This is a genomic window from Achromobacter pulmonis, assembly GCF_002885955.2.
Lineage (GTDB): Bacteria > Pseudomonadota > Gammaproteobacteria > Burkholderiales > Burkholderiaceae_B > Achromobacter > Achromobacter pulmonis_A.
In genome coordinates this window covers 1-49,985 of record NZ_POQS01000002.1, presented here as the reverse complement: position 1 = coordinate 49,985, position 49,985 = coordinate 1, and the positions used below count along the sequence as shown (strand labels likewise).

Here is a 49,985-nt window from a genome sequence, read left to right as displayed (position 1 = left end):
GCCTGATCGGGGTGCAAACAACCCGAAAGTGGCGATGATTTGAGCAGTTTTTAACCATTTTTGAATACTTTGGTCATGAGGTCGATTTTTGGATGTTTGAAATCGAGTTCTTCAGACCTTCCCTAGCTACGAGGTGATCGGCTATTGGGGGGCCGTCGCTCTAATACTGTTGATGGCCTGACCCCATAGGGTGGTCCGGTTTCAATCTTAGTTCATGATCGGCCTTGGGGCTATTGCCTGGGCANTGCCGCCTGCGGACTTGTGCCCTTTGAGTTGAAGCAGGCCGCGCTCCTTGGCACCGTCCAGGAAGGCCGCCTCATGGCGCGTGTCGGTCAGGAAGAACGACACATTCATCAGCGACCGCGCAGCGGGCTCGACCTGATTCACGTAGAAATCGCTGGCGTCGATTGCCGCATAGAGCTTGCCGGCCTGCCGCCGGTTGCGGATCTCCAGCGCAGCCACCCCGGTGAAATCGCCTTCGCGCTGGCGCCGCATCCATTCCACCACGAGCCCGAGGATGTAAATACCCCAGGTCGGAGGCGTGTTGTACATGGACTGGTGGCGTGCGGCCAGTTCATAGTTGAAGGCGCTTGGACAGATCGGCAGCGCGCGACCGAGCAGTTCCTCGCGCACGAAGACCACCGTCAGCCCCGCGGGCCCGAGGTTCTTCTGCGCGCCGGCGAACGCCAACCCGACGCGGCGCCAGTCGAAGCGCCGGGAGGCGATGTCGGACGAGCAGTCCACGACGAGCGGTGCGCGCGAGCCCAAGGCCGCGAGGTCGGGCAGCTCGGCGAACTGCACTCCCTGGATCGTCTCGTTGCTGCAGACGTGGACATAGGCCGCATCGGGGCTGATCCGCCAGCTCGATGCGGGAGGAATGCCGGTGAAGCCGCCAGGCTCCGCCGTCGCGGCGACGTGGGCGGCGCGGACGTACCTGCGGGCCTCGTCCCAGGACTTGTGGCTCCAGTTCCCGGTGAGCAGGAAGTCGACCACGCCGCCGCCGGAAAGATTCAACGGCACGATGGCGTTCTCGCCGATGCCGCCGCCCTGCAGAAAGAGGATATGGAATTCGGAAGGCACCTCCAGCAAGACGCGCAGGCCAGCCATCGTCGCTTCGTAGATCGAGATGAAGTCGTTGCCGCGGTGGCTCATCTCCATCACCCCCATGCCGCTGCCGTGCCAGTCCAGCATCTCGCCGGCCGCCTGGCGCAGAACCTCCTCTGGCAGCGTGGCGGGCCCCGCACCGAAATTGAACGGCCTCGGCCCGGCTCCGGTCATCGCAGGCCTCCGGCGGCGGGCATTCCGTCCGAGTCCCCGTGCTCTCGATCGTGCGCCATGGCTTGCAGGACATCGCCCACGTTGTCCAGCGTGCGATTGATGACCTCGTCATCGTGGGCCATGGACACGAAGCCGGCCTCGAAGGCTGAGGGCGCGAAATAGATGCCGCGCGACAGGCAGGCCTGGAAGAACCGGGCGAAGGTGCCCAGGTCGGAGGCCGTAGACTCGGCAAAGCTCCTCGGAACATGGTGCTGGAAATACAGGCCGAACATGCCACCGACGCCGTCGGCAGCCAGCGGTATCCCAGCAAGGCAGCCGCACTTGCGCAGGCCGGCCACGAGGCGCTGGGTCTGCGCCGCGAGCCGGTCATGGAAGCCCGGTTCGTCGATCAGCCGCAGCGTGGCCAAACCGGCCGCCACGGCCACTGGGTTGCCGGACAGCGTGCCGGCCTGGTAGACCGGCCCCAGCGGGGCGATCTTTCCCATGACGTCGCACCGCCCGCCGAAGGCCGCCAGCGGCATACCGCCGCCGATGACCTTGCCCAGCGTCGTGAGATCTGGACGGATCCCGAACAACCCCTGCGCGCCTTGCGGACCGACGCGAAAACCCGTCATGACCTCGTCGAAGATCAGCAGGGCTCCGTGGGCCGTGCAGAGTTCCTGCAAACCTTCAAGAAAGCCTGGAGCCGGCCTGACCAGGTTCATGTTGCCGGCGATTGGCTCGACGATGACGCAGGCGATCCGGTCGCCCTGCCGTGCGAATGCCTGGCGCACGCCGTCCAGATCGTTGTAGCCCAGCACCAGGGTGTGTTCGACGAACTCGCGCGGCACGCCGGCCGAATCGGGATGGCCCAGCGTGAGCAGGCCGGAGCCGGCCTTGACCAGCAGGCTGTCGGCATGGCCGTGGTAGCAGCCCTCGAACTTGACCACCTTGGGGCGGCCGGTAAAACCGCGCGCCAGTCGGATCGCGCTCATGGTGGCCTCGGTGCCCGAGCTGACCAGGCGCACCTGCTCCAGGGACGGCAACCGCGTGCTCAGGGCCTCGGCCAGGACGATTTCCGCTTCGGTCGGAGCACCGAACGACAACCCGTCCGTGGCCGCCTTCTGTACCGCCAGGACGACCTCCGGGTGGGCGTGACCGAGGATGGCGGGTCCCCAGGAGCCAACGTAGTCAATGTACCGGGCTCCTTCGCTATCCCAGACATAGGGGCCGCTGGCACGGCGAATGAACCGGGGTGTATCGCCGACCGCCTGGTAGGCGCGCACGGGTGAATTCACGCCACCGGGAATCGTTCTGTTCGCCCGCGCGAACAGTTGGGCATTCGTTGAAGCCATGACGTTGCTGCCATCCGAAAACGGACCGCCGCGCACGCGACACCGGGCGACGGTCTAAACTGTGATTTTGTCCTAGGACATTCTAACTTATGACACAGGATACTGCACGCGATACCAGGAGTGGCCGGATTTCTTTCGCGGTGCTGTTCCAGCACCTTGCTCCGATGCGCCTGCTGACCCGTTGCGCGGGCGTGCTGGCGAATTGCCGCCAGCCCTGGGTAGTCCAGCCCCTGATCCGGGCTTTCGTACACCGCCATCGCATCGACCTTGGCGAGGCCTTGCATAGCGACCCCGGCGCCTACCGCAGCTTCAACGAATTCTTCGTCCGGGCACTGCGGCCAGGGGTGCGCCCCTTGGCACCGGCCGACTGGACCAGCCCCGCGGACGGCACGGTGAGCCAGGTGGGGCATATCCGGGCCGGCCAGATGATCCAGGCCAAGCAGCGCCGCTACAGCGCCGCGCAGCTGCTCGCGGATCCGGCGCTGGCGGCCCGGCTCGAAGGGGGCAGCTTCACCACGGTGTACCTGAGCCCGCGCGACTACCACCGGGTCCACATGCCCTGCCCGGGGCGGCTGCTCGGCATGCGCCATGTGCCCGGGACGCTGTTCTCGGTCAGGCCGGACATCGTGCAGGGCATCCATGGCTTGCTCGCGCTCAACGAACGGCTGGTGTGCTGGTTCGAGCATCCCCGGATCGGCGTCTTCGCCGTGGTGCTCGTGGGGGCGGCCATCGTGGGCAGCATCGCCACCGTCTGGCACGGTGTCGTCGCGCCGCCGCGGCAGCCGCAGATCCGGCTGTGGCACTACGCCGACGGCGACGCCATGCCGCCACCGCCGCACCTTGCGCAGGGCGAGGAGATGGGGCGCTTCCAGTTCGGCTCCACGGTCGTGGTGCTGATGCCAGGGAGTGCCTGGGGCTTCCATCCGCAATGGCAGGTCGGCCGGCAAGTGCTGATGGGGCAGCCCGTAGCGACGCAGAGCTGACCTGGCTTCGGGGGCGGGTGCCGCTGCCCGGCCCCGGGGAGCGTGGCGCGCCGGCCGCGCTCAGGCTGGCGGCGGGACCCCGATGGGCTGATACCCCTGCCACGCGGGTGCTGCAGGCTGGCCCAGGGGGTTCTCGCGCAAGTGGACATGCAGGCCGCCCAGCTCGCCCAGCAGCACGCAGTCGTCCACGCTCGACAGGTTGTCCTTGTGCCGTGTGCCCGCGCCGACGAGCAGGACGTCGAGCGCCCGGCGCTTGGCCTGGGCCGCGTCCTCGGCGACGAAGAGGCCGAACTCGTGCTGCTCGACCAGGGTGTCGGGCCGGTACCCGCCGGCATTGACGAAGTACAGCTGTTTGTTCCCTTGGAACGGGGTGGGCAGCAACCGAATGTCGTGTCCATCGGCCCAGGTGATGACGCTGTAGCCGTCGACATGCAGCTTGTGCCTGTCGCCGAACCAGACCTCGCGCAGGAGTGGCCAGGCGTCTTCCGGGCGCTGGACGGCGGCGAACTGCACGTCATGCACTTCGATGTTCGATTTCCCTGCGTTGCCGCCGACGTAGAACATGTGGAGTTGAACGCCCGGCGAATCGGGGGCCGGCTGGTCCGAGCGTTGGACGGTGGCCGTGGGGAGGGACGAGGGATGGGGCATCTTGAGGTCGATTCGCTGATGAGCCTATGGATTCGCCGCCGCGTCCTCACGCAGCTCTGTCGAGGCCTGCGCGAGCCAGTCGCGGGGAGGCATTCCTACCCTGGCCCTGAACGCGCGCGACAGGGCCGAAGGGTTCGCGTAGCCGAGTTCTTCGGCCAGGTTCTTGAGGGGACGGCCTTCGCGCAGCCGGCTCTGGGCCAGCGCCATGCGCCAGTCGGCCAGGTAGTCGCCGGGCGTCTGCCCCACCACCTCGCGGAAGGTGCTGGCAAACGCCGTGCGGGACATGCCGGCGCGCTCGGCCATCCGTTCCAGCGGCCAAGGCTCCCCAGGGCTGTCGTGGATGGACGCCAGCGCGCGCGCCAGGCGCGGATCCGACAGGCCGGTGATGAGGCCGGTGTGCACGCCGGCCTCCTGCGGATGGTCGAGCAGCCAGCGCAGCAGCTGGATCACCACCACCTCGAACAGCCGGTTGGCCAGCAGCCTCTGGCCGCAGCGTACGCGGTCGGTCTCGGAAAACAGCAATCCCAGCGCCGCGTCGAGGCCCTGCACCCGCGCCAGCGGTAGCGCGATCAGGGGAGGCAGCGCCCGCGCGAGCGGGTGGGCCGTGCCGCCCTCGAAGCTCAGTCGCGCGCAGGTGAAATCGGAGCCTTCCTCGGGCGGGTTGTGGAAGAGATGGGTCAAGGGGCCGGGGTAGAACAGCAGCGCCGGCTCGTCGAAGCGCATCGACTTCGGCACCCGCCGCGCGCCAGGGTGCTGCACCTCCAGTTGGCCGCGGCGCAGCACGTGCAGGTAGCCATGTCCTTCACCGGCGTCGAAGTGGCTGCGCCCGCACAGCGCGCCGGAGTAATGCAGCTGCGCCTGTACCCGGAAGCGTTCCAGCAGGCCCGAAAGGCGGTCGATGGGAGCGGTGGCTGGCATTGGACGAAATGATATTTTTCGTGGACTGATTGAACCAAATAATACATTCAATGCGCCCATACTGTCTCGGCCGGATCGTTCCGTAGAAAAGGCTCGCCTCGCAATTTCCTTAATGGGGCCTGTCTCGCCGGCTGTTTCCCTTCCCTCTGGCCCGAACCTCTCCAGGAGACCAAGATGCCTCGCGTCAACATCCAGTCCGAAAACGCTCCCGCCGCCAGCCGCCCCCTGCTGGCCCAGATCGACCAAGCCTTTGGCGCCACGCCCAACATGTTCAAGGCTGTGGCCAATTCGCCCGCAGCCCTGCAGAGCATGTGGGCGGCCTTCGGCGCCCTGGGCGGTGGCACGCTCGGCGCCAAGCTCGGCGAGCAGATCGCCGTGGCCATCGCTAATCGCAACCGCTGCGAGTACTGCCTGGCCGCCCACACCGTGCTCGGCCAGAAGGCGGGCGCGTCGGCTGACGAAATCGCCGCCGCCCAGGTCGGGCAATCCAGCGATGCCAAGACCGCCGCGGCGCTGGCCTTCGCGCTCAAGGTCGTCGAGCAGCGCGCCCAGGTCAGCGATGCCGACGTCGCCAGCCTGCGGGAGAACGGCTTCGGCGACGAGCAGATTGTCGAGATCGTGGCGCATGTCGCCTTGAATCTCTTCACCAACTACGTCAACGTCGCCCTCGACGTGCCGGTCGACTTTCCCAAGGTCGCGCTGAAGTGAGCCGGCGCGGGCCTCGCCCGCCGCGGAGCGAGGCCCATCAGCCTGCGCATGGAAACGGGTGGCCGGCAGCATCATGCAGGCCGGCCCGGTCCGCGTTAGGGCGCGGGTCGTAGGCAGTCTGCGTTGCGCGCGTTCTTCAGGGAGCGTCTGGCGTAGTACTCGAACGCGATGGTGTTGCGCTTGGGGCGTAACACCCAGTTATGGGCTTCGGCGCCGAGGGCGGGATCGATGGGCTGGATGGTTCCCGCGCCGCTCGCCAGCAGTTGCATGCGGGCGGCCCGCTCGAAGGCGATGGCGAGCACGCAGGCTTCCTCGACGGTGCTGCCGGCGATCAGCAGACCGTGGTGGGACAGCAGCAGCGCGCGCTTGCTGCCCAGGGCGCCGGCGATGAATTCGCCTTCCTCGTTGCCCACCGGGATCCCCGGCCACTTGGCCACGAAGGCGACATCGTCGTAGAGCACGCAGTTGTCCATGTGGGAGACGATCAGCGGCTGTTCCAACATCCCGAGCGCCGCGGTGTGGACCGCATGCGTGTGGATGATGCAGTTCACGTCCGGCCGCGCGCGGTAGACCCACGAATGGAAGCGGTTGGCGGGGTTGGGCATGCCGTCGCCTTCGAGCACGTTCAGGTCCTCGTCCACGAGCAGCAGGTTGTCCTCGGTGATCTCGTCGAAGCCGAGGCCGAGTTGCTGCGTGTAGAACTTGCCGGGTACGTCCGTCCGTCCCGTGATCTGGCCCGCGAGTCCGGAGTCGTGTCCGTTGTCGAACAGGATCCGGCAGGTCAGCGCGAGCTTCTGGCGCAGGGAATAGGCGCTGTCCTGGAACTGCCGGTCCATGCGGTGGGTGGACTGCGCCACCAGGGTGGCCTTGTCGAGTTGGAAGGTGTCGGATGGGGTCATGGTTGTGCCTCTGGTTTCAGGGACGTTCTTCGATGGAAAGGTTGCGTTCGGGCTGTCCGGGAAACAGCGGCTGGTAGCCTGGCAGGCGTTCCACGCGCTGCAGCCACGCCTGGATGGCTGGGTAGGGCGCCAGCGCGATGCTGCCCATCGGGGCCATGCAGGTGTAGGGGTACAGCGCCACGTCGGCGATGCTCGGAGCGTCCGTCGTGGCGACCCAGCCGTCCTCGCCCTGGCGCTGGAGTTGTGCCTCCAGCACCGCCAGCGCCGCGCGTGCCGCCGCCGCATGGCTGACGAAGGGCTCGGCGTCCGGGGCACCCCGGCGGTGCAAGGCCAGGTGGAGCCGCAATTGCGCGAGCGGCTTCATGTGGCGGTCCTGCTCGAACGACAGCCAGCTCAGAACCGTGGCCTGCGCCAGACGATCCTGGGGCCACCAGGGGGTTCCCTGGGCTAGGTAGTGGAGGATGGCCAGCGATTCGGCCAGATGGCTGCCGTCGGGCAGGCGCAGCACGGGCACGTGGCCCATCGGCGCGACCGCCAGGAATTCCGGCCGCGCCAGGTCGCCGCGGTCGATGGAGAGAGTGCGGCGCTCGAGCGGCATATTCAGCAGGCTGGCGAGCAGCCGGACCTTCCAGGCGTTGCCGGATCGTAGGGTGTCATAGAGGAGCATGGGGCGGGTCGCCTTATCAGTCGAGCTTGGTGCCGGCGGCTTGGATGACCTTGGCCCACTTCGCGGTTTCGCTGGCGATGTGCTGCTGGTAGGCGGCGACGCCGGTCGGCAGGGGCTCGATGCCCATCGCGGCAAGCCGCGATACGAGTTCCGGACGCTTGAGCGCCCGGGCCAGCGCCTTGTTCAGCACCTCCACCTGCGCGGCGGGCGTTCCCGGCGGGGCGACCAGGGCATTCCAGGAGCCGATCTGGAACTGCGGCAGGCCCTGCTCGGCACTGGTCTTGAGATCGGGGGTGACCGGGCTGCGCTCGGCCGCGGCGATGGCCAGCATCTTGAGCCGGCCGGCTTTGGCCTGGGGCTCGATGACGGGCAGTGCGTCGATCACGATGTTCACCTGTCCGCCGACCGCTGCGTTGACGGCCTCGGCCCCGCTCTTGAAGGGAATGTGTACGATGTCGGTTTGGCTGGACAGCTTGAAAAGCTCGATGCCCAGGTGCGGCGAGCTTCCATTCCCCGCCGAGCCGAAGTTCAGGCGTCCGGGATGGGCCTTCGCATAGCGGATGAGCCCCTGCAGGTCTTCCACCCCGTCGATGCCGTGGACTGCCAGCACATAGGGCGAATTGCTGACCAGTGAGATCGGGGTCAGGGCGGCGGGATCATAGTTGAGCTTGCGGTACAGCATCTTGTTCACGACTTGGGTGCCCACGGTGCCCAGCAGCAGCGTGTAGCCGTCCGGGGTGGCGCTCGTGATCGCCTGGGCGGCGATGGAGCCGCCGGCGCCGGGACGGTTGTCGATCACGATCTGCTGGGACAAGGCTTCTCCGAGGTACTGTCCGATCAACCGTCCGGCAACGTCGGTGATGCCGCCCGCACCGAAGGGGATGATCACCCGGATCGGTTTGTCGGGGTAGGTCGCATCGGCGGCGTGCGCCATCTGCGGCACTGCTGCGGCGATGCCGGACAGGGCGAGGAAGGCCAGTGCCCGGCGGCGTTTCACTTGCGTCATAACATGTCTCCTTATGTGAGGGCGACAGGGAGTCGCCCGGGTGTTGATCTATGTCAAGAAACAAGTGTAGTTTAGGACACAAGTGTCCTATGGGGAAGATATGTCGGTGAAATTGAAGCTGCTGCGCGTGCAGGCGGGCCTGACGCTGGAAGAACTCGCCCAGGCCGCCGAGCTCACGCGCAGCTATGTCTCGAAGCTGGAGAGGGGGGTTTCAGAGCCGTCCATCGGCGCCGCGCTGCGGATCGCCAAGGCCCTGGGCGTGAAAGTGGAGGAACTGTTCGCGCAGTCGTCCGAGGATGAGCCTGTGTCGATCCATCGCGCCCCTGCGGGCAAGGAGGGTGAGCCCCAGGCCCCGCGCGTCGTCTCCGGCGCCTTGCCCGGGCACAGGATGGTCGCGTTCGTAATGACGCCCACCGACGAGCCGGTGCGCAACCATCCCATGAGCCACCACAAGGGCGAGGAAATCCTCTACGTGCTCAAGGGCAGCGTGACCTTGCGACTCGCGCGCCGCACGGAGACGCTGCGCGCCGGCGACAGCGCCCACTTCAACTCCAGCATCCCGCACAAGATCACCTCCGTCGGGAAACAGCCTGCATCGGTGTTGCTGGTGATTGCCGAGGAGGTGTGATGGCCCGGCCTGCGCCAGTGGGCAGTCGAGTCAGGGGCGGGGGGATGGTTCCTGGACTGCAACCGGGTCCGTGGGCAACAGCAGGACGACGGCCGCTGTGCAGACCGCGATACCAGCCATGACCAGGAACAGGGTCGCGAAGCTCGACGCCTTCACCACGGGCCCCAGCAGCCACACCGCGAGCGAACTGATGCCGAACGAAACGGTCAGGCGCATGCCGGCCACGCGCGAGCGCACGCTGTCGTCCACGTACCGGACGATCATCGCGTCCGTGAAGGGAATGCAGCCGAAGATGAACACCATCGCGCCGATCAGCGCGATATAGAGCCACCACCCGCTGGTCAGGGCCGAGAGGATCAGCCAGGGGATCTGCGCCAGCACCATGCCGAGGTACAGGCGCTTGAGCGGAATCCTGTCGATCAGGCGGCCCACGACCACCTGGGCCAGCGAGGCGATCGCATAGACCACCGCCAGCAGCAGGCCGATCAGCGCCGGGTCCGCGATCACGCCCTGGAATCGCTCGGTCAGGAACTGTGTGTTGCCATTGGTGGTGAAGTTGAACAGCAGACCGCCGGTGACGGCCGCCGCCGTCATCACGACCAGCGCGCGAGCGAGCTGGCCGGGCGGCAGCACGACCACCGGCGGCTTGCGAGTGCGTCCGGGCGCCGGGCCCTGTGGCGGGCACAGCAACAAGAAGGCGACGCCGCAGCCCAGGGAAATCAGACCTGGTACAGCGAAGGCGGCACGCCAGCTCCACCACTGCACGAGAAAGCCGGTGAGCAGGGCCGCGCCCGCCACGCCCAGGTTTCCGGCCAGGCCATTAATGCCAATGACCGCGCCGGGCCGGCGGGCATGTTGCACCAGCATGGGGATGCCCACGGGGTGGTAGATCGACGCGAACAGTCCGATCAGCGTGAGGCTGCCCGCCAGCTGCCAGGGTCCCTGGGCCAGGGCCGTCAGCAGCGCCGCGGCGCCGAGACCGAAGAAGAAGACCAGCATCATCGGCCGGCGCCCCCACAGGTCGCCCAGGCGACCGGCAGGCGCGGAGCCGAGGCCGAACAGGAAAAAGGTGCCAACCCCGTAGGGCATCAAGTCCTCCCAGCGGGCGTAGCCGAACTCGGCGGCGATGGTGCCGACGGCGGTAGCGAAGATCAGTGGGAACAGGTGATCGAGCGCATGGCCGACGTTGAGCAGCAGCGCCACCGCGCGGGGATGATCTTGGGCAGCGGCGTGTCCCGGCGCAACCGCCGATGAAGTGGTCGTAGTCATGCCGTCAGTCTGGCGGATTTGAGGCTATCCGTCTTTCGATGTTTCTTGGTAAATTATCGCGAAATGGACACGCTGACCTTGCAAGCTGGACCGGGTGTCCGGTCCCCCGTGGTTCTGCCCGCACCAGCCGAAGCCCCCATGCTGGTAGCTCGCCGGGTCTCGTTCCCCGCGGGGGCACATCTTCCTGCGCACCAGCACGTGCGCGGGCAGTTCCTGTTCGCCGCGGCCGGCACCATGTTTGTTCGCACGCCGGGCCATGCCTGGCTGGTGCCGCCCAGCCGGGCCTTGTGGCTTCCCGCCGGCACGGAACATTCGATCGACGCGCATGGCGAACTCCACATGCGAACCCTCTACCTCAACGCGGCCAGCGCCGCGCGGCTGCCGGCCGGCTGCGTCGTTCTGGAGGTCACCGCGCTGCTGCGCGAACTGATCATGCGGATGACGTCCCCGGAAATCAACGGCAACGGCGACGACCAGGCCGTCGCGTTGATCGGCCAGCTGGCGGTCGCCGAGATCGCCCGGTTGCCGCGTTGCGCGCTTGAGCTTCCCATGCCTGCCAGCCTGGATCTGCTGGGGCTGTGCGAACGGGTCTTGGACGATCCAGTGCATGGGGGTGAAGGATCTCTGCCGCCGGGGAGCGCGCGCACGCTGTACCGGCGCTTTCGTGCAGAAACCGGGCTGAGCTTCGTGCAATGGCGCAGGCAGGCCTGCCTGCTTCATGCGGTCCGTCTCCTGAGCGGGGGGATGTCCGTCACCCGCGTCGCCCTGGACTCGGGCTATGAGAGCCTGAGCGCGTTTTCGACAATGTTCCGGCGCACCCTCGGCGTGACGCCTCGCGCGTTCCTGTCGCGTCTGGCTGGCGAGGTCGACGCGCAGTAGCGTTGTCGCCCGATCCGGGCAGGCGCGAGTGCGTACAGGATGAATGCCGCTGCGCCCGGCGGCTTGTGACTGTCGCGTGAAGCGACCAAGCGGTTATTGGGTCACGTGCATGAGCGTGGTGACCGCACCATAGCAGGCAATGGCGAGAATGCTGATGCAGGTCGAGCAGGAAATGATTCTGGCGGATCTGCCTGTGCCGACATAGTAGGTCTCCAGGACAATGATGTTTGCCGCAGGCGGCAGGAAGCACAGCAGGAAGACCGTCGCCTTGTTGTTGTAGATGGCTTCGGCATGGAATGTCCAGGCCAGGTAGATGATCACCAGGCCGATCGCCGCCCAACTGATCGCCCGCCACAGTGCTTCCAAGAGCTCATGCTTGAAGTCGCTCAGATTCATTCTGGTCTGCGACAGCCAGATGCCCAATATCGCCATGCCCAGGAAACTCATGGTGAATTTGGCAGCTTCATGCACCGGGGAAAGATAGTGGCTTATCGTGGAGTGCAGCGGCATCAGCACGATGCCGAGGGCTACGGACAGAACCGGTGGCGAGATCAGAAGTTTCTTCGCCAGCAGGGCATTGGATCCTCCCGTGTGAGGCGACAGCAGCATGAATCCCAGCGAGTTCCCCATGACCGAACTGCCCACGTAGGCGGCGATCAGTATCGTTGTGGCACCGTCGCCAAACAGGGTGCTGGCTATCGGCAGGCCCAGCCATCCGATATTGAGATAGAAGAAGCAGAGATTTCGTAAGGGGTCAGGGGAGAACCAACGTGACACCCGCATCATGACCATCATGGCGACCACGGTGCCGATGATCACCACATACATCTCGCTGAATTTGGTCGCCACGTTGTAGGTGATGACGAACGGAATCGTATACCGGGTGAGAAGCGTCGAGGCCTGACGCCTGATGCCGGGGCGGTAACGGCCAACTCCCCAGCCGAGAATGAGATAGAGCACCGGAAGAAATAGACTCATTCGACTCTTCTTTCGCAGCTCCCGATGATGCGGGGGCTATACGCGGTGCGCCCGCCGACCGTGTATGCCAGCAGTCCATAGACGCCTTCGACGCTATCGGCGGGAATGCAGCCGGAGAGCACGACGCTCTGGCACACCTGACACACGGTTGATCCTTTCGTTCAAGATGGGATACGGACACAAGCGCCGACCTCGGGCCGACGGCGCGTCTTGCGGGTTCGCTGGATCCGATGGGCCACGTGCATGGCTCCGACCCGACATGCCTGCGCACGACGAGAGATTCGCCAGGAACACGGGTTGGCGGGCACGGGGGAGAAGCCTTTTGCCACCCACGCTTCCTCGCTTCGTGCTTTGCGGCACCTGCCGGATGGGAAGGCGCGTCTGCTGGCGCAGTTCGGCGCGCCATTGTGGACTCGCCGTGCCGGTTGCTGCAGGCAGCCCACGAAGAGCTTGACCGTTCTTCGTTAAAGAATGGCCTAGGTCAAAAAATAATGTAACATAGAACATAATGTCATGGTGAGTGGCGCTTGAGGCGCGCTTGCTGGTTTCTGCCTCGATGGCAGGGGCGCCCGGGGCGGAATCGCCAGTTCCGAAGGCGACACGTAGCCTCTCTGTAAGGTCTGGCGCCCAACGACCTCTTGGCACGTCCCGACTCGCCGGTGGATAGCACATGAGGTGTCTGGGCTATGGGATGCAGGCAAGAGCGACTTCGAGATGATCGGAGTTTGATCCTCTCGGTCTCACCCTTGGCTGAACCTTGGGCGCCATTGCAGGTTGGAGCGGACATTCCCCGTCGAGGCGATGCCAGGTGCTCGGCGCTCACTGCTCATCGTGGAGCAGCCAATGCCGAAACCACCGGCATTTCGTCGCGATTTCGGCTGGCGCGAACGCCGGCTGATGCTCAGCATGTGCTCATGGATTCATGGAAATGACCAGGAGTTGATGGCGTGCAGGAGCAAGAACGACTCGACAATGCGCCGGCGGAACCGAAACGGGACTGGGCCCTCTCGGTCGAGATGCTGCGTGCCGTCCTGGCCGATCAGACCTATGAGTCCGTCGCCGCGCTGCACGGCCTCACCCGCACCGCCGTCGAAAGGCGCATCAAGGCAGTCGCGCGCCGCTTGACCAAGATCATCGGCATCGACGGACTGAACGAGGACGGTGCCGCGTTCGTGAGCCGGCTGCGCAGGCACCGGCTTTCGGTGTTGACGGCGCTGGACTCGCTCGGCACCTTCGACGAGCTATCGGAACCGGCCCAGGGCAATCCCCGCATCCTGAGCGCAGACGAGATCACCACGGGGGCGAAGCGCATCCGCAATCGCAGCCACCAGCCGCTCGAAGATCTGGCGCTTTACTACATGCTCTTCGCCACTGCCGCACGGCCGCTGGAGATCGCGCGGTTGGAGGTGCGCGACTACCTCGACGCCCAGGGCCAGGTACGGCGGACCTCGCAAATCCGCGCGGCGGTGGCGATCACTGGCCGGCCTCGTCCCGTGTATTTCCGCAGTGCGCACCTGGACGCGGCGATGGACGACTACCTGGCCGATCGCGCGCGCCGTGGACAGGGCATGGGCATCGAAGAACGGTTCCGGGGACTTGCCCAGACCAGCCGACTGTTCCTGTCGGCAACCGGAACGGGGTTCGAGATCATGCCCTACGGCGAGGAAGGGCAGCGGCGGTTCCTCTGCCGGGCGATCCAGGAGACCTACCGCAAGCTGTTCCGTTACGCTGGCCTCAAGAACGTCACCGCGTTGACCGTGCGCCACACGGTGGCCGACCGGCTCTATGCCAGGGGTGCGGACGAATCCCAGGTGGGCTTGCTGTTGGGAATCGCGGAACGCAGTGCGGTGCGCGAGCAGTTCCCGCGCCGGCAGCCGACCATGGACGAACTCACCCGGGATCTGGTGTAGTGGCGATGGACGAGGACACGCCCAACCTCCCGGCCAGCGGCCAGCGATTCGCCATCCGCGGCAACGTCTTCGCCGCCGACGATCCGGGCCTTCAGGACGCGTTGGCGCAGATCCATGACACGGCGGAGCGCCCGCGCTGCCTGTGCGCGCCGGGCGGCATCGAGATGTACGTGGCGCGGCACCGCCGCTATGTGGTCAAGCGCATGCCCGAAACAGGCAAGCTACACCATCCATCGTGTCCGTCCTACGAACCGGACAGCGCATATTCCGGCCTGGGCGAGCTGGCGGGTGACGCGGTGCTGGAGACACAGCCGGGTCGCGTCGAGTTGCGCGTGGACTTCCCCTGGGCCCGCCTCGACGGACGGTCCATCGCGCGCGGCGAACCGAAGGAACCCGCGGAGGTCTCCGTGCCGCGCCGCCGCATGTCGCTGCGCGCAGTGTTGCATTTCCTGTTCGAGCGCGCCGGGTTCAATCGCTGGACGCCGGCCATGGCGGGGCGGCGCAACCAGGCCGTGCTGCGCAAGTACCTGCTCGAGGCCGCCACCGAGATCGACATCAAGGGGGTTGCGCTATCGGAACGGCTCTATGTGCCGGAGCCCTTCAACGAGACGTCCAAGGCCGAGATCGCGCAGCGCCGCCGCGAGAAGCTGGCCGTCCTGCAGCCCCGCGACGGCCAGGCGCCTCTGGCGCTGGTGGTCGGCGAGTTCAAGGCCTGCGACCGCCTGGACCCGGCCAGCCGCATCTGGGTCAAGCACATGCCGGATGCACCCCTCTTGATGGCGACGCGCAGCTGGGACCGCCTGGCGCGCGTCAACGCCGCGCTGCTGGAAGCGCGCCACGCCGACACCGGCCATCGCGTGCGGCTCATCATGGCCGCGCTGATCCGCGCCCGGCGCGAGTTCACCTACGAGATCGACGCCGCGACGCTGATGCTCATCAGCGAGCAGTGGATTCCCGTCGAGGGCGTGCATGAGCTACCGCTGATCGACATGCTGGTGGCGCGACAGAGACGCTTTCTCAAGCCGTTGCGCTATGACGCGCCCCACGCGGGCAGCTTTCCGAACGTGCTGTTGCTGGATGCCGGGCCGAGTCCGGTTCCCCTGCACGCCATGAGCGCATTCGTCACCCCGAAGGAGCGGATGGCGAAGGAGAAGGCGGTTGCGTCCCGTGACTGCTGGGTCTGGTGGCCCGACAAGGCCATGCCGGCGCTGCCCGCGCCCGCCTCTTGACGCGCAGGGGGCTTGTTCCAGGCGCAGTGCCCGGCTACCGGAGGGGTTGAAAGCGCCTTGGCGCGCGAGAGCATGAAGCGTCGAATCCCCGACGCCTCATGAAGGAGCGCCGCATGGCACACCCGATCGTCAAGGTGCAGGACGGGCCGCTGGCCCTGCACACCCTGCTGGGCCAAGGGCCGGCCCGCATTCCCACGGGCGGCAAGATCCGCCCGGGCATCATGGTCCTCACGCGCAAGGCCGCCGAACGGCCCGAGGCTCAAGCCATCTATGCCCGGGGCGTGGCCGAGGGCCGCTCGTTCGAGGACATCGAACGCGCGCTGGCCGAGGCCATCCCGCAGATCAAGTCGCCGCTGGCGCCTCGCAACGTGCCGTGGTTCACGGTGCGCGCCTCGGATTTCCCGAACCCGGAGATCGCGCAGCAGATCCTCGACGCCTACGGCGAGGACCGCGGCCAGGGGCGCCGCTTGTACCGCTTCCCGGTGGTCTTTCCCTCGGACCACTGGCAGACCGTGATGCCGCACGAGCTGGCGGCCTGGAGCACCCACGAGAAGCGGTTCTGGTCGCAGTATTCGCCCGACGGGCAGGTGCGGCACTGCATGCGCCATGCCCCGGTGCCGGTGGACGCCACGGGCCGGCGCACGATCCGTATCTTCGGCGGGCGCAAGACCGTCGAGCGCGAGGAGAACGGCGGCCGGTGCGAACCCGAGTCCTGCCCCGAATACCAGGCCCGGCAGTGCAACCTCTCCGGGCGCTTTCTGTTCTTCATCCCGGGCGTGCGCTCGATCAGCGCGCTGGAGCTGCCGACCACAAGCTTCTACGCGATGAGCAACGCGATCCGGCGCTTCCAGGCGGTCGCGCAGATGCGCGGCGGACGGATCTCGGGCTTCCTCGGCCGCGATCGCACGACCTTCTTCCTGACCAAGGTGCTCAAGGAGGTTCCTCACATCGACGAGCAGGGCCGCGCCGTGCGCGTGCCACAGTGGATCATCGAACTGGAGGCCCCGGTGGACGTGACCGCGCTGCTGCGCGACCACGAGGACAAAGAGGCGGCGATCCAGCAGGCCCGGCTGGCGACGCAGGTGCTCGAAGGCGCCGAGCCGATCGACTGCGGCGCGGCAGCGGCGTCGGCAGTGGGTGACCTGAGCACTGTGAACGCGGACCTCGATTGCGGCAGCGGCCAGCGCCAGGATGAGGCGCCGGTGCGGCCGGGACACCCGACGCTCGAGCAACTGCTGGCACGCGCGCGGGCGATGGGCCTGGCGCCGGAGCGCTTCAAGGCCTACGCCGACCGCCGCTGGGGGCGAGGCTGGCGGATCAACCCGCATGGCCGCGGCCGGGCCTGGGACGAGCTGGAGCGCTACCGCAACGACCCGCGCGGCTACCTCGACAAGATCGAGACCGAGTTGCGCGCCACCGCCACCCCATGAAGGAGGAACAGACCATGCGCATTGCCCACTTTTCCGACCTGCACTACGGCACCAAGACCCTGGCCGAGGCCGATCGCTGCTTTGGCGCGGCCATCGACCAGGCGGCCGCGCTCGGCGCCGAGGCCGCCGTGATCTCCGGCGACGCTACCGACCATGCGCTTGACCTGCACGCGCCGGCGTCCGCCCGGCTGGCGGCGCAGGTCCGCCGGCTTGCCGACCATTGCCCGGTGTTGATGCTGCAGGGCACGTATTCGCACGAGCCACCCGGCACGCTGTCGGTCTTCCGCTCGCTGGGCGGGCGCCATCCCATCCATGTGGCCGACCGGATCGGACAGGTCGCGCTCACGCGCCAGCGGCGCTGGGTGGGCTCGGCCGGCTGGTGCTTCGATGCGTTGCCCCACGATGCGGCGGCCGTGTTCTCCTGCCTGCCGACCGTCAACAAAGCCACCGTCGCGGCCACCGTTGGTGCCGGCGATGCGGCCCAGACGGTTGGCGACCAGCTCGCACTGCTGCTCGAGGGCTTCGCGCCGACGCACCGGGCGGCGCGGGTGCGTGGCCTGCCGACGATCGGCGTCTCGCATGGAACGGTGTTCGGCTGCGTGAGCGAGCACGGCGTGCCGATGGCGGGCTTCGACCACGAGTTCACGACCGGCGTGCTGTTCACCGCCGAGGCACAGGCCTTCATGCTTGGCCATATCCACCGGCATCAGGCCTGGGCTCAGCCAGCCGGGGCAGGCGACCAGGTCATCGCCTATGCCGGTTCGATCGGGCGCTTCCACTACGGCGAGGAAGGCGAAAAGGGCTTCCTGCTCTGGGACGTCGAGCCCGAGGCCGCGCGCTGTACGCTGGTGGCCACGCCGGCACGCCGTACGGTCGACATCGTGTTCGAGGGGCGGCCGGACATCGAGGCGCTGCGCGAGGCGGTGGCGCGGCAGGACGTGGCCGGCGCCAGCGTGCGGGTGCGCTGGACGGTGGCCGAGGAAGACCGCAGCGCCGTGGACCGCGAGGCGATTCAGCGCGTGCTCGCCGGCGCGGCGGAAACCAAGCTGGAGGGCCGCATCGTGCCCGTGATGCGTACCCGCGCGGCCGGGATCTCGCAGATGACGCGGCTGGAGGACAAGCTGCGCCTGTGGGCCCGGGTCTCAGACGTGAATCCCGAGCCGTTGCTGGCCTGCCTGGCCGCGCTGGCCGAAGGTTCGCCCGAGGAGCTTGCCGCGCAATTGCTCAGGGATGACGGGGGTGGGGCGGCCCGGGGTGCCGAGCCGAAGTCCCAACTGCGGGCCACGTTGTCAGCCGGGGCTGGCGGGCTCGCCGAAACGGTGGCTCAGGCGCAGTAAGCACGATCGTCCGCCTAGGAGGAGGTACAGGGGCGGTTCATCCCGCCTTCTGTTCCAATGCCTTGCGGGCCGCATCGCGCGTTCCAACTCCTGTCGGTATCGCGCTTCGGCCGTGTGGCATCGACCGCGCGGCAGGGAAGGGAGGCTCAAGGTGAGGGTGTAGGCGACGGAGGACGGACATGCCCGATGGCCGGACAACTCTGCCGCGTTGCTCCTGCGCTGCTTATTTCGCAATTCCGAGGAACAGTGCCAAGCACCGCTCGACTTCCACCAGCGCGTCAGCATCGAGTCGCCCGAAGGTCGGTCCCACCTTGTCGCGCTTGACCGTCATGATCTTGTCGATCATCACCTGCGATGGTTTTTCCAGGCCATTTTCCGTGTTCGGCTGGATTTTGATCCGCAGGAGCGGCGCGGCCACCAGCGTGGTGGTGACGGGCAGCACCGTGAGGGTCGCACTCTCGCCGAAATGGTTGGCCTGGATGACCAGCGCTGGCCGGGGTTTGCCGGAATCGCCCTGCATGGCGATGGTCACGAAATCGCCGCGCGTCATTCAGTCCAGCCGTCCACACCAGCCAGTGCATCGTCCATCCACAGCTGCAGGTCGACGTCAACCTGGTCGGCTTTGGCCACCAACTGGGCTTGGCGCTGGCACTCCTTGGCAAAGTCCGGCCGCCGGGTGTCGGGCACCCAGATTTGTACCGGGCGCAGCCCTGCCTGGCGCAATGCGTCACGGTGCTTCTGCACTCGGGCGTTCACGTCCATCGTTGCCTCCAAGAGACGATCTTCGGTCTGTTACATGCAACATGATACGATCTTGCCCCGTTACATGCAACACATCATGCTCCTTGGGTCTGGCTTCGTCATCTGTTTGGCCGGGCTCGTCGGCGGTTGACGGACTGCCTGTTGCTCTTGGTCTAAGTAATCCAATGGATTATAATTTCCATGACTGAGACTCTGCAAGGCATCGCTGAGCTGCCTTCCTACACCCGGCTGGCCGACAAGCTCTTGAGTGTGGAAGAGCGTCAGGATCTGATCGGCTACCTGGCCGAGCATCCCAAGGCTGGGGACATCATGGAAGGCACCGGGGGTGTGCGCAAGCTGCGCTGGCGCCGTGGCGGGCAGGGCAAGAGTGGAGGCGTGCGCGTTATCTATTACTACCACGATGACCTCATGCCGCTGTATTTGCTGACGCTGTTCGCCAAAGGCGATAAGGCCAATCTGAGCAAGGCCGAGCGCAACGAACTCGCTGGCCTGGTCAATGTGTTGGTCGGGATATGGAGAGAAAAGACATCATGAGCACGGCATTCGAGAGCATCAAGCAGGGCTTGCAAGAGGCCATCGCTCACGCCAAGGGCGACGAACGCGGCGTGCGCGTGCATCGGCCGCGCGCCGTCGACGTGAAGGCTGTGCGCGCCAAGGTGGGCATGACCCAGGAACAGTTCGCTGCCCGGTTCGGCTTTTCTACTGCCACTTTGAGGCATTGGGAGCGTGGCGACCGCACCCCGCATGGCCCGGCGCTGGTGTTGCTCAACGTGATCGAGCGCAACCCCCAGGCCGTCATCGAAGCCTTGGCCTGAGTTTTTGACGGTGGGGGAGCATCCGAGAGCCAGGCCTTCAGGCCGGCGTCCTCGGCCATGCGCTTGATCAGTCCATGGGCATCGGACAGGCGGTTCCACCGCACGGCGCCAGTTCCACGCCGTCGGGGTGCCGCGTGAACAGCGCTCGAAACGTCTGGGTCGGGTGTTCGTCCTACCCCAGCCGACCTGCCATGATTCCCCCTGGACAGGCCTCCGCGGCGAGCGCGTCGATGCGTTCCAGTCGGGCAGGCAGCAACACCCTCATGTCCATTCGTACTGGACCGCCGTGCCGTTGAAGCCGAGCTTGCGAGCAGTGCGGCGCTTGCCGATATTGAGGACGATACCGGCGGGCAACTGGGTGCTGCGTCCCGCGTTGCAGTCCTGGGCCAGACGGCTGGGCAGCACTTCGATGCCCAGCTTGTTCAGCGCCTCCGGGGCCAGCACTTCCAGGGGGCGCACGGGAATCGGCTTGCCGGTCAGCATACTGGGTCTGGCCTTGGCGTAGACACCGACCCCCAGGCGGACGAACACGCCGCCGAGCAGGAGTTGGCGCAGGGCACGCCCGACCTGCGCGGCGCTGCCGAAATGGTCGAATTCGCTGCGTAGGAACACCCCGTCGCCACGGTGTGCAAATTCCGATCATCCATGTGCCAGTGTCACGGTGGATACGTGGGCGGGGTCCGCCGGCGGAATGACGGGGCTTGATGCGCGGGAGGGCGGTGCGAACCTGTCGTCACGACAACTGACAGGGGCGTTTCATGCAACTCCTTTCCCTCACCCTCAAGGGCTTTCGCGGCATCCGTGACGGCCTCGGCCTGGATGCCTTGACGCTGGATTTCGAGGCCTCGTGCGACGGGGCCGAACTGGTGGCCATCGTCGGCGCCAACGGGCGCGGCAAGAGCACCGTGCTCGACAACATGCACCCCTACCTGACCATGCCGTCGCGGACCGTCGCGGCGGGCGCGGGTGGGTTCAGCTACTACGATCACGTGTTTCTCCCTGAGAACGAGAAGGATCTGGTCTGGTCGCTGGAGGGGCGTTGCTACCGTTCCCAGGTGGTGATCCGCCTGAACGGGCGGCGGCGTACCGAGGCCTTCCTGTTCGAGCTGTCCGAGGCCGGGGCCTGGCGGCCGGTTGCGCTGGACGACGGCACGGTGGCCGATGGCAAGGTCGAGACCTACACCCGCTGCGTGGAGCGGCTGTGCGGCAGCGCCGACACTTTCTTCACGTCCGTGTTCGGCGCGCAGGGCAAGCGCCATCTGAGCGACTACCGCAACGCGGAGATCAAGACGCTGCTGGCCGACCTGCTGGGCCAGGAAGCCATCCGCGACCTGGGCCGCAAGGCCGCCGACACCGCGAAGCTGCTCAAGGCCGGCCTGGTGGCGGTGCGCCAGGAGATCGCCGGCATGGAGGCCGAGGGCGACAGGCTCGCGCGGGCGGTGCAGGCGGCGGCCGACGCGCCCGCACGTATCGAGCGGGCGGATGCCACGCTGCGCCAGGCGGCGGCCAGGCTTGAGGGCGCGCGCGAGGCCTGCGTGCGGGCTGCTGCTCAACGTGACCGGTGCCGGGCCGACGATGCCCGCCGGGCGCAACTGCATGCCGAGCGTGAGGCCGTGCGGTCGGCGGCGCGCGCAGCGAGCCAGGAACTCGACGCGCAGGAACGTGTGGAACGCCAGCGGCTGGACCGGCTCGGCCAGCGCATGGCGCAACAGGCGACGCAGGCCGCGCAACGCCGGCAACGACTGCAGGGTGTGCAGACGCAATGCCTCGCGCTGCTGGCGCGCGAGCCGGCGGTCCAGCGGGCGGCTCGCCGCTTGCCGCTGGCGGAGCGGCTGCTCGCGCTGCGTGCCGATCGACTGGCTGCATGCCGCCAGGATGCCGCGGCTTGGGAGCAGGTGCAGGGAACGTTGCGGCTGCTGGCCCAGCGTGTGCAGGGCATTGAGCGTGAGGCCGGCCAGGCGGCTCTGCAGGCGCAGTCGCTGGCCCGTCGCTTCGGGCTGGCGGCGGAGGTTCCCTGCAGCGGTACCCCGCTGCAAGGGCGCTGCCAACTGCTTGGGGATGCCCGCGAGGCGCAGGCGCTGATCCCGAGCGCCCAGGCCGTACTGCAACGGCTGGCCGACGAGAAGGGGGGCGTGGAGCGGGAAATTCGGGCGGCACGTGCCCGCGCGCAGGCGCTGGCTTCGGTGGAGGCGCGTATGGTCGAGGCGCAGCGGCGCCTGGATCGCACCCGAGAGCGCGCCTCGCGGTGCGCACTGCTGGAGGCCAAGATCGACGAGATGCGCGCGGCGCGCCACCGGATGGCCGATTGCCAGGCGGAACTAGCGGCGCTGGCGCCGGCCGACGGCGGCGGCGGTATGTCGCGGGCCGACACCGAGGAGCGGGAGGCCATCGGTGTTGCGCTGAGGGGCATCGAGGAACGGCGCGGGTGGCAGTCGACTCAGGCGCAGCAGGCGCTGGTACGGCTTGATGCGGTGCTCGCGACCTTGCCGCCGCCATTCGAGGCACGGACGCTGGCCGATGCCGAGGCCGCCCGTGATCGGGCCCTGGCCGCACACGAGGCGGCATCGAGCGGCCAGCAGGAGGCGCAGCGCCAGGCCCAGGCGCTCGCTCTCGCGCGCCAGCAGCAGGCGCTGCTGGCGGATCGGCGGGCGGCAGCGGCGCGGCGCGGCGCGCGCATCGAAAGCGCCGTGGGCGACTGGACCCTGCTCGCGCGCTGCATGAGCAACGACGGACTGATCGCGCTGGCGATCGACGACGCGGGGCCGGCCTTGTCGGCGCTGGCCAACGACCTGCTGCTGGCCAGCTACGGTCCGCGCTTCACGGTGTCCATCCTGACCCAGGCCGAGACCGCCAAGGGCGAGAAGCGCGAGGACTTCGACATCGTGGTGCACGATGCCGAATCGGGCGAGAGCAAGAGCGTGCGCCTGATGAGCGGAGGGGAACGGGTCTGGATCAACGAGTGCCTGGTACGGGCGGTGGCGCTGTACCTCGCTCAGACGGGCGAGCGGCGCTACGAGACGCTGTTTTCCGACGAGGCGGATGGTGCGCTGGACCCGGCACGCAAGCGCATGTTCGGTGCGATGAAGCGGGAGGTTCTGCGGCTGGGTGGCTACCGGCGCGAGTTCTTCATCTCGCAGACGCCGGAGCTGGCCGGGATGGCCGACGCGGTGATCGACCTGGAAGCACTGAAGGCCGAAGGCCTGGCGACCCCGGTCGCCCGGGGCGATGAGACTTTTGCGGGAATGGAGTCAGAATAACCCATGTTCATGGGTTTTTCCTATGCGACGAAATGGCAGATGGGGGGGCTGAATATGAAAACCAGGATTTCTCGCGAGGATCACGAGCAGGCGTTGGCGCGTGGTCGCCAGGCGCTGGATGAGCCGCACGCCGTGGCTGCGCGCTATATCGCACATGCCCGCGTGTTGGAACTGGCGTACAGCAATGGGCTGTTGCTGCGCCTCGACCCGAAGAACGTGCCGGTATTGAAGGATCTGCCGCGCCAGCTGCTTGCGCAGGCCTATGTGACGCCGGGCGGCGATGGTTTGGTGTTCGGCGAAGACGAGACCGCAGCGGTCAGCATTCCCGGCATGCTGGCGAGGCTGATTCCGGTCGACATCGCCAGGCGGACGGTCGCGGCCGCGCGTGGACGGGTTCGCTCCGAACACAAGGCCGAGGCGGCGCGCCGCAATGGCGCCAAAGGCGGGCGGCCCGCCAAGGCCAGCCTCGCGACGGTCGGGTAAATCGTCGGCCCCAGCGCTGTGGCGCGGTGCCTGGAACGCCTCCTACCCGCTGGGCTGCGCGGCCGTGAATACCGGCAGGCCTTCCAGGAGCGGCGCTTCGGCATCGAAGAACAGCCAGGCCACACCGGCTTGCTCCGCGGTGTCGAAGATGGATGCGAGGTCGTTTTCGGCCGGCCGGCGGTGGCACGGCGTGCCGACGAACACGAATCCGCCATATTCGGTGGGATAGGCGTTCACCGACAGTTCGTTCTCCAGCAGCTTCTGGCGCGTGGCGGGCGTCAGGTGCGATAGTGAAAGGGCGGCCAGCGGCTCGGCCAATTCGCGCAGGCGCGCGGCACTGATGGTGTGCATGCTGTGCTCCTCATGGATGGCGGCGCCGGGCTGGCATTGCGGGGGCGGTGGGCCGCTCGGCAATGCCGCGCCTCGGGCGCCGCTCTTGATTGGGGCTCCGACTCTGGAAGCCCAAGTACCATTCCCCGGACATACTGGGTGGCCAGGGAAACACGGCGGTTGAGTCTTCGCCTACATCAATCCGCGTTCCGCCATCGACAGCAGATCGCCGCCTGCGACGATGAAATGATCGACGCAGCGGACATCCACCAGCGCGAGCGCGGTCTTCAGCGTTTGCGTCAGTACCTCGTCGGCGCGCGATGGCAGGGCCGATCCACTTGGGTGGTTGTGGACGAAGGCCACGGCGGCGGCATTGCGCGCCAACACCGACTTGATGACCTCGCGCGGATAGACCGAGGTCTGGGTCAGGGTGCCGCGAAACATCGTTTCGACATCGATCAGGCGGAGATGGGCGTCGAGAAAGACGACCAGGAACACTTCGTGCTCGAGGTGCGCGCAGCGCATGCGCACCCACTCGCGGAAGGTGGCGGGGCTGGCCATCAGCGGCTGGTACTGCCAGTCGTTGCGCAGGTTGCGGACCAGCAATTCGCGGGCGATTTCCAGGATGCGCCGCAGGTGCGGCGGATAGTGGATCTCGGCGGGACGCCGGGTTTCGCAGACACTCGGGGCAAAGTCCGCTGGCACGGGCCCGTGGCGGTTGATCCCGAGCAGTTCGTCGATGAGCAATTGTTCGCTCATGGTGGTCACGTCCATGGCGGTCTCCTTGTTCAAAAAAAAAGAGAACGCCACACCCCGCGGGGATGGCGTCCCCGTTGGGAAGAAGGTGCGCAACAGGTGTCGGCACGGTAGTTTGGGCAGGTATCGACTGCGACGCCGGCCATGGGCCGGTGCGCCTCCATCAGGAAGCAGGGAAGTCTCCAGTTTGGGCCTGCTGCCGGTGGGCCGCAAGCCGGACGTGTCACCTGCGGCCGGAAATTCCCGGGCAGGCGGGTCGTTCCTGGGTGGCGAATATCGGATGACTGTTGTAGTGAACCGACAAAATGAACAGAACTTTCGGGTTAACCCGACCTGAAGAAACAGTGGAGTGTGATTGCAGTGTCAGCACAGAAATTTTTGTGCTGCACGCTGCCGGTGCGCCCCCAAACCCTTGCAATTGCGCCACGATGGCGTTGACGCGAGGCGATACCACCATGATCCGATTGGGCTCCCAGATCCGACTGACCCGCTCCGAAATCGAGCGGCTTCAGTGGCTGACCGCCATCGAGCCGGTCGGCATCCGCACGGTCGCCGATCTGCAGGACTATGTCGCGCGGTGCAAGGCCCATTATTGGGGCAGCTCGCTCGATACCCAGTTCCTGCACTGGATGATCGACAAGGAGGTCGCGCTCTGCCTGGCGGCCTGAGGGGTGTCGGGGAGGGGATGGGAAGCGAGGTCGGGTGGGGAATCCCGTACCGTTCCCCCGGTGAAGGCCGAGGGAACGGGGGGACGGGCGGCCGATGAATCAGCCGCCAGCTCGAACCGCCTGCGGTTGCGCTTCCGCCGGAGCGGGCGCAGTCGCCTGAGGTTGGTTCTCTGCCTTGCCCTTGAATGCCTTGCGAGCGGCGCGGATTTTCGGGTCCGAAGCGAGTTGTTCGACCTGGACCGTAGCCGGCTCGGCGGACACCTCGGGCAGGCAGGCCACGGCGATGTCGCCGCCGAGGCCGATGGCACGGCGCGTGGCCGATGGCGCGCGCACGAAGAGGCCGCGGAGCAGCCAGCGCACGAACTGGCCGATGCGCTGGTTGCGCACCTCGCGGGCCTTGTGCAGGCGCAGCGATTCGCGGCAGCACAGATACAGCGCGAGGTGCTCGCGCTTCATCTCGCCGTCGGCATCCAACTGCTGCAACACCTCGGCGGCAATCGCCGGGTCTTTGCGGGCGCGCTGGTAGAACGATACCCAGGCGCGTTCTTCCTCGACGAGGATGGCCGTGCGCCGTGGCCGGGCGCGGGACGCATTCACGGTCATGGTCTTTCTCCTTGGTTGCGGGAAGCACGCGCCATCCCCATGGGGAGACGTCAGACTCCCAGGGGTTGTGGCGGTGCGTCGCTTTGCTAAGCTGGCTACCCACACGCCTTGGACACCCACACATGCTTCGTGCAGGTCTTTCACTCCGGTTCACGCCTACCGAAGTCGATGAACTCCGACGAATCGGCATCGACGTCGGCGGGGCGCGAACGCAGGACGCTCTCGACCAGGCGCTGGCCCGATGGGCTGGCACGCTGGCCGAGGAACGTCCGGATCTGCTGGACCGGATCGCCGAGGCGCTGGCCCGGGAGAAGGGAGCCTCGCTACCCGCGCGTCTGACGCGCGAGCGCTGAGGCGCTTCGCCGGGCGTTGGCCTCGGAAATCGCAATCCAGCGGTCGGCGATCCGGTCCGGGTAGACCAGATCGTCGGACTCGATCTCGCCCGTCATGCGCAGACGGGCGATCACCTCCTTGACCAGGACCGGATCGCTCCGGGCCAGGTCGACAACGGTCGCGGCGATGCGCCGCCGGTAGAGATCGACCGTCATGACGGTCAACCTTCGGTGGCGCACGTTGAGCACGAACGGCCGTCGCACCCGCAGGGGCAGCGCTTCGGCCGCAGCAGCGCCGGCAGCACGCGGCGCGGCGCGGGCATGGGTCGGGCAAGCCCGGACCCGCCCAACAGCACCGGCACGCGGCGCGACTCTCTCGTCACAGGGACAGCGAACATGGGGTTCTCCTTCGGAAAGAAAGGGGAACGCCCAACCCTGGCGGGGACTTGGGGTCCCCGTTCGGGAATGCTCCGCCGATGGCGGAGCGGCTCGACGCGGGCCAGGACGGCCCGCAATGGGTGAAGGCCTGCGACCTTGCGGTGCAAGCCTTCGCTCGATGGCAGACAGCGTGAAGCTGCATGCCATGCGTCTAGCGTCGGCGCATGCGCCGACAGGAACTCACGACCGACAAGGCGGCCGCCCCAGCCGAAGCCGAGGAACTCGAGGGCAGGTGACGACTGCGACGCCAGCGAGGCTGGACTTCAGGGCAGCCGAAGCTACCGATGAAGGCTTTGCGGACACGATGTCCACGGGAAGCCATGCCAGTATGCGGCCGCACGCGCTAGACGGATGATCGCGCGCGTGTGCGCCACCCGAAAACGCCGTCCCATCCGGGGGATTGTCCGATGCCTCGGGCACGCCACCTGCCGCAGGAGGCCCGCAAGATGGCCGGGCGATGACTTGCCGGTGTCAAATTTGCGTCGTTATATCTTGGTTATCTTGAACAAGAACGAGGAGATCGGATATGGCGGGCATCATCAGAGCAAGGGCCTTCTGCAATGACGAAGTGGCCTACCTGGCCTGGGAGAGCGATGGCAAGCTGCCGGGCTGCCTTGGCTTCATGGTCACCCGCATCTTCGTGGATACCGGCGAGCGGCGTGTCCTGCCGTCCTGGGTGGCCTTCAAGTCCCAGTCCAATCCGGACTGGGAGGAGCAGGACACCAGCGTGTGGCCCATCCAGAAGTTCTCTTGGCGCGACCTGACGCTGCGCAAGAGCCGCAACACGTTGGCGACCCGATCGGGGCCTCTGCGCGTGAAATACGAGATCCGGCCGGTCGGGCCGATGAAGGCGGGACTCACGCTCGTACCGGCGACCGACACGGCCCAGCCGGGCAAGTACAAGGGCAGCAAGATCCCGCTCGCGTTTTACGGGGACGCCTTCGAGACCAACGAGATCGTCGCCTCCAACGACCTGGGCGAGGTCAGCATCGGCTTCAACAACGGGATCCTCTCCACGCAGAACTTACGCAAGCAACTGCGCACGCCCAAGGGCAGGGCGCCCAGCGACAAGCAGGTGACCAAGCGCATCGGCACCGTGGGCGACCCGTTGCGCGAATTCCTGGCCGGTGATGTGCTGCCGCTGCTGCGCACCCTGTTCGAGCGGGCCGAGGCGGAGAACGGGACGATCTACGCCGCGCTGTACGAGCTGAGCGATCCGGAGCTGGTCGATTTGCTGGAGCGGCATGCCGGCCGGCTGAACCTGATCCTCTCGACGGCCGGCAAGAACGAAGACGGCGAGTGGGATACGACCAATGCCGATGCCCGCCAGCGGCTGCGCAAGGCCATCGGCGCCAAGCGCATGCAGGACCGGATGTTCAATACGGCGGCCGGCATCGGCCACAACAAGTTCGCCGTGCTGGTAGTCGAGGGCCAGCCCCGGGCCGTCTGGACAGGCAGTACCAACTGGACGCCGACCGGCCTGTGTGGCCAGACCAACAACACCATCGTCTTTCATTCGCGCGACGTCGCGCAGAGCTATCTCGACTACTGGAACCGTCTGCACGAGGACAAGCAGCCAGTGCCCAAGCCGCTCTCCAAAGGCAACAGCGCCAACCAGGGCGCTGCCCTGCGCGAGGCGAATCGCCAGCCGTCGGACGTCACGCTCGATGGCGGCGCCACACGGGTGCAGTTGTGGTTTTCGCCGAACACCCCGGAGCGTCGCAGTCCCGCGACCCGCACCGTGCCGCCCGACCTGGAGGTGCTGTTCGACCTCATGTCCAAGGCCAAGCACGCGATCTTTTTCCTGGTCTTCAACCCGGGCCGCACCGTGGAGGATCAGCAGGATCCGAACACGGCAGTCTCGGCCGCGCTCACCTTCGGCCGCCACCGGCGGGGCCTTTTCATCTCCGGCGTGATCAGCGACTCCACGGCCATGCCGGGCTACCGGAAGCGCGATCCAGGCGAGCCCAAGGTGACGCTGCCGGCTATCTACGTTCCGGCGGGAGCGCCCAATGTGCTGATGGTGCGGGCAGCGGAGCTGAAGGATCCGGTTGGCAACTTCGACAAGGAACTGCTGAAGGTCGGTCATGCGATCGTCCACGACAAGGTCGTGGTGATCGACCCGATGTCGCAGGAGGATTGCGTGGTGGTCACCGGCAGCCACAACCTTGGCTTCAAGGCGTCCTACGCCAACGACGAGAACCTGGCGATCATCCGCGGCAACCAGGCCCTGGCCCAGGCCTACGCCGTCCACGTGCTGGACGTCCACGAGCACTACCGCTTCCGGGCCGTGCAGGCCGAGATCCGGCGCGCTGCGGAACTCGCTGGGAAGGAAGTGGAGAAGGCCGTGGACCGGGGTTTCCTTCAGGAGAACGACAGCTGGCAGGACAAGTACGTTGCGCCCGGCCAGCAGGATCTGCGCGGCTATCTGCTGGCGGATCGATAACAACGCTCGCTCTCTGGATCGGAGGGAGAACGCCGCACCTCGTTATGGCGGCAAGGGGCACCCGTGTGGCTCGGCCTCTCGCACCGATCGGCACTGCGGCGATTGCCGCCGCCTGCCTCATCCTGGCCAATCTCCTGCCAGACGCCGATCTCGGGTTCCCGTGCCGCGCCCGTTGTCGCGTCTCGACGTCGTGGTGCCCACCGGATCGTATGGCCAGTGAGGCCTGGTCGTTGCCTCGACGTTGCCCCACCAGATGGTGCATTGGATATCGCACTGGCGCATGTCGCCGGTACGCAGGTGCCGGGCCGTGCTGGCTTCCTTCTTGGGGGAAATGTCCTAGGTCAATTATCGTAATAACATTAGGACAAATTGAACCAAGAACTGGAGCAAGTGGAGACATGCTGACGGAAGCACAGCTGGACTCGAAGACGTCATGGCGCATCGCCGTCGTATCGCTCTGCTGTCTCGCGATGGCATTCGGCGCGCCGCTGGTGGCCACGATCGGCCTCAAGGCCATCGCCGCGGATCTGGGGGGCGCACGCGCGGTGCCCGCGCTGGCGAGCTCCCTCACATGGCTGGGATCCGCCCTGGGTGGTCCCCTGATGGGCAGGATTGCGCATCGTTTCGGGGTGCGAACCACCGTGGTGGCCGGTGGCATCGCCGTTTGCCTTGGTTTGGGCCTCTCGAGCTTCGGAGCGCCGTGGCAGTTGTACCTCGGCCACGGCCTGCTCGTGGGTTTCCTTGGTATTGCAGGCCTGAATGCGCCGCTCTACGTCTACGTGAGCAACTGGTTCGACCGCCGGCGGGGATCGGCGCTCGCGCTGCTGTCGAGCGGAATCTACATCGCCGGTGTGGTGTGGCCGGTGATCTTCGAAACCACCATCGCGCGGTGGGGCTGGAGAGCCACCATGATCGGCTACGGGCTGCTCGAGGTGCTGGTCATCGTGGCACTGGCATCGCGGTTCCTGAGACCACCGCCCCAAGAAACAAAGAGGAAAGGGGGAGGCCGATCGGGCACGGGAGGATCGACCGTGTTCGGATGGCGGCCGAACCGCGTGTTCGGGATGTTGTGCGGCGCGGCCTTCCTCTGCTGCATCCCCATGGCCATGCCCCAGGGGCATCTGGTGGCCCTGTGCTCGGATCGGGGAATACCGAGTGCACTCGGCGCCGTGATGCTCTCGTCCCTGCTCGCGGCCGCATTCGTCAGCCGCCAGGCCTGGGGGCTGGTGGCCGACCGCATCGGAGGGCTGCGTACCGTCTTCATCAGCTCCGCGCTGCAGATGCTCGCCGTGTCCGGCTACCTGTACGTGAGCGAGCAGTTCGGGCTTTTCACCGTGTCCGTCGCCTTCGGCCTGGGGTTCAGCGCCATCATTCCCGCCTACGTGCTGGCGGTGCGCGAGAACTTCACGCCGGAGGACGCGCATTGGCGAGTCCCCATCGTGCTGATGATGACCGGGTCCGGCATGGCCGCGGGGGGATGGCTGGCCGGCTTTCTCTACGATCGCACCGGCTCGTACGATCTGCCGTTCCTGGTGGCCGTGCTCTTCAACGTCGCCAACCTGGTGTTGCTGGGGACCTTGGTCACCCTCAGTATCAAGGCTGCGCGGCGGGCGGCCTTCGTCTAGGAAGGTTCGATGGAAAGAAAAAATGCCCCCACCGCCTTGCGGCGGTAGGGGCGAAGATCACGCGGCTTGGCGTTCCGCGTCGGTGTCGGTGCGGCTGGTGCCGGCCTCGTCCTTGTCGAGCTCCAACTGCTTGAGCAGTTCGCGCTGGCGCACCAGCAGTTCGGTAAGCTTGCGCTCGTGCTCGAACGGCCGGGCCAACTCCAGTTGCAGATCCTCCAACCGCTTGCGTTTGACCGCAAGCTGGTCGGCGGCCTTGGCCTGCTGTTCCCCGACCGAGGCCAGGGTGGCCAGCAGTGCGTTCACCAGGCCGGGGGCGGTCTGGTAGGGCTCGGCGTCGTAGCGGCAGGCGCCTTCGAGGTACAGCGCGGGAACATCTCCCCCTCGCTGGCCGCAGACACCCAGGTTGAACCCGCCGCAGCGGCCGACCAGGCGCTCGACCCGATACGCATCACTCTGCAGCTCCGCCTTGGCAGCCTTCACGAGATCGCGCAACGCATCGCCGACCGCTTCCGGCCCCGCCAGGCGGCGGCCACGCAGCTCGATGGCCACATGCTCGGCCGTCTGCGGCTCCAGCCGCCCCTGGTCCTGCACGTGCAACGCGACGCGGCGCTCGACCGCCTCGATCGTCATCGGCAGGTTGCCGACTTCCGTTTCGTTGGACCAGCGCTGGTTGCGCCAGACCGAGAACAGCGTCGAGAGCTTGGCCACCTCGGCGTCCACGCCGGCCTTCTCGATGACCAGTGGGTTGCCCGAGGCCAGCGCCTTCACCTCCGCATAGCTCAACGTGGCGAGTTCCACGTCCTCGATGGAACGCAGGCCCTTGTCGCCGCTCATGACCTGGGCGATGAAGCGTGCCTTGGTCTCCAGCGTTTGCCACATGTACGAATCGAAGGATCCTTCGGTGACATAGCGGAAGATCTCGACCTCCTCGCATTCGTTGCCCTGCCGCAGGATGCGGCCCTCGCGCTGCTCGACGTCGCAGGGGCGCCATGGCGCATCGAGGTGATGCAGCGCCACCAGCCGCGTCTGCACGTTGGTGCCAACGCCCATCTTGCCGGTCGAACCCAGCAGCACCCGCACGCGGCCCTCGCGGACCGCCTTGAACAGCGTCGCCTTCTGCGCGTCGGTCTCGGCGTCGTGGATGAACGCGATCTCCCGCTCGGGGATACCCGCTTCCATCAACCGCTGCTTCAGGTCCTCGTAGACGCTGAAGGCCTTGCCGCCCTTGGGGCTGGACAGGTCGCAGAACACCAGCTGCGCGCCGCGGAAGTCCGCCGTGCGCCGCCAGATCGCCAGCACCTCGCGGGCGCAGGCGGCGACCTTGCCGTCCGGGTCGAAACGCGCGGTCGGCGCGATCAGCCGAAAGTCCAGCGCGGCCGCGCGGCCGTCGTTCGTGACCGCGAGCATGTTGTCCTCGGTCGGCTTGACGGTGCCGTTGCGGATCGCCTCGGCACGCCTGACCAGCGTCTGCACGTAGGCCTTGAGAGCCGGGCTGGCCGGGCAGGCCACCGTGCGCGGCTTACCACCGCGCAGCTTGGGCACCGGCAGGTTCAGCATCTCGGCGGTGCGGATGTCCGCGACCTCCCCGAAGATGGCCATCAGCTCCGGCACGTTGATGAAGCGCGCGAAGCGCGTGTGCATGCGGTAGCCGCTGCCGTCCGGCGCGATCTCCAGCGCCGTGACCGATTCCCCGAAGGTGGCGGCCCAGGCGTCGAACTGCTGCAGCCCGAGTTCCGCCAGCCGGCGCGGCTGCAGGTAGCGCTGCATGGTGTGGATCTCGGCCATGGTGTTGGCCACCGGCGTCGCGGTCGCGAAGACCACGCCGCGCTGCGCCCCGCCATGCAACTGCATCGTGTAGCGCGTCTTCAGGTACAGATCGAACGCGCGCTGCGAATTGGTCAGGGGCAGGCCCGCGACCCGCGTCATCTTGGTGAACCGGAACAGGTTCTTGTGCAGGTGTGCCTCGTCGACGAACAGGCCGTCGACACCCAACTGCTCCCAGGTCAGCAGATCGTCCTTCTTGGCGTCGGCCTGGAGCTTCTCCAGCCGGACCTTCCAGGTCTTCTTCTGCGTCTCGAGCTGCTTGATGATCCGGTTGGACTTGTCGTTGCTTTGCTCGGCGCGGATGGCCATCTCTATTTCATGGATTACCTCCTCGATGTGGTCTTCAGTGAATTGCGGTGACATCCGGATGCGCTCGAAGCTCGAGTGCGTGATGACCACCGCGTCCCAATCGCCCGTGGCGATGCGCGACACCAGCTCGCGCCGGCGGTCGCCTTCCAGATCCTCCTTTGAGGCCATGAGCACCGAGGCCTGCGGGTACAGGCGCACGAACTCGGCCGTGTATTGCGCCAGCATGTGGTTCGGGACCACGTGGCAAGGCTTCGTGAGGAAGCCCAGGCGCCGCATCTCCATGCTCGCGATCACGCAGACCGCCGTCTTGCCGGCGCCGACCACATGGAACAGGCCCACGTTGCCGGTCTGCACGATGCGCCACACCGAGTCCAACTGGTGCGGATGCAGCGTGAAGCAGCGCGAGAACCCCGGCAGCTTCAGGTGGGAGCCGTCGAAGCGCCTCGGCCGCGTCGCGTTGAACAGGTCGTTGTAGATCCTGCACAACCGCTCGCGGCGTCCGGTTTCCTCGAAGGCCCAGGCGGCGAACCGCTCCTTCAGCGCGCCCAGCTTCTCGCGTGCGGCCAGCGTTTCCGCCGGATTGACGACGTAGCGGTCCGAGTCCGGCAGCGGGTCGCGCACCGTCGGCACCTGCACGTTCAGCGCGGCTTGCACCAGCTCGACGGCGTTCATGCGCCGGGTTCCCCATTCCTGAGTCACCTTCACGTTTTGGCGCGCGCTCCAGTCGGGGTACTGCACCGACCAGGCCCCGGCCTCGGCCGAGTAGGACACCGTGCAGTCCTTCAGTTCGAGGACTTCGTGGATGAAACCCTCGACGTCGCCCGCCGGAATCCAGACCGCCCCCAGGCGCGGCTCGATCGACGCCGGCGGCAGATCCTCGGGCTGCACGCGCTGCAGGGCCTCGACATTGCGTCGGAAGACCTCCCCGGACAGCTCGGCCTGCTTGAGCTTTTCCTTGACATTGCCCGTCAGGTACGCATCGGCGGTGGTCCAGGCATCGTCGGCCGGATCCAGGAAGATCTGCCCGGCCTCGGACAGCGCGGCCAGCACCTCCTCCTCGGGCGCGGACAGCAGTTGCGCCATGTAGGCCGGGTCGACCCGGCCGCGCCACTGCACGGATGCCGCCAGCGCCTCGGTCGGCTCGCCGACCGCCGCAGGTGCGGAGACCCGGCGCAGCGTGCGCTGCGTGAACAGCGCGGCCTTGCGGGCCGTGTCCGTCTCCTCGTCGTAGTGCTCCAGCGAGAGCAGTAGCGGGTAGTCCGGGTCGCGCCGGAATGCGAGCGCGTTGGCTCGCGTCGTCAGGCAGCCGTAGCGCCTGACGTAGGCGTCGTAGCTGCCGTTGAGCATGGCCCGCAGGTGGCCCAGCCCTTCGTCGGCGTCCTGCGCGAGCTGCGCGTCGAGCAGCGACCGGGCGTGGTCGCGGATCGCGCACATGCCCGTGATGCGGGCACGCTGGGTGGCGTTCAGGCCGTCGTGGACGTCGACCATCTCGCCGCGCTCGACCCGGTGCACCCGTCCCTCGTGGAGACGGTAGCTGCCCGGCCGGGCCCCCGGCTCTGCCGGCACGACGCTGCGCGCCGGCGCCAGCGCCCGCGGTTTGGCGGGCTGGTAGACGCCGGTGGGAAGCAGCGCCACGCGCTCGGCCAGCGCCGGTTCGAGGTCGCCCTCGAACACGACGGTCGGGATCTCCTCGTAGCCGTTGCTCTCCTGTGTGACCCGCCCGACGCAGAACTGCGGCCGCGCGGCGTACCAGGCGTTGATCTGCAGGTACTTCTGCGCGCAGCGCGGGTGCAGCAGGCCCTCCGGCACCATCGTGCGGTTGAGCCATTCACCGCCCACCGCTTCGCCGGAGTGCCGCTTGCGCAGGAACAGAATGTCCGTCTGCACGTCGGTCGAGGCGATGCCGGCGAAGGCGCCCATCGGCAGCCGGATCGCGCCCAACAGCTCGGCCTGGGAGGCCAAGTGCTCGCGCACGGCGTCATCCCGCGCTTCCATCGTGCCGGTGCTCGTGATGAAGCACACCAGCCCGCCCGGACGCACCAGATCCAGCGCGCGACCGAGGAAGTAGTTGTGGATGCGGAAGCGCGCGTAGGGCTTGTGGCTCGCGTCGGCGACCGGGTAGTTGCCGAAGGGCACGTTGCCGATCGCCAGGTCGAACCAGTTTTCGGGCAGCGCCAGCTTCTCGAACGGCGCGACACGCACGTCCACGCCATGCGGCGCGTACAGAGCCTCAAGCAGCCGGCCGGCCACCTGGTCGATCTCGACGGCGGTGACGGTGCTGCGCTCGGCCAGCGTGCGCGGCATGGCCCCGATGAAGTGGCCTACGCCGGCGGCAGGCTCCAGCACCCGACCGCCAGTGAAGCCGAAGTGCTCGATCGCACGCCACATCGCCTCGATCACGTGGATCTCGGTGTAGTGGCTGTTGTTGACCGAGGCGCGCGCCGACGTGTAGTCGCCGGCCGGCAGCAGGACCTGCAGGGATTCGGCGCGCTGGCGCCAGGATGGATCCGCGCCCTCCAGGTTGAAGGCGGCGGGGATGCCGCCCCAGCCGGTGAAGCGAAGCAGGGCGCGGCGCTCGGCGGCATCCGCGGGCCGCTGGTCGGCTTCGAGGCCTTGCAGCGTCTGGATGGCGACCACATTCGCCTCGTACTTGGTGACGGCGCCGGCAAGGCCGGCCAGGTGCTGGCGGTCCAGCGTCGGCCACACGGTGCGGGCCGCGTCGCGCTTGGCGCCGTCGATGACGCGCCAGCTCGCGGGAGCTACGGCGGTGGGCGGCTTCCGCTCCGATTCCGGTTCCGGCTCGGCGTCCGGGCCGAGGACAAGAGGAGCGGCCGTTTCGGCAGCTTGGGGGGTGGGCAGGGGACTGAACAGATCCGTCTCGGGGGACGGTTCGGGGGGCTCGGGGCTGTCCGGGTCGAAGCCGGGCAGCCACATGGAGGGCGCGGTGGTGCGTGCCATCGGTGGTTCTCCGAAAGAAAACGGGGAGCGCACCGACCCCATCGGGGAGGCGAACTCCCCGGGTGGGATGGACAAACGGGCACAGCCCTGGGCCCTGCGCGCGAGCGCAGGAATCAGGGTGTGCGGTAGCAGGCAGCGCAGAGCTGCCGTGGTGGCGAGGCGGGTAACGACCGCGACGCCCGAGCGGACTCGGGAACGCCCGTCAGGGCGTGCGTTGGCCGGAGCCAGGATGCGGGATCAGTATGGGTGGGCCGAGGCCTCGCGCGGTGTGCGCAACCCGTAACGCCCGGGGCAGTGCCGGGTTGGCCGGCCGAATGTCGGTAGCGCCGACAACGCACCCCGTTTGGGCGGGGTGGCCAAGCGACCTGGGCTTCTTTACCGCGAGGGATTGCCCGCGCTCGGATGCTTCATGCGAAACACCAGACCCCGCGTTGCGACGAGGTGTAATCGCCTGTCGAATTCAGCACCTGTCGCACCTTGTCCTTCCAGTGCGCGTTCTGCTGGATCTTGTCGGGGCAGCCTCTGGCGATCTCCGCGTAGACCTCTTCCAGGGCGGCGCGGCCACCCAGGTCCGTCATTACGTTCCGGATGACCGAGCGCCACGTGCCGCGCAGGCGTGCTGCCTGTTCGTTGGCGAGGATGCCGAGCAACTGGAATGTCCCGCGCTCCTTCTTCTTCCACAGCAGGATGTACTCGTGGAGGATGAGGGGCAGCGAAAGCCTTCCGTACTTCTTGCGTCCGGATGCCGTGTTGTGCTGCGCCTTGATCATCACGGCCAGCAACTCGTCGCTGGGCATCCGTGCGATGCACTCGGCCTGGTAGCTGGTGTACTGGCCATTTCGGCGCCAATCCCCGATGATGGTTCCGTAGACGCCGCCGGCTTTCGTGGCGTGGCGCTGGTTCATCAGCGCGGCCTGGAGCTTTTCGTGGAATTCGGCGTCACCATGGCATCGCGACAGGTCATCGGGGTGGGGTTCGCCCCAGACATTGCCGGAATACACGATCATCGCCCCGTAGGGTGGGTGGCTGACGCACAGATCGGCCTGCCTGCCTGCCCGCGCCAGGATGGAGTCGCGCAGGATGTTGAAGCCGGCATGAAGATCCAGGCCAAGAGCCTCGATCCCCATTTCCTGGGCGACCTCGATGGAGGTGCCGGAGCCCACCATGGGGTCGATGAAGAATCCTGGCCGGAACCGCTCGAACAGGTCTTTGTAGACGTGGCCGGAGCAGTTGCCGCGCCAGGCGCTTTTCCCCCAGGGGCCGCGGTCGGAAAAGGACAGGATGCTCATTGGACACCCCCTTCATCCGGCCACGGGCGGGCGCTTTCCTCGGAATGGGCGGGGGCGGTGTGTTGGGTTGCATTGCACATGGATGTTCTCCAAATGCACGGAGCCCCCCCTCGACGGGGCAGGCCCCGTGGGGTGAAAGGACTGAAGTTCGGACGCCGGGAGGGCGGCGCGGAAGGATGCATTTGCGCTTCTCCGACGACACGCCATCAGAATTCGATGTCGCCGGAGATACGGCCCTGTATGCCGTCCGATCGCTCGGGAAGGGAATCGCCCGAGGGAGGGAGCAGCAGCGTTGTCATGCTGCGGTCCCACTCGCTCACGATCCACAGGGTCAGCGAATCGTTGACCCGGTAGGCGGAGAAGATCTCGCCGCCGTTGGCGACGGCGTGTTCGTTCTCCTGGCGTTCGGCGTGGGTGAGGTCTCCCCAATCGTCGGCCAGATGGCGCCGAAGATAAGGGACGACATCGAGCGCACCTCGTACGATCAGCCGGGCGACGTCGGCTTCGATGAGCCATTGGCCGGCCGGAATGGCGTGCAACGGCATGGGTGTGGTGTCCATGCGTGATCTCCTTGCGGAACTGGGAGCGGTTTCGATTCGGACTACAGCGGGAACGCAGCGAGCAGTTCGCCAAAGCTGCGGTCGGGCGGCAGGGTGGGGAAGTCCCTGCTGCGGTAGGCTTCGGGCACTTCCTTCGGCTGCAGGTCGCCGCGGTCGACCGCGCGGCGCAGCTGTTCCTGCCGTTCGAGCCAGATCAGCTCGTAGCGCGCAATGGCATCCCACGCTGCAGGGCTCTGCGCCTCCAGCAGGAAGGCATAGTCGCAGGCGCGGGCGTCGTCATCTCGATAGCGCACGCAGACCTCGCGGTAGCTGCCGAACTCATGGGGAAAGGCCTTCACCACGATCCGGGCCGGTACATCGTCCGGCAGCGGAAACAGGCGGCTGAGCATGCGCCGGTAGACCAGGCACTCGCGTCGGGAGCGATCGTCATAGTCGGCGCTGCCGACCTGCGCACAGTTTTCCTCGCAGGGCGCCGGGCCGATGGTCATGATTTCACTGGACATGGAAGTCTCCAAACGAAGGGGGTCGACGGGCCATCGGGCAGACGTCGATCCGGGGTACGGAAAGGGCGCCGGCGAGGCCGGCGTCCTGGGGCGATGGGAAGCGCGGACAGGACAAGCCCGCACGCATTCACTGGAAGACGCGGGGTTCGACGGTCTCTCCGCACATGAAGGCCAGATAGCCGCAGGCCTTGCCGATGTCGGCGAAGGCCGCCTGCGGCTGGTCGCCGCACAGGACCTGCCAAGGCAGCTTTTCATCCTGCGGCGCATGGCGCAGCGACAGCGTCGGCGCGCGGTAGGCAGGATGGCGATAGAGGTCGCGGCCGCTGTCCCAGGCGATCACGCGCAGCAAGCAGGCCGTGAGAATGGCCATGCCGCCGCACTCGCCGGGCTCGATCAGCAGGGGCGACTTGAGCGTGCCGCCGGAGCGGCCGATGCGGCCCACGACGTCGTGCTCTTCCATCCAGCATTCGCCGGTCTCGGTATTGCCGTACATGATCCGAACCTTGCGTTCGTCGCGGCGGCAGGTTTCGAGAGCTTTCGCGGCCTTGGGGTCGGTGCCCGGGTCGAAGTAGGTCTCCCGGCGCAGCGGCGAGCGGGCCCAGGCCGCGATGGCCGCCTGGTACTTGGCGTAGCCGGCCAGGGTGCCGCGATCTTCGGCACCGAAAGCGAGGTCGGGGCGCTGCAGCCGCGCCGCGATTTGATCGGCATGGCCGCGCGCGTTGTCGAAACCGAGGCAACTGGTGCCGCCGGGGCTGGCGACGATGTACAGCGCGCGGTCAGCATTCAAGGTGACGTTCATTTCGGGTTCCTTGGAAAAAGGCGGAACCCGCCCCCTGCGGGGCGAGCCCCGCGGGGTGGATGGACGGCGGTCTGTCGCTACAGGAGCGCGACCGGGTTCGGATTCAGGCGGCGAGAGGTTCGACCGCAACGGCGCCGGAGCGTGCGAACAGGCGATGCAAAGCCGAGACCTCGCCGCGTTGGGCGGCGACGCAGGCATCGGCGACTTCGGGTGCCACATCGGGCACGTGCGGCTCGGTGGGCACGATGCTGGCCAGCACCATGTCGTCACCGGTCATGAAGGTGATTTCGCCGCTGGGCAACCGCTCTACGGAAAGAACGGGCCGGGGCTTGGCGGCGAGGCCATCGCGCACGCGCTGAACGGCCGCGTACAGGTTCTCCGTCAACTCGACGTGCTCGAGATCACCGACGTCGTGGCTGTAGTAGTGCACGAGGTAGGCGCTGGGCTCCAGCGCCAGCAGCGTATCGAATGCGAGCGTCGGCAGGGCCGGGCAGCTCACCGGATCGGCCGGCGCGGGCGCGGGCGGCGGGAGCGTGTCCACCTGCTGGCAGCGCGCCAGGTGGTCCAGCTTGAGCAACAGCCCATCGGCGTGGGCGCGGTCCTCGACCGACAGGTGGGAACGCATCGTGAGGATTTCCTGCGTCATCAGGCGCAGCTCCTGCACGATGGCGCGATCGGCGCGGCGCTCGATGGCGCGCAGGGTTTCGGTAGCGGAAGTCATGGCATGGTCTCCGGGAAAGGGGGAACCGCGTCCGGAAAGCGGGCACGGCAAAAGGGCGCGGCGAAGGCCGCGGACGCTGGATGAGAGGGCTGCGCCACAGGCGCGGTATGCGTGCCGGCAAAGACCGGCGGAAAGATGTCCGCCTGGAGGCGGAACGAGGCTTGGCAGGCGGAAGGCCGCGTCAGGCGAGCAGGGGGACGCGCTACCCGAACCGCTCGGTCTGGCCAGAGGCGGATGCGGGTTTCAGGCCCGCCCTACGACGGGGCCGAGGTGCTGTGGAAAGGCTTGTCCCAGCGGCCGATGTTGATGCTGTAGTGGTAGGCCGTGTCGAAATGGTCCACCTGCGGGTCGCTGTTGTCGTACCAGCCGGCTGACTTCAGCGCCATCAGGGCGTTCTCGAGAACAGGGCGAATTTCGCTGTTCGCGGGAAACTGTGCCGTGATGTGGTTCGTCACGTGACCGAGCTGCACATGGCCATTCTGGATAGCGTGAAACGGCTGACCGCGCCGCTCGGCGGCGGCCTTCGCCACTGCGTTCAACTCGCCGATGATGTCCGCGGGCGCTGCCATGATGGTCATGACGATCTCCGCGTGGTGACGAATCGCGAGCGAGTATTTCCAGTCCTTGGGCATGCACTTCTTGAGTTCGGCGGCAATGCCCGCTTTCTTGGCTTGGTCGATGTAAGCCATGATGGTTCTCCAATGAAAAAGGGGAACCATCCCCGTGTGGGGATGATTCCCCCAACGGGTTGATAAACGGGCCGCCAGGCGGCCGCGCAAGACCTTGCAGCGGAGCTGCGCTGGGCGGGTAACGACCGCAACGCCCGAGCGGACTCGGGATCGCCGGATGGCGAGCGTGGGCCAAAGCCCGGAATGCAGCCTCAGTCTGCCCGAACCGGCGCAGGCCATGCAGGGGGATCAAGGTCCACCCGCGCAAGGGGCCGCCCCGGCGGGCGGTTTGCGGTGGCGACGTCAGGGCCTGCCCCCGTGCTGCAGGAACAAAGGCCGGCCCCGATCCCAGTCCAGGTCGCCGGGCGCCAGCACGCAGATGCGGTGCGGCGCGATGGCCTCGAGGCTGGACACCTCGTATTCGACGTCCTGGTGCAAGGCAAGCCCGCGCACGTTGACGCACAGCAGCGCGGCCTCGCCGGGGTGGGGCCAGGCTTCCCCAAACAGCCAGTGGCAGTCGTCCATGGCCGTCCAGGACGGAAACATGAAGACCGCCGGCACGGTTTCGATCTGGGCCGAAAGCGGCCCGATCCTGGGCAGCAATCCTTCGCGCAGGATGGCGGCAACAAACGCGGCGGCCGTCACATGCAGGCAGGCGGACAGACGCGGATAAACAGGGTTCATCGCATAGACCTCTCGAATCATTGGTATCGGAAAAAAGAAACACCGGTCCGCGGCAGCGGACCGGTGCGAATCAGGCGCTCAGCGTCAGACCGACGGTGCCTGTTGGGAACCCGGATCGAGTTCCGGCAGGAGCGCCGCGAGGATGGCCTCGCCGCTGACGTGCTCCCGATCCAGCAGGGGCGCGATGCGTGCACGCTCCAGATGCAGCGTCAGGTCATCGTTGCTCGCAGGATCAGACGCCAGCGCTTCGTAGATGTCGTAGCAGTCGTCTTCGAGCATCGATTCGACGAGAACCTGTGCCTGGTCGCTATTCCATTCGCCGTCGGGGAACTCGTCTCCGGGCAACGGACCCGATGGCGATCGCTCGGCCGCCTCGGCCGACAGGTACATCGTGCGGTAGTACCCGCCGCTGTCGTCGTACTCGAACGACACCGTGATGCACAGGCGGAACGCGGCCAGCCACGGATGCGTGCGGAACGCCTGGGCGAGCAGGAGTGCGGCATGGCCGCGCCACATCCGATCACGCTCGGTCTTTGCCGCGCGGTAGCGTTGTTCCACGCCTTCGCACAGCGCGTTGGGACGGATGTGGCCGTCCTGGTGGAGCAGGTAGTCGGCTTCGGTATCAGCCATGCTGCCTCCTTTCCACCAGCCGGTGGTTCCCTTCGGAGAACACGACCGCGTCGCGGTGTGCGTGCCGGAGCAGGGTGAGCCACCAGGGCGGCGTATCGCAGACCGCGTGCTGGTCGCCCGTGCCGTCGTTGGCGCTGACATGCACCTCCAGGCAGCGTTCGCAGGCCAGCATCTCGGCCACCAGCCCGCGCTCCAGGCATCCGGTGTGGTGCGCCACGATGTTCAGGTGGGACAGGTCGAGCGCATACGGCACGCCCGACTCGAACATGGCGCGGTACTCCTGCCAATTCGACACCAGCCAGGTGTCGCCTCTTGACGGATAGTGGCCCTCGACGCCCACGGGGCAGCCGAACAGGTCGGCGCAGCGCCGCGCGTTGTCGAGCATTTCCGGAAGGCTCGATTCCGCGCGCCGCCCAGCATGCGCGGTGTAGGCTGGCGCCCGCAGGTGTTGGCTCACGCGGGCGGCCCGTGCGAACCAGTCGGCGTGCCGGTTGAAGCCGCTCAGGTCGGCGATGCGGCGCTTGTCCAGCACCTGCACGTTGGCGTGCAACCGGAAGCGGGTGCCAGGGTGGGCCGTGAGCAGGGCGTCGGCGAGGTCTTCGTCCAGGCGGCCTAGGTTCTGCGGAACCAGCTGGACATGGTCGGTGTGCAGTCTGCCGAACAGCGGTTCGGTCGGCGGCTGATGCAGTCGCGCGGCCGCCGCTTCATGGCGCAGGCCCGGCCAGCAGGCGAGGGAGACGTGGGCCTTCATAGGATGGTCACCGTGGATGTCGAATCGGTGAAGTACGCGTTGTGCTGGACCAGCACCTTCGCGTCCTGCACGTCGAAGATCACCTCGCCGGAAGCGCCGTCGCCATCTTCCCAGCCGCTGTGCAGTTCTTCGACCAGCGCCATCGCCAGGTCGGTGAGCGCATCGTCCAGGCGGTACTCGGCCTGGATGAGGTGCTGGCGCCACTGGCCATCCACGTAGTTGTCGGCGAACTGCCGCAACGACAGGCAGGGCATGGGCTCCAGCGCCGACCCATCGGGCCGTTCGAAGGAGACACCCTCGGGACCGCCGGAATCTCCCGTACCGCAGTAGCTGACGGTGGCGCGGTGCAGGCCGGCTGCGGCCAGCAACTCGAACAGCGCCGAGAGGGTCTCGGTGCGCAGCTGTTCATGGGAAGGCAAGCCGCCTTCCTGGACTGTCAAATCGTTCATGTGCTTGCTCTCTGGGGAAAGAGGGCGCACGCGCCCCGGGGGGCATGTGCCCCTCGGGTCATGAAAAGGCCCGCCGGTGGACGGCGGGCCGCTGTGGTGGCGCCGCGGTGTCGCGGCGCTCTGGCGGGTCGCTGGCGAAGCGCCAGCGGATCCCGGGTTACCCGGTGTGCCGCACCGTCGGCGGCCGGTCGGCGTGGTGTTCGACGAGCCGGTTGCCAGCGTTGAAGCACTGGTCCAGGTAAATCTGCTCGATCATGCTGGCGGGCACCTCGATGCCGAGCGCTGCGAGCTTGTCGGCGACGGTGTTGATGTCCGTCCAGTCCAGCCTGAATTGGAGCAGGCTGTCGTAGATGAGCGCGTTTTCCGGGCTGGGAATTTCGCTGTCGCCGCGGACGACGTACAGGAACAGCCTGCTCAGGGGACGGTCGTAGCCGGCGACCACGACCGCTGGTTGACCGTCGTGTTCGACTCGGGCGATGTGGCGGCTCATGAGGGCTCCTTGTCGTCGAAGACCGGGACGCCGTCCACGGCGGGCGCGTCGCAGTCGAACTTGATCCAGACGATGCCGGCGCGCCGGGCGATGACGAGGAGGTCGGCCAGCTCGGTCTCCTGCGGCGTGTGCTCTCCCCTCGGATCGACGTAGACGAAACCGCCGTAGTCGTTCGGGTAGGCGATGACGGACAAGCCGCCGTCGGCCAGCCGCTGGCGCGTCGAGGGACGCAGGTGGGCGTTGGAGATCGCCGCCAGCGGTTCCGTGTGCGGTTGCAGGGATGGGGCGGGGAGGTGCTTCATGGCACGTTCCTTGGTGTCTCGTGCGCCGGGGGACGTTGGCGGCGAGGCTGGGCGCGGTGGAAGTCGATGCCGCATTGGCGGCAGCGGAACCAGGTGCTCGCGCCCAGCGATCCGAGCAGGATGCCTTCGCCCTGGCAGACAGGGCAGGCGGGTGTGGAGGCATGGGGCATGCGTATCTCCTGTCAGAGCGGGCGGGCCAGGGTTTGGCCGCGAATGGGGGATTTCATGGGGTTCTCCTTGCATGAAGCAGGGAACACCGGCCCCCAGCGGGAATCGATATTCCCGGCGGGACAGGCACGCGGTGCGTGCGATGGACAGTGGGCAGGTAACGCCTGCGGCGCCCGGCAAGAGCAGGGGAGCTTCCCTATGGAAGCGAAGTCGGTTCCATTGTGGGCCGTCGAGACAGGGACGCGGCCTTCGTTCGGTTCGCAGCCCGTGCAAACGCCGGATTCGGCGGGGCCTTGCATGTGGCGTTCAGCAGGCCCTATGCCCGGACGACAAGCGGGGCGTTTACACGGTGCTGACCAAAGACGGACGCGCACGCCTCGAAATTGCGCAACCCGATTACGAGAAAGCGTTGGAGGTGGCACTCAAGGAACATGAAGGCGAGAAACTGCTGGCGACGCAGGGCTTGAAGGTACGATAGGCCATGCGCTAAGGGCCATCCTTGGGATAGGCTCACTTGTTGCGCCTGACCATCGACATGATGGTTTCCTGCAACTCTTCCCGCGCCTGTTCTTCGCTGATGTCCCCGGCCACCGCCGCCTGCGACAGCGCGTCGGCCGCGCCCAGCATCCCCCACAGGCTGGCTGGCGGCACACCCCGCGAGCCTGCAAAGGGCGCGAAGATGGTCTGGCACTTTTCAATGAAGGCTTGCTGGTACTGCCGCTTGACCGCTGCCAGTTCCGGCGAGCCGCCGAGCGCCGCGAGAACGCCCGGAATCTCGCGCCCCTGGGCCAGCACGCATTCGACATAGCTGGCGGCGATGACGCGGGCCTTGTCCTGCAACGTAGGCTTGCTGGCGGCGATGGCGGCGTCGATCACCGCCGTCTGGCGCACGTCGAAATCCTGATAAAGCGCCGCCAGCAGGCCGTTGCGCGTGCCGAAGTGGTCATAGACCACCGGCTTGGTGACGCCTGCCGCATCGGCGAGCCGGCCCAAGGTCAGTGCGTCGGTGCCTTCGGTGCGGATCAGTTGCCATGACACGTTCAACAGTTGGCGCAGGCGCTCATCGCGCGACAGGCGGCGGCGCGGCGAATCCGCAACGGCGTCAGGGGTTCTCGATTGGCTTGACATCGCTATATACCAATAGTAACTTACCATTCGTAAGTTACCTTTAGTATATTGAAACTGTTCCCGAGGCGCAATCGGGTGCATCCGCCGCGAGTTCATAGCCATGACGACTAACACTCTATCGACTGCACGACCCGCTGGCCGCAAGGCACCTACGCGCCGTCGATGCTGGCCGAACTGCTGCGCTACGCGCTGAGCGCGCAGAAGGCCACGGGCATCGAGATCGTCAGCGCCGCCCAGCTCATCGCCATCGACAGCCGGTGGAGCCTTTATGCGTTGGCGCCTCCATTCTCGGCCCTGCGCATCTGGCAGGAGGTGGAACAGGGGCGGCGCTGGCAGCCTCCGGCCGTCTCGCCGTTCCCCAAGACCCCGGTGCCGCGCTACGGGCTGATCCACGTCGGCGAGGACTGGGACGACGAGATCCACTCCGATCTCGTGGTCACCGGGCTGCGCGACACCGCCTGGGAGCTGTTCGGCGACAGCTGCGGACCGGGGCGCCGCACGCTGCGCAACGGCCGTTCGGTGATCGACGTGGAAATGACCGCCGAGGTGGACGAGGAAGCCGCCTGGCTGTTCCTGGACTTCGAGGCCGAGCGCATGCTGGCGGGGCGCGCTGAATTCGAAGACGACTGGACGCAGGGCTACCGCACCTACCTGCGCTACGGCCTGGTGCGACCCGGCAAGGGACAGTCGCACATGATCGACAGCATCCTGCGGCGCTCGCAGTGGCGCCAGCGCCATCAGCTACACGGCGAGCAGGACCTGGCGGTGCTGCGGCGGCGCCTCACGGTGCCTTTCGAACGGCAGGGCGAGCTGTTCGATGTAGGGGACGAGGATGCCGAGAGCCATCGTGGAGAGACGGCGGTCGTTGCGGACTGAACTCACTATTCAACCGCCTCCCGTGGTGCTCGGAGTCCTTGTGACGGGAAGGGGCAGGGAGGTGACATGGAAGATTATTTGGGATACCATCTATGTTAGATACTCTTGATAATCTTTTCTTTGGGAGCCTGCCATGTCTGCCCTTCATGAACCAGCAGAATTCGCCACCCTGGTCGGCACGCCCAAGGAGGTGCGAAGCCGGCTCGACAAGTTCAAGGCGGAACGGGTCATCGTCGTGCCTCTGGCGCATGCTGGCGTCCAGCAGGCCGGCCTGCTGGCCCAGGCGTTGTCCACAGTCGTGTCCTTCCTCGGCGAGGCCTTGCACGAGCAGAACGAGCAGACCCTCAGAGCCCTGGTCAATGCCGTTGTGCCCAAGGCGCCGCCGACACCGACCCTGCTCAGGGAAGCCGCGATGCTCGCGCGTTCGCGCACGGCCGTACTGGAAGGAGCGGATTGGCTGACGGCGGCCAGGGTCGCCGAGCTGGCCGGCCTGAGTCCGACCAACCCCAGCACCCAGCCCAACAAATGGAAGCGCGAGCGCCGGATCTTCGCGATCCATCACCACGGCATCGACTACTTCCCCGGCTATGGCCTGGATGCCGAGGCCGGATGGCGCCCGCGCAAGACCCTCAAGCCTGTGCTGGAAGTCTTCGGCGACAAGAAGGACGGATGGGGGTTGGCCTACTGGTTCCTGTCCGCCAACAGCTTCCTCGGCGGCCGGCGGCCCCAGGATGTCCTGGCGGTCGAGCCGGAACAGGTGGTTGCCGCGGCCCAGGACGAAGTCGAAGGGGTCACGCATGGCTAGACCCCGCAAGGCCCCGCCGGCCGGCGGCACGGCCGCGTCAGCGCGCGGCGCCGCCCCCGGCAAGGCTCATCCATCGCCGACATCGACATCGACATTGAGCCCGACTCCGGTGCCACCCGCGACGCTTCACGTCACGCCGTGGACCTTGTCGAGCAGGCAGGTGCTGCACCGCGTGCACTCTGATCAGTACCAAGCTGACGAATTCAATCCCGGCAAGAAGGGCAATGCACGGTTCAGCCCGGTCCGGGACGCCAGGGGCAAGCCCATCCCGACCATCTACGCGGCGGCCACGTTCGATGCGGCCGTCATGGAGTCGGTGTTCCACGACGTATCCCACGCGCCTGGCTACAAGCAGTACGCCAAGGAAAAACTCGAGGGTCAGCTGCATTCCGAGGTCCAGGTCAAGCGCGATCTCAAGCTGGCTGATCTCGGCAGCGTTGCGCTGCGCAAGCTCGGTGTGCAGCGCAAGCAGCTGATCGACACGGAAAAAGACCAGTACCCGGGCACGCGGCAATGGGCCGAGGCGATCCACGCCCAGCACCCCGACATCCAGGGACTGTCCTGGGTTTCGCGCCAGGACGATTCGGCACGCGCGGTGGTGCTGTTCGGCGACCGCGTCCCCAAGGGGACGCTGCAGCAGGTCGGTGATTCGCGCAATCTCTTGCAGGACGAGCAGGCCTATGCGGAATTGCTGGATCTTGCGGAACGCATCGGCGTGGACGTTACGCCAGAAAAGTAGTTGGCCGAAATGACCGCCTACATCGAGAACGCGTGAGCCGTTTCTCATCCTCCCTCCATGAGGAGCCCAGGCCGTCGTAGGCGGGCGGGGAGGTCGTGCCCGGGGGCGCCCCCTTGAAGGCGGCATGCGCCGCGAGAAGCTGGGTGCATGCTCAGCGACGACGAAAAATCCCTCATGCAGCACTGCCTGCGCGCCCTGCGCGAGCACATGCCCGGCTTCGCCACGCGGCGGGTGCAGTTGGCGATGATGGCCGAGGTGGCGTACACGCTGGCCGCGATCGGCCAGGAGCCGACCCCGGCGGATGCCGGCCAGCGCATCGCCGTGATCGAGGCCGGCACCGGCATCGGCAAGACCGTGGGCTACCTGTTGCCCGCCATCGCGCTGGCGCACGCGCGCGGGCGCAAGCTGGTCGTGTCGTCCTCGACCGTTGCCTTGCAGGACCAGCTCATGGCCAAGGATCTGCCGGCCCTGCAGGCGCACCTGCCGATCGGCTTCCGCTGCGCGCTGGCCAAGGGGCGCCGCCGCTACGTCTGCCCGGCCAAGCTGCTCGCGCCGGATGCGCAGCGGACCGTGGTCGGCGACGGTGGGGAGGGTCCGGATTCCACGGAGGACCACCCGGTGCGCCTGGAGGGCCGCTTGGCCCAGGCGTTCCAGCGCGGCACCTGGTCGGGCGACCGCGACGACTGGCCGGCCGCGATCCCCGATGGCCTGTGGCAGCGGCTCAGTACCGACCGCCAGGGTTGCCTGGGCTCCCGCTGCCCCGAGTACGCGCGCTGTCCCTTCCAAGCGGCGCGGCAGCAGCTTCAGGAGGCCGAGGTGCTGGTCGCCAATCACGACCTCGTGCTGTCCGCGCTGGAGATGGAGCCGGGTGTACTGCTGCCCGATCCCGCCGAGACGCTGTTCGTGCTGGACGAAGCCCACGGGCTGCCCGCCAAGGCCGCAGGCCGGGGCGCCTCGCGGCATGCGGTGCGCGCGGCTGGGCGCTGGGTCGAGGACGCCGCGGCCGTGGCCGAAGATGCCGGGCATGGCCTGCGTCTCGATCGCGGCCTGGCGGCGGCCGTGGGCGGGCAGGGCGAACGCGTGTGTGCCGCCCTGGCCGCGTTGCATGACGAACTGAGCCGGCATTGCCGTTTCCAGGGAGACGAGACCGTCCACCGCTTCGCGCATGGCACGCTGCCGCCCGGGGTGGCGGACCAGGGAGCGGTCCTGCGCGAGGCGGCTGCCTGCCTGCAGGATGCCCTGGCCGCCGCGCGCGACGCCGCGCTGGAGCGGGCGCAGCGGGATGCGAGCGCCGCGCAGCCGCACGTCGCGGCGCTCGGCAGCTACCTTGGCCACGTGGAGCAGCTCATCGCCACCTGGGACGGAATGCTGCGGCCGTGCGGCGATGCCGAGCCGCCGACGGCCCGCTGGATCGAACGCATCGGGCGCGGCGCACGGGATGCCGACCTGCGGGTGTCCGCGGCGCCCATCGGTGCCGGCCCGCGCCTGCGGAGGCTGCTGTGGGAGCGGGCCGGCGCGGCGGTGCTGACCTCGGCGACGCTGCGCGGTTGCGGCAGCTTCGACATGTTCCTGGAAGAGGCCGGCCTGGATGCGTTGCCCGGCGTGCGCCTGCTGGCGTTGCCGTCGCCTTTTTCCTACGAGACGCAGGCCGAGCTGCATCTACCGGCCATGCGTGCGCACCCGCGCGACGCGGCCGCGCACACCGAGGAGGTAGCGCAGCAGCTGCCGGCCCTGCTCGCGGCCCAGCCGGGCGCGCTGGTGCTGTTCGCGTCCGCCCGCCAGATGCACCAGGTGGCGCAGGCCCTGCCCGAGGCGCTGCGCTCGGAGACCCTGGTTCAGGGCAGCCTGTCCAAGCGCCAGCTGCTCGAGCAGCACAAGGCCCGGATCGACCAGGGGCTGCGCTCGGTGCTGTTCGGCCTCGCGAGCCTGTCCGAGGGCGTCGATCTGCCGGGCCGGTACTGCACCCACGTGGTCATCGCCAAGCTGGCCTTCGGGGTGCCCGACGATCCGGTCGAGCAGGCGCGGCGGGAATGGATCGAGGACCAGGGGCGTTCGGCCTTCGACGAGCGCAGCCTGCCCGAGGCGGGCATCCGGCTCGCCCAGGCGGTGGGCCGGCTGCTGCGCACGCCGCAGGACCACGGCACGGTGACCGTGTTGGACCCGCGGCTGGGCACCACGGCCTGGGGGCGGCGGCTGCTGGCCGGACTGCCTCCGTTTCGGCTTGTGCGGGGGAAAAGGGCGGTACCTGCTAGGGAAGCCGCTTGAGGCGGGATCGCCGTGCCGCCTGCCGTCCCTCGGATGGACACGATAGGAAAGCTCCCGTCGCAGTCAGCATGCTAGGCTGTACGGCATTGGGCTTGCCTCGGCCGTGGCGTGGGTTCACGCGGCCACTTGAAGCGGGTGAGAAATAGACAGCGGCGGCCGGGAGACCCGGCGACAAGGTGTCCGGTAGCCGGCCGCAGGAAGGAAAGTACATGGACGAAAAACAGGCGCTCGAGCAACTGGCACTGCAGATCAAGGATTACGCCAAGGGGCTGGGCAAGGATGTCGCCCGCGGCGCGGAGACACGCCAATCCGCCGTGTCGCTGCTGAAAGGGTATGGGCGAGTGTAGCGCGCCAACTGCTTTGCGACGCCGCGCCATCTAGTTTGCGACGGATGCCCGCCGCATCAAAATAGCCCCTGCTGGCCAATTTTCCGCCGCCCCTGCTCGCAGGC

General features: G+C 67.2%; 52 protein-coding genes and 1 pseudogene. 22 read left to right on the top strand and 31 right to left on the bottom strand.

Annotation, left to right across the window (positions count from 1 at the left end; translation table 11 throughout):
* Positions 1-231: 231 nt before the first annotated feature.
* Together serC and hemL are read right to left on the bottom strand one after the other, a co-directional pair.
* Positions 232-1,278: pseudogene (gene serC / locus C1I89_RS06195) on the bottom strand (3-phosphoserine/phosphohydroxythreonine transaminase); the annotation flags it as partial.
* Positions 1,275-2,612: a glutamate-1-semialdehyde 2,1-aminomutase gene (gene hemL / locus C1I89_RS06190; protein WP_102772810.1), complete on the bottom strand. Its 1,338-nt coding sequence runs from the start codon at positions 2,610-2,612 to the stop codon at positions 1,275-1,277. The pseudogene serC and the gene hemL, both read right to left, overlap by 4 nt.
* An 89-nt stretch (positions 2,613-2,701) precedes the next feature.
* Between hemL and asd the strand changes: the two genes are divergently transcribed.
* Entirely contained in the window at positions 2,702-3,595 is an 894-nt protein-coding gene (asd, locus tag C1I89_RS06185) for an archaetidylserine decarboxylase (RefSeq protein WP_181390906.1), read from the top strand.
* 60 nt (positions 3,596-3,655) lie between these two features.
* Here asd and C1I89_RS06180 read toward each other — a convergent pair whose 3' ends face one another.
* Both C1I89_RS06180 and C1I89_RS06175 read right to left on the bottom strand, forming a co-directional pair.
* Complete coding sequence (locus tag C1I89_RS06180; protein ID WP_102771929.1) at positions 3,656-4,159, bottom strand: DUF1543 domain-containing protein; 504 nt, start codon at positions 4,157-4,159, stop codon at positions 3,656-3,658.
* 108 nt (positions 4,160-4,267) lie between these two features.
* A complete protein-coding gene (locus C1I89_RS06175; protein ID WP_102771928.1) occupies positions 4,268-5,161 on the bottom strand; it encodes an AraC family transcriptional regulator in 894 nt (297 codons plus the stop codon).
* Positions 5,162-5,335: 174 nt separating this feature from the next.
* Between C1I89_RS06175 and C1I89_RS06170 the strand changes: the two genes are divergently transcribed.
* The gene (locus tag C1I89_RS06170) at positions 5,336-5,869 is read left to right on the top strand and encodes a carboxymuconolactone decarboxylase family protein (protein ID WP_102771927.1); all 534 of its coding nucleotides are present in this window, start codon (positions 5,336-5,338) and stop codon (positions 5,867-5,869) included.
* A 95-nt stretch (positions 5,870-5,964) separates the two neighbouring features.
* Here C1I89_RS06170 and C1I89_RS06165 read toward each other — a convergent pair whose 3' ends face one another.
* From C1I89_RS06165 to C1I89_RS06155, 3 genes are read right to left on the bottom strand one after another with little or no spacing between them, the layout of a single operon-like run.
* A complete protein-coding gene (locus tag C1I89_RS06165; protein ID WP_102771926.1) occupies positions 5,965-6,768 on the bottom strand; it encodes an aldolase in 804 nt (267 codons plus the stop codon).
* A gap of 16 nt (positions 6,769-6,784) precedes the next feature.
* Entirely contained in the window at positions 6,785-7,435 is a 651-nt protein-coding gene (locus C1I89_RS06160) for a glutathione S-transferase family protein (protein WP_102771925.1), read from the bottom strand.
* A gap of 16 nt (positions 7,436-7,451) precedes the next feature.
* Positions 7,452-8,441, bottom strand: coding sequence for a Bug family tripartite tricarboxylate transporter substrate binding protein (locus C1I89_RS06155; RefSeq protein ID WP_102771924.1), 990 nt, complete (start codon positions 8,439-8,441; stop codon positions 7,452-7,454).
* A gap of 106 nt (positions 8,442-8,547) precedes the next feature.
* Between C1I89_RS06155 and C1I89_RS06150 the strand changes: the two genes are divergently transcribed.
* A complete protein-coding gene (locus tag C1I89_RS06150) occupies positions 8,548-9,069 on the top strand; it encodes a helix-turn-helix domain-containing protein (protein WP_181390905.1) in 522 nt (173 codons plus the stop codon).
* Between the two features lie 30 nt (positions 9,070-9,099).
* Here C1I89_RS06150 and C1I89_RS06145 read toward each other — a convergent pair whose 3' ends face one another.
* Complete coding sequence (locus tag C1I89_RS06145) at positions 9,100-10,338, bottom strand: MFS transporter (protein WP_102771922.1); 1,239 nt, start codon at positions 10,336-10,338, stop codon at positions 9,100-9,102.
* 138 nt (positions 10,339-10,476) lie between these two features.
* On the opposite strand from C1I89_RS06145, the gene C1I89_RS06140 reads away from it, so the two are divergent.
* A complete protein-coding gene (locus C1I89_RS06140; protein WP_181390904.1) occupies positions 10,477-11,217 on the top strand; it encodes an AraC family transcriptional regulator in 741 nt (246 codons plus the stop codon).
* Between the two features lie 93 nt (positions 11,218-11,310).
* On the opposite strand, the gene C1I89_RS06135 is transcribed toward C1I89_RS06140, so the two are convergent.
* Positions 11,311-12,195: an AEC family transporter gene (locus tag C1I89_RS06135; RefSeq protein WP_102771920.1), complete on the bottom strand. Its 885-nt coding sequence runs from the start codon at positions 12,193-12,195 to the stop codon at positions 11,311-11,313.
* 947 nt (positions 12,196-13,142) lie between these two features.
* On the opposite strand from C1I89_RS06135, the gene C1I89_RS06130 reads away from it, so the two are divergent.
* The 4 genes from C1I89_RS06130 (at position 13,143) to C1I89_RS06115 (ending at position 18,101) form a co-directional block, all read left to right on the top strand.
* Positions 13,143-14,105, top strand: a complete 963-nt coding sequence (locus tag C1I89_RS06130; protein ID WP_258231357.1) for a site-specific integrase — start codon at positions 13,143-13,145, stop codon at positions 14,103-14,105.
* 5 nt (positions 14,106-14,110) lie between these two features.
* Positions 14,111-15,334, top strand: a complete 1,224-nt coding sequence (locus C1I89_RS06125; RefSeq protein ID WP_102771918.1) for a DUF1173 domain-containing protein — start codon at positions 14,111-14,113, stop codon at positions 15,332-15,334.
* 113 nt (positions 15,335-15,447) lie between these two features.
* On the top strand, positions 15,448-16,764 hold the full coding sequence (locus tag C1I89_RS06120) for a recombination directionality factor (RefSeq protein WP_102772808.1): 1,317 nt from the start codon (positions 15,448-15,450) through the stop codon (positions 16,762-16,764).
* 14 nt (positions 16,765-16,778) lie between these two features.
* Positions 16,779-18,101 (top strand): metallophosphoesterase family protein, encoded by a 1,323-nt coding sequence (locus tag C1I89_RS06115; RefSeq protein WP_102771917.1) that lies wholly within the window; start codon positions 16,779-16,781, stop codon positions 18,099-18,101.
* Between the two features lie 223 nt (positions 18,102-18,324).
* On the opposite strand, the gene C1I89_RS06110 is transcribed toward C1I89_RS06115, so the two are convergent.
* Together C1I89_RS06110 and C1I89_RS06105 are read right to left on the bottom strand one after the other, a co-directional pair.
* Positions 18,325-18,651 (bottom strand): type II toxin-antitoxin system PemK/MazF family toxin, encoded by a 327-nt coding sequence (locus C1I89_RS06110; protein WP_102771916.1) that lies wholly within the window; start codon positions 18,649-18,651, stop codon positions 18,325-18,327.
* Positions 18,648-18,863, bottom strand: a complete 216-nt coding sequence (locus tag C1I89_RS06105; RefSeq protein ID WP_102771915.1) for an antitoxin MazE family protein — start codon at positions 18,861-18,863, stop codon at positions 18,648-18,650. Before C1I89_RS06105 ends, C1I89_RS06110 begins: the two co-directional genes overlap by 4 nt.
* Positions 18,864-19,043: 180 nt before the next feature.
* Here C1I89_RS06105 and C1I89_RS35125 point away from each other — a divergent pair, with 180 nt between their 5' ends.
* The gene (locus C1I89_RS35125; protein ID WP_102771914.1) at positions 19,044-19,397 is read left to right on the top strand and encodes a type II toxin-antitoxin system RelE/ParE family toxin; all 354 of its coding nucleotides are present in this window, start codon (positions 19,044-19,046) and stop codon (positions 19,395-19,397) included.
* Positions 19,394-19,678: a helix-turn-helix domain-containing protein gene (locus tag C1I89_RS06095; RefSeq protein WP_102771913.1), complete on the top strand. Its 285-nt coding sequence runs from the start codon at positions 19,394-19,396 to the stop codon at positions 19,676-19,678. Before C1I89_RS35125 ends, C1I89_RS06095 begins: the two co-directional genes overlap by 4 nt.
* 261 nt (positions 19,679-19,939) lie before the next feature.
* Here C1I89_RS06095 and C1I89_RS06090 read toward each other — a convergent pair whose 3' ends face one another.
* Positions 19,940-20,290 carry an S-adenosylhomocysteine hydrolase gene (locus C1I89_RS06090; RefSeq protein ID WP_102771912.1) on the bottom strand — a complete coding sequence of 117 codons (351 nt, stop codon included), beginning with the start codon at positions 20,288-20,290 and terminating at the stop codon, positions 19,940-19,942.
* Between the two features lie 146 nt (positions 20,291-20,436).
* Here C1I89_RS06090 and C1I89_RS06085 point away from each other — a divergent pair, with 146 nt between their 5' ends.
* The gene (locus C1I89_RS06085) at positions 20,437-22,935 is read left to right on the top strand and encodes a DNA repair protein (protein WP_102771911.1); all 2,499 of its coding nucleotides are present in this window, start codon (positions 20,437-20,439) and stop codon (positions 22,933-22,935) included.
* Between the two features lie 3 nt (positions 22,936-22,938).
* Complete coding sequence (locus C1I89_RS06080) at positions 22,939-23,418, top strand: hypothetical protein (protein ID WP_102771910.1); 480 nt, start codon at positions 22,939-22,941, stop codon at positions 23,416-23,418.
* 42 nt (positions 23,419-23,460) lie between these two features.
* On the opposite strand, the gene C1I89_RS06075 is transcribed toward C1I89_RS06080, so the two are convergent.
* Both C1I89_RS06075 and C1I89_RS06070 read right to left on the bottom strand, forming a co-directional pair.
* Complete coding sequence (locus C1I89_RS06075; protein WP_102771909.1) at positions 23,461-23,769, bottom strand: hypothetical protein; 309 nt, start codon at positions 23,767-23,769, stop codon at positions 23,461-23,463.
* Positions 23,770-23,940: 171 nt separating this feature from the next.
* Positions 23,941-24,522, bottom strand: a complete 582-nt coding sequence (locus C1I89_RS06070) for a JAB domain-containing protein (RefSeq protein WP_102771908.1) — start codon at positions 24,520-24,522, stop codon at positions 23,941-23,943.
* Positions 24,523-24,959: 437 nt separating this feature from the next.
* Here C1I89_RS06070 and C1I89_RS06065 point away from each other — a divergent pair, with 437 nt between their 5' ends.
* The gene (locus C1I89_RS06065) at positions 24,960-25,172 is read left to right on the top strand and encodes a hypothetical protein (protein WP_102771907.1); all 213 of its coding nucleotides are present in this window, start codon (positions 24,960-24,962) and stop codon (positions 25,170-25,172) included.
* 99 nt (positions 25,173-25,271) lie between these two features.
* Here the strand turns inward: C1I89_RS06065 and C1I89_RS06060 are convergent, their stop codons facing one another.
* Positions 25,272-25,775, bottom strand: coding sequence for a hypothetical protein (locus C1I89_RS06060; protein WP_258231356.1), 504 nt, complete (start codon positions 25,773-25,775; stop codon positions 25,272-25,274).
* 122 nt (positions 25,776-25,897) lie between these two features.
* Between C1I89_RS06060 and C1I89_RS06055 the strand changes: the two genes are divergently transcribed.
* A complete protein-coding gene (locus C1I89_RS06055) occupies positions 25,898-26,128 on the top strand; it encodes a hypothetical protein (protein WP_102771906.1) in 231 nt (76 codons plus the stop codon).
* On the opposite strand, the gene C1I89_RS06050 is transcribed toward C1I89_RS06055, so the two are convergent.
* Positions 26,099-26,323 (bottom strand): hypothetical protein, encoded by a 225-nt coding sequence (locus tag C1I89_RS06050; protein ID WP_102772807.1) that lies wholly within the window; start codon positions 26,321-26,323, stop codon positions 26,099-26,101. The genes C1I89_RS06055 and C1I89_RS06050 overlap by 30 nt on opposite strands.
* 748 nt (positions 26,324-27,071) lie before the next feature.
* Between C1I89_RS06050 and C1I89_RS06045 the strand changes: the two genes are divergently transcribed.
* Both C1I89_RS06045 and C1I89_RS06040 read left to right on the top strand, forming a co-directional pair.
* Positions 27,072-28,991, top strand: coding sequence for a phospholipase D-like domain-containing protein (locus tag C1I89_RS06045; protein ID WP_102771905.1), 1,920 nt, complete (start codon positions 27,072-27,074; stop codon positions 28,989-28,991).
* A 398-nt stretch (positions 28,992-29,389) separates the two neighbouring features.
* Entirely contained in the window at positions 29,390-30,616 is a 1,227-nt protein-coding gene (locus C1I89_RS06040) for an MFS transporter (RefSeq protein WP_181390903.1), read from the top strand.
* A 57-nt stretch (positions 30,617-30,673) separates the two neighbouring features.
* Here C1I89_RS06040 and C1I89_RS06035 read toward each other — a convergent pair whose 3' ends face one another.
* The 14 genes from C1I89_RS06035 to C1I89_RS34430 form a co-directional block, all read right to left on the bottom strand.
* A complete protein-coding gene (locus C1I89_RS06035; RefSeq protein WP_102771903.1) occupies positions 30,674-35,707 on the bottom strand; it encodes a DEAD/DEAH box helicase in 5,034 nt (1,677 codons plus the stop codon).
* A 407-nt stretch (positions 35,708-36,114) separates the two neighbouring features.
* Positions 36,115-36,996 carry a hypothetical protein gene (locus tag C1I89_RS06030; RefSeq protein ID WP_102771902.1) on the bottom strand — a complete coding sequence of 294 codons (882 nt, stop codon included), beginning with the start codon at positions 36,994-36,996 and terminating at the stop codon, positions 36,115-36,117.
* Between the two features lie 206 nt (positions 36,997-37,202).
* A complete protein-coding gene (locus C1I89_RS06025; protein ID WP_258231355.1) occupies positions 37,203-37,556 on the bottom strand; it encodes a hypothetical protein in 354 nt (117 codons plus the stop codon).
* Between the two features lie 41 nt (positions 37,557-37,597).
* The gene (locus C1I89_RS06020) at positions 37,598-38,059 is read right to left on the bottom strand and encodes a hypothetical protein (RefSeq protein ID WP_102771901.1); all 462 of its coding nucleotides are present in this window, start codon (positions 38,057-38,059) and stop codon (positions 37,598-37,600) included.
* 127 nt (positions 38,060-38,186) lie between these two features.
* Positions 38,187-38,858 (bottom strand): hypothetical protein, encoded by a 672-nt coding sequence (locus C1I89_RS06015; RefSeq protein ID WP_102771900.1) that lies wholly within the window; start codon positions 38,856-38,858, stop codon positions 38,187-38,189.
* Between the two features lie 103 nt (positions 38,859-38,961).
* Positions 38,962-39,579: a hypothetical protein gene (locus tag C1I89_RS06010; protein ID WP_102771899.1), complete on the bottom strand. Its 618-nt coding sequence runs from the start codon at positions 39,577-39,579 to the stop codon at positions 38,962-38,964.
* 254 nt (positions 39,580-39,833) lie between these two features.
* Positions 39,834-40,268 (bottom strand): hypothetical protein, encoded by a 435-nt coding sequence (locus C1I89_RS06005; RefSeq protein WP_102771898.1) that lies wholly within the window; start codon positions 40,266-40,268, stop codon positions 39,834-39,836.
* 282 nt (positions 40,269-40,550) lie between these two features.
* Positions 40,551-40,931, bottom strand: a complete 381-nt coding sequence (locus C1I89_RS06000; RefSeq protein WP_102771897.1) for a hypothetical protein — start codon at positions 40,929-40,931, stop codon at positions 40,551-40,553.
* Between the two features lie 84 nt (positions 40,932-41,015).
* Positions 41,016-41,561 (bottom strand): hypothetical protein, encoded by a 546-nt coding sequence (locus C1I89_RS05995; RefSeq protein WP_102771896.1) that lies wholly within the window; start codon positions 41,559-41,561, stop codon positions 41,016-41,018.
* On the bottom strand, positions 41,554-42,312 hold the full coding sequence (locus C1I89_RS05990; RefSeq protein ID WP_102771895.1) for a hypothetical protein: 759 nt from the start codon (positions 42,310-42,312) through the stop codon (positions 41,554-41,556). Before C1I89_RS05990 ends, C1I89_RS05995 begins: the two co-directional genes overlap by 8 nt.
* Complete coding sequence (locus C1I89_RS05985; RefSeq protein WP_146196875.1) at positions 42,309-42,761, bottom strand: DUF6878 family protein; 453 nt, start codon at positions 42,759-42,761, stop codon at positions 42,309-42,311. The genes C1I89_RS05990 and C1I89_RS05985 overlap by 4 nt, the downstream gene beginning before the upstream one ends.
* Positions 42,762-42,918: 157 nt before the next feature.
* Positions 42,919-43,251: a hypothetical protein gene (locus tag C1I89_RS05980; protein ID WP_102771893.1), complete on the bottom strand. Its 333-nt coding sequence runs from the start codon at positions 43,249-43,251 to the stop codon at positions 42,919-42,921.
* A complete protein-coding gene (locus tag C1I89_RS05975) occupies positions 43,248-43,553 on the bottom strand; it encodes a hypothetical protein (protein WP_102771892.1) in 306 nt (101 codons plus the stop codon). The genes C1I89_RS05980 and C1I89_RS05975 overlap by 4 nt, the downstream gene beginning before the upstream one ends.
* On the bottom strand, positions 43,550-43,723 hold the full coding sequence (locus C1I89_RS34430) for a hypothetical protein (protein ID WP_181390902.1): 174 nt from the start codon (positions 43,721-43,723) through the stop codon (positions 43,550-43,552). The genes C1I89_RS05975 and C1I89_RS34430 overlap by 4 nt, the downstream gene beginning before the upstream one ends.
* A gap of 347 nt (positions 43,724-44,070) precedes the next feature.
* Here C1I89_RS34430 and C1I89_RS05970 point away from each other — a divergent pair, with 347 nt between their 5' ends.
* Positions 44,071-44,199 carry a hypothetical protein gene (locus C1I89_RS05970; protein WP_258231354.1) on the top strand — a complete coding sequence of 43 codons (129 nt, stop codon included), beginning with the start codon at positions 44,071-44,073 and terminating at the stop codon, positions 44,197-44,199.
* A 32-nt stretch (positions 44,200-44,231) separates the two neighbouring features.
* Here C1I89_RS05970 and C1I89_RS05965 read toward each other — a convergent pair whose 3' ends face one another.
* Positions 44,232-44,849, bottom strand: a complete 618-nt coding sequence (locus tag C1I89_RS05965; RefSeq protein ID WP_102771891.1) for a TetR/AcrR family transcriptional regulator — start codon at positions 44,847-44,849, stop codon at positions 44,232-44,234.
* 162 nt (positions 44,850-45,011) lie between these two features.
* Here C1I89_RS05965 and C1I89_RS05960 point away from each other — a divergent pair, with 162 nt between their 5' ends.
* From C1I89_RS05960 to C1I89_RS34425, 5 genes are all read left to right on the top strand, one after another.
* Complete coding sequence (locus C1I89_RS05960; RefSeq protein ID WP_102771890.1) at positions 45,012-45,725, top strand: hypothetical protein; 714 nt, start codon at positions 45,012-45,014, stop codon at positions 45,723-45,725.
* A 133-nt stretch (positions 45,726-45,858) separates the two neighbouring features.
* Positions 45,859-46,530, top strand: a complete 672-nt coding sequence (locus C1I89_RS05955) for a hypothetical protein (RefSeq protein WP_102771889.1) — start codon at positions 45,859-45,861, stop codon at positions 46,528-46,530.
* Positions 46,523-47,269 carry an RES family NAD+ phosphorylase gene (locus C1I89_RS05950; protein ID WP_102771888.1) on the top strand — a complete coding sequence of 249 codons (747 nt, stop codon included), beginning with the start codon at positions 46,523-46,525 and terminating at the stop codon, positions 47,267-47,269. Before C1I89_RS05955 ends, C1I89_RS05950 begins: the two co-directional genes overlap by 8 nt.
* A 147-nt stretch (positions 47,270-47,416) precedes the next feature.
* Positions 47,417-49,534, top strand: a complete 2,118-nt coding sequence (gene dinG / locus C1I89_RS05945) for an ATP-dependent DNA helicase DinG (protein ID WP_102771887.1) — start codon at positions 47,417-47,419, stop codon at positions 49,532-49,534.
* Between the two features lie 209 nt (positions 49,535-49,743).
* Positions 49,744-49,881 carry a hypothetical protein gene (locus tag C1I89_RS34425; RefSeq protein ID WP_181390901.1) on the top strand — a complete coding sequence of 46 codons (138 nt, stop codon included), beginning with the start codon at positions 49,744-49,746 and terminating at the stop codon, positions 49,879-49,881.
* Positions 49,882-49,985: the final 104 nt, after the last annotated feature.

Excerpts from the sequence above, each read along its gene's own strand:
- hemL (WP_102772810.1), bottom strand. The coding sequence starts at position 2,612 with ATGGCTTCAACGAATGCCCAACTGTTCGCGCGGGCGAACAGAACGATT.
- asd (WP_181390906.1), top strand. The coding sequence starts at position 2,702 with ATGACACAGGATACTGCACGCGATACCAGGAGTGGCCGGATTTCTTTC.
- C1I89_RS06180 (WP_102771929.1), bottom strand. The coding sequence starts at position 4,159 with ATGTTCTACGTCGGCGGCAACGCAGGGAAATCGAACATCGAAGTGCAT.
- C1I89_RS06175 (WP_102771928.1), bottom strand. The coding sequence starts at position 5,161 with ATGCCAGCCACCGCTCCCATCGACCGCCTTTCGGGCCTGCTGGAACGC.
- C1I89_RS06170 (WP_102771927.1), top strand. The coding sequence starts at position 5,336 with ATGCCTCGCGTCAACATCCAGTCCGAAAACGCTCCCGCCGCCAGCCGC.
- C1I89_RS06165 (WP_102771926.1), bottom strand. The coding sequence starts at position 6,768 with ATGACCCCATCCGACACCTTCCAACTCGACAAGGCCACCCTGGTGGCG.
- C1I89_RS06160 (WP_102771925.1), bottom strand. The coding sequence starts at position 7,435 with ATGCTCCTCTATGACACCCTACGATCCGGCAACGCCTGGAAGGTCCGG.
- C1I89_RS06155 (WP_102771924.1), bottom strand. The coding sequence starts at position 8,441 with ATGACGCAAGTGAAACGCCGCCGGGCACTGGCCTTCCTCGCCCTGTCC.
- C1I89_RS06145 (WP_102771922.1), bottom strand. The coding sequence starts at position 10,338 with ATGACTACGACCACTTCATCGGCGGTTGCGCCGGGACACGCCGCTGCC.
- C1I89_RS06140 (WP_181390904.1), top strand. The coding sequence starts at position 10,477 with ATGCTGGTAGCTCGCCGGGTCTCGTTCCCCGCGGGGGCACATCTTCCT.
- C1I89_RS06135 (WP_102771920.1), bottom strand. The coding sequence starts at position 12,195 with ATGAGTCTATTTCTTCCGGTGCTCTATCTCATTCTCGGCTGGGGAGTT.
- C1I89_RS06125 (WP_102771918.1), top strand. The coding sequence starts at position 14,111 with ATGGACGAGGACACGCCCAACCTCCCGGCCAGCGGCCAGCGATTCGCC.
- C1I89_RS06120 (WP_102772808.1), top strand. The coding sequence starts at position 15,448 with ATGGCACACCCGATCGTCAAGGTGCAGGACGGGCCGCTGGCCCTGCAC.
- C1I89_RS06115 (WP_102771917.1), top strand. The coding sequence starts at position 16,779 with ATGCGCATTGCCCACTTTTCCGACCTGCACTACGGCACCAAGACCCTG.
- C1I89_RS06110 (WP_102771916.1), bottom strand. The coding sequence starts at position 18,651 with ATGACGCGCGGCGATTTCGTGACCATCGCCATGCAGGGCGATTCCGGC.
- C1I89_RS06105 (WP_102771915.1), bottom strand. The coding sequence starts at position 18,863 with ATGGACGTGAACGCCCGAGTGCAGAAGCACCGTGACGCATTGCGCCAG.
- C1I89_RS35125 (WP_102771914.1), top strand. The coding sequence starts at position 19,044 with ATGACTGAGACTCTGCAAGGCATCGCTGAGCTGCCTTCCTACACCCGG.
- C1I89_RS06095 (WP_102771913.1), top strand. The coding sequence starts at position 19,394 with ATGAGCACGGCATTCGAGAGCATCAAGCAGGGCTTGCAAGAGGCCATC.
- C1I89_RS06085 (WP_102771911.1), top strand. The coding sequence starts at position 20,437 with ATGCAACTCCTTTCCCTCACCCTCAAGGGCTTTCGCGGCATCCGTGAC.
- C1I89_RS06080 (WP_102771910.1), top strand. The coding sequence starts at position 22,939 with ATGTTCATGGGTTTTTCCTATGCGACGAAATGGCAGATGGGGGGGCTG.
- C1I89_RS06075 (WP_102771909.1), bottom strand. The coding sequence starts at position 23,769 with ATGCACACCATCAGTGCCGCGCGCCTGCGCGAATTGGCCGAGCCGCTG.
- C1I89_RS06070 (WP_102771908.1), bottom strand. The coding sequence starts at position 24,522 with ATGGACGTGACCACCATGAGCGAACAATTGCTCATCGACGAACTGCTC.
- C1I89_RS06065 (WP_102771907.1), top strand. The coding sequence starts at position 24,960 with ATGATCCGATTGGGCTCCCAGATCCGACTGACCCGCTCCGAAATCGAG.
- C1I89_RS06060 (WP_258231356.1), bottom strand. The coding sequence starts at position 25,775 with ATGACCGTGAATGCGTCCCGCGCCCGGCCACGGCGCACGGCCATCCTC.
- C1I89_RS06055 (WP_102771906.1), top strand. The coding sequence starts at position 25,898 with ATGCTTCGTGCAGGTCTTTCACTCCGGTTCACGCCTACCGAAGTCGAT.
- C1I89_RS06050 (WP_102772807.1), bottom strand. The coding sequence starts at position 26,323 with ATGACGGTCGATCTCTACCGGCGGCGCATCGCCGCGACCGTTGTCGAC.
- C1I89_RS06045 (WP_102771905.1), top strand. The coding sequence starts at position 27,072 with ATGGCGGGCATCATCAGAGCAAGGGCCTTCTGCAATGACGAAGTGGCC.
- C1I89_RS06040 (WP_181390903.1), top strand. The coding sequence starts at position 29,390 with ATGCTGACGGAAGCACAGCTGGACTCGAAGACGTCATGGCGCATCGCC.
- C1I89_RS06035 (WP_102771903.1), bottom strand. The coding sequence starts at position 35,707 with ATGGCACGCACCACCGCGCCCTCCATGTGGCTGCCCGGCTTCGACCCG.
- C1I89_RS06030 (WP_102771902.1), bottom strand. The coding sequence starts at position 36,996 with ATGAGCATCCTGTCCTTTTCCGACCGCGGCCCCTGGGGGAAAAGCGCC.
- C1I89_RS06025 (WP_258231355.1), bottom strand. The coding sequence starts at position 37,556 with ATGGACACCACACCCATGCCGTTGCACGCCATTCCGGCCGGCCAATGG.
- C1I89_RS06020 (WP_102771901.1), bottom strand. The coding sequence starts at position 38,059 with ATGTCCAGTGAAATCATGACCATCGGCCCGGCGCCCTGCGAGGAAAAC.
- C1I89_RS06015 (WP_102771900.1), bottom strand. The coding sequence starts at position 38,858 with ATGAACGTCACCTTGAATGCTGACCGCGCGCTGTACATCGTCGCCAGC.
- C1I89_RS06010 (WP_102771899.1), bottom strand. The coding sequence starts at position 39,579 with ATGACTTCCGCTACCGAAACCCTGCGCGCCATCGAGCGCCGCGCCGAT.
- C1I89_RS06005 (WP_102771898.1), bottom strand. The coding sequence starts at position 40,268 with ATGGCTTACATCGACCAAGCCAAGAAAGCGGGCATTGCCGCCGAACTC.
- C1I89_RS06000 (WP_102771897.1), bottom strand. The coding sequence starts at position 40,931 with ATGAACCCTGTTTATCCGCGTCTGTCCGCCTGCCTGCATGTGACGGCC.
- C1I89_RS05995 (WP_102771896.1), bottom strand. The coding sequence starts at position 41,561 with ATGGCTGATACCGAAGCCGACTACCTGCTCCACCAGGACGGCCACATC.
- C1I89_RS05990 (WP_102771895.1), bottom strand. The coding sequence starts at position 42,312 with ATGAAGGCCCACGTCTCCCTCGCCTGCTGGCCGGGCCTGCGCCATGAA.
- C1I89_RS05985 (WP_146196875.1), bottom strand. The coding sequence starts at position 42,761 with ATGAACGATTTGACAGTCCAGGAAGGCGGCTTGCCTTCCCATGAACAG.
- C1I89_RS05980 (WP_102771893.1), bottom strand. The coding sequence starts at position 43,251 with ATGAGCCGCCACATCGCCCGAGTCGAACACGACGGTCAACCAGCGGTC.
- C1I89_RS05975 (WP_102771892.1), bottom strand. The coding sequence starts at position 43,553 with ATGAAGCACCTCCCCGCCCCATCCCTGCAACCGCACACGGAACCGCTG.
- C1I89_RS34430 (WP_181390902.1), bottom strand. The coding sequence starts at position 43,723 with ATGCCCCATGCCTCCACACCCGCCTGCCCTGTCTGCCAGGGCGAAGGC.
- C1I89_RS05965 (WP_102771891.1), bottom strand. The coding sequence starts at position 44,849 with ATGTCAAGCCAATCGAGAACCCCTGACGCCGTTGCGGATTCGCCGCGC.
- C1I89_RS05960 (WP_102771890.1), top strand. The coding sequence starts at position 45,012 with ATGCTGGCCGAACTGCTGCGCTACGCGCTGAGCGCGCAGAAGGCCACG.
- C1I89_RS05955 (WP_102771889.1), top strand. The coding sequence starts at position 45,859 with ATGTCTGCCCTTCATGAACCAGCAGAATTCGCCACCCTGGTCGGCACG.
- C1I89_RS05950 (WP_102771888.1), top strand. The coding sequence starts at position 46,523 with ATGGCTAGACCCCGCAAGGCCCCGCCGGCCGGCGGCACGGCCGCGTCA.
- dinG (WP_102771887.1), top strand. The coding sequence starts at position 47,417 with ATGCTCAGCGACGACGAAAAATCCCTCATGCAGCACTGCCTGCGCGCC.
- C1I89_RS34425 (WP_181390901.1), top strand. The coding sequence starts at position 49,744 with ATGGACGAAAAACAGGCGCTCGAGCAACTGGCACTGCAGATCAAGGAT.